Origin of the sequence: Bacillus cereus group sp. BfR-BA-01309, from assembly GCF_022664315.1 — a bacterium.
In the GTDB taxonomy this organism is placed as follows: Bacteria; Bacillota; Bacilli; order Bacillales; family Bacillaceae_G; genus Bacillus_A; species Bacillus_A mobilis.
The window spans coordinates 57,672-115,342 of the sequence record NZ_JAKUHE010000005.1 but is presented as its reverse complement, the minus strand read 5'-3'; the positions used below and the strand labels follow the sequence as shown (position 1 = coordinate 115,342).

The window sequence follows — 57,671 nt, the reverse complement described above, 5'->3', positions numbered from 1 at the left end:
CATATATTAGCGTTTGGTGCTCATGCCGATGATGTTGAAATCGGCATGGCTGGTACCATTGCTAAATATACGAAACAAGGGTATGAAGCAGGTATTTGTGATTTAACAGAAGCTGATCTTTCTTCTAATGGAACGATAGAGTTGAGAAAAGAAGAAGCAAAGGCGGCAGCTCGTATAATGGGAGTAAAAACGAGACTGAATTTAGCGATGCCAGACCGTGGTTTGTATATGAAAGAAGAGTATATACGTGAAATTGTAAAGGTGATTCGTACATATAAACCAAAACTAGTTTTTGCACCGTATTATGAAGATCGTCATCCAGATCATGCAAATTGTGCAAAACTTGTGGAAGAAGCTATTTTTTCAGCGGGAATTCGTAAATATATGCCAGAGGTTCCACCACATCGTGTAGAGTCTTTTTATCATTATATGATTAATGGTTTTCATAAACCGAATTTTTGTATAGATATAAGTGAGTACCTTTCTATAAAAGTGGAAGCATTAGAAGCATATGAAAGTCAGTTTTCAACAGGGAGCGATGGTGTGAAAACGCCGTTAACAGAAGGTTATGTTGAAACTGTGGTTGCTCGTGAGAAAATGTTTGGAAAAGAAGTTGGAGTTTTATATGCCGAGGGATTTATGAGTAAGAAACCGGTTTTATTACATGCTGATTTAATAGGGGGATGTAAATGAAATTAAAAATAGGTATTACATGTTATCCTTCTGTAGGTGGTTCTGGAGTTGTTGGAACAGAATTAGGAAAGCAATTAGCGGAACGCGGGCATGAAATTCATTTTATTACATCGGGTTTACCATTCCGGTTAAACAAAGTGTATCCAAACATTTATTTTCATGAAGTGACGGTAAATCAATACTCTGTATTTCAATATCCACCATACGATTTAGCATTAGCGAGTAAAATGGCAGAAGTTGCACAAAGAGAAAACTTAGACATTTTACATGTGCATTACGCAATACCACATGCAATTTGTGCTTATTTAGCAAAACAAATGATTGGAGAGCGTATTAAAATTGTTACAACCTTACATGGAACAGATATTACTGTGTTAGGTTCCGACCCTTCGCTAAATAATTTAATTCGTTTTGGTATTGAGCAATCTGATGTTGTGACGGCTGTCTCGCATTCATTAATTAACGAAACGCATGAGCTTGTAAAACCAAATAAAGACATTCAAACGGTGTATAACTTTATAGACGAACGTGTATATTTCAAGCGTGATATGTCTCAATTAAAGAAAGAATACGGTATAAGTGAGAGTGAAAAGATATTAATTCACATTTCAAATTTCCGTAAAGTGAAACGCGTGCAAGATGTTGTTCAGGCATTTGCTAAAATTGTTACAGAAGTAGATGCGAAGTTGCTTCTTGTTGGAGATGGACCAGAATTTTGCACGATTTTACAGTTAGTGAAAAATCTACATATTGAAGAGCGCGTCTTATTCTTAGGGAAGCAAGATAATGTTGCAGAGCTACTTGCGATGAGTGATTTAATGTTGCTTCTATCAGAGAAGGAAAGTTTTGGTCTTGTTTTATTAGAAGCGATGGCGTGTGGTGTACCTTGTATCGGAACAAGGGTTGGAGGTATTCCAGAAGTCATTCAACATGGTGAAACAGGATATTTATGTGAAGTTGGCAATCCAGCAGGAGTGGCAAATCAAGCCATTCAGCTATTAAAGGATGAAGAACTTCACCGTAATATGGGAGAGCGAGCAAGAGCAAGTGTTTACGAGCAGTTTCGCTCTGAAAAAATCGTCTCACAATATGAAACGATTTACTATGATGTGCTAAGGGATGACAAAAATGAAAAGATTTAAAAAAGCTAGTTCTATTATTGAGACCTTAAAGCAACAAGGACATGAGGCCTACTTTGTCGGTGGAAGCGTACGAGATCTTATTATCGATAGGCCGATTGGAGATATTGATATTGCGACATCTGCTTTACCAGAAGAAGTGATGGCTATATTTCCAAGACATGTTCCTGTTGGTCTTGAGCATGGAACTGTAATTGTGGTAGAAAATGGTGAACCTTATGAGGTAACCACTTTTCGAACAGAGAGCGAATATGAAGATTTTCGAAGACCTAGTAGTGTTCAATTTGTTCGTTCATTAGAAGAGGATTTAAAACGTCGTGATTTCACAATGAATGCAATTGCGATGACAGAAGAAGGCGAAATGGTTGATTTATTTGCTGGACAGGAAGCGATTCAAAAGAGAGAAATTGTGACAGTTGGCAATGCTGCGGATCGTTTTCAAGAAGACGCCCTGCGAATGATGCGTGGTATTCGTTTCGTAAGTACGTTAGGCTTTTCTTTAGAAATGAAAACGAAACAAGCAATTGAAACATATGGACATTTACTGGAACATATTGCAATTGAGCGAATTACAGTGGAATTTGAGAAACTGTTAACTGGTACATATTGCGTGAAGGGCTTGCAAGAATTAGTAGAAACGAAGCTATTTTCTCATCTGCCATATTTACAAATGTCAGATGAGAGATTATTAAAAGCTACGCAGTATAACTGGGATTCTTTTGAAACGGACATTGAGGCATGGGCATTCTTCTTATATTGTATCGGAGAAGAGCATCCATCTGTCTTTTTACGTCAATGGAAGTTTTCGAATAAAAAAATAAAAGATATCGTCGCAGTTTTATTAGCAATTCGTACGAGAAAGGAGAAGGATTGGGATACAGTCCTTCTTTATAAAACGGGACTTCATATCGCTGAAATGGCAGAAAGAGTATATGAAGCGATGATTGAAAGCTATGATCATACATCTGTTAAACGAGTAAAAATGTTGTTTGAAGCATTGCCAATCAAGAGTCGTCAAGAAATGAATGTGACTGGGAATGATTTATTAAACTGGGCAAATAAAAAGCCCGGTCCGTGGGTTGCTGAAATAATTCAAAAAATTGAGGAAGCAATCGTACAAGGAAACGTAGTTAATGAGAAAGAGTGTATAAGGGAGTGGCTGCAAGAATGCAATCTACTATAAGAAAGCAGTTATTGCAAGTTTTTTCGGAAGCGGATGGCGCGTTTGTATCTGGCCAAACGATTAGTGATAAACTTGGTTGTTCAAGAACCGCTGTGTGGAAACATATGGAGGACCTTCGGAATGAGGGATATGAACTTGAAGCTGTGCGTCGATTAGGTTATCGCATTGCGGGTAAGCCAGACAAAGTAACTGCTAATGAAATTCAGTTAGGGTTACAAACGAAACATATTGGTAGAACGGTATATTTTGAAGAATCTGTTGAATCTACGCAGCACATTGCAGCAAAACTTGCTTATGAAGGCGCAGAAGAAGGAACCATTGTTGTGGCAGAAGAACAAACGTCGGGCAGAGGTCGTTTAAGTAGGAAATGGTATTCACCAAAAGGAACAGGAATTTGGATGAGTATTATTTTACGTCCATCAATCCCGGTTCATCATGCACCACAACTTACTTTGTTAGCGGCTGTTAGCGTTGCACAAGCAATTGAAAAGTGCACGGGTGTAAACGTAGGAATAAAATGGCCAAATGATATTTTAATTCAAGGTAAAAAGGCTGTAGGTATATTAACAGAAATGCAGGCGGATCCTGATAAAATTAATGCTGTCATTATGGGTATTGGTATTAATGCGAATCAAAAGCAAGAACATTTTGATGAGGAAATTCAGCATATTGCTACTTCTTTAGCGATTGAGTCCGGTAAGCCAATTGTTCGTGCAGAGCTTATGCAACAAATCTTTTTACAACTAGAAAAATTATATGAAGAGTATTTACAAAATGGTTTCTCTGTTATTAAAATTCTTTGGGAAAGTTACGCTGTTAGCATCGGGAAAGAAATTACCGCTCGAACGATGAGAGAGACAATTATAGGGGTAGCAAAAGGAATTACAGAGGATGGTGTATTACTTCTGGAGGATCATGAAGGGAAAGTACATCACATTCATTCTGCGGATATCGAAATTAAGTAAAAGAAGTTCCTTTTTGGAACTTCTTTTTATCCCGCTTTAATGGGCAGTAAGACCCCCACCTCAAAATGCAGCGAAAGCAAAGAAGTTAGGTGGGGGATCAACTGCCCATAAAAGTCCGATTGGTTCAACTAATAATCAGTGGGGGATGAAGAAAACCCCCACTGATTAAAGTTTCACTTTATTTGACTATTACTTTGCCTTCCATTCCTTTAAGAAGATGGTACCGGCATATTAATTCATATGTACCAGTATTTTTAGGTTTCACGGTAATATTTTTTTCTTTTCCTGACTCGACTACGACGTCAATGCCAAGTTTTTTCACTGTAAAGGTGTGCTCATTTTTACCTTTGTTTTTTAATAACAATGTTGTTGACTCTTCAATTGGAATCGTGATGACGTTTGGCTGAAAGTAATCATCGTTTAATTCAACTTCAATTACTTTCGTTGAATCGATAGGTTGTGTTACGACGTTAACTGAGGCAAATGCATGGAAGGAGCTAAAAGTTATCATCCCTGCAATCATCACAGGCAGAACGGTGAATCGAAATAACCATTTGTTCATAGACATTCGCAATTCTCCTTTTGTTAAGTATGTTCTTCCATTAACCTGCATCATTAGTTTAAGAGTTATACGGGGCTTAAACAAAGGTTTACCTTTCTATGATTGAGTTATTTATAAAAATTTCACATACCGTAATGAGAATAAAAAATTATTTTTTCGAAAAAATGTAGTAATTCCTTTTTGGAGTTTGCTATAATTAGTTCGAATGTGGGCAGTATCAGAGCGAACTGCACCATGATTCGAAGCAATCCGAAAAAATAATAACTTGGATTCTGCCTTGATCCAATAATGGACTGGGACAGAGGGATGAATAATGCCGACTAACACACAACCCTTCTGCCCTTTTATGGCCAGAGGGGTTTTTTATATGATTTCGGCCATCTCCTCTCTCCTGCATAAAGGAGGAGTAGTTTTTGAAAACAAAAACAGATTTTTTGAAGATGAAAGAGCAAGGTGAGCCGATTACGATGCTAACGGCGTATGATTATCCATCTGCTAAATTAGCAGAAGAAGCTGAAGTTGATATGATTCTAGTTGGAGATTCCCTTGGGATGGTGGTGCTCGGATACGATTCAACAGTACCTGTAACAGTAGAGGATATGATTCATCATACGAAAGCTGTACGCCGAGGAGCGAAAGAGACGTTTATTGTAACTGATATGCCATTTATGTCGTATCATGTGTCGCCTCAAGATACGATGGTGAATGCACGCCGCATTGTTCAAGAGAGTGGTGCTCATGCACTGAAGGTAGAAGGTGCAGGGGAAGTAGTATCAACAATTCATTACTTGACGAACGCGGGAATTCCTGTCGTGGCGCACTTAGGCTTAACTCCTCAATCTGTAGGAGTACTAGGTGGGTATAAAGTACAAGGAAAAGATGCTGAAAGTGCAAAAAAATTAATAGAAGATGCGAAGAGATGTGAGGAAGCTGGTGCGATAGCGCTTGTGCTAGAATGTGTGCCAATGCAATTAGCAGAATTAATTTCGAAGCAACTAACAATTCCAACGATTGGAATTGGAGCAGGGAAAAAAGTAGATGGGCAAGTACTTGTTTATCATGATCTTATCTCATACGGTGTAAATCGTGTTCCGAAATTTGTGAAGCAATATACGTCTGTTCAAGAGGAGATTGTGCGGGGGATTTCACAATACGTTACGGAAGTAAAGACAGGGCAATTTCCAGAAGAAAAACATTCATTCACAATGAAAGAGGAAGAATGCTTAGCGTTATACGGAGGAAAACAATAATGAAAATTGTAACTACAGTGCAAGAGATGCAGCAAATTACAAACGAACTGCATGCAAGTGGAAAAAGTATTGGTTTTGTTCCAACGATGGGTTATTTACATGAAGGTCATGCGACTTTATTACGTAAGGCAAGAGCAGAAAATGAAATTGTAGTTTTAAGCGTGTTTGTCAATCCGCTACAGTTTGGCCCGAATGAAGATTTAGATCGATACCCTCGTGATATTGATAGAGATGAAAATGTAGCAAAAGAAAACGGTGTAGATTATTTATTTTATCCGAGTGTAGAAGAAATGTATCCAGCAGAGCAAACGACAACAGTAGCAGTTGTGAAGCGTACCGATGTATTATGTGGCAAACAAAGACCTGGTCATTTTGCTGGAGTTGCGACTGTGCTAATGAAACTATTTAATATTACATTGCCAACGCGTGCTTATTTCGGTATGAAAGATGCACAGCAAGTTGCTGTCATTGAAGGATTTGTCTCTGATTTTAATATTCCGGTTACGATCGTACCAGTGGATATTGTAAGGGAAGAAGATGGATTAGCGAAAAGTTCTCGTAACGTGTATTTATCACAAGAAGAGCGTGAAGAGGCTCCTCAATTATATCGCAGTCTATGTATAGCGAAAGAAAAAATTGAAGCAGGCGAACGGAATGCAGAAATCATTACAACTCTTGTGAAAGAGTATATTGAGACATATACGAAAGGCACTGTAGATTATGCTGATTTATATGCTTATCCTTCACTACAAGTAATAGATAAAATTGAAGGACGAATCATTTTAGCAATTGCAGTTAAATTTGAGAATGTACGATTAATTGACAATATAACAGTAACGGTTAAATAAGGGGGAGCATCTATGTTTCGCACAATGATGAGAGCGAAGTTACATCGCGCAACAGTAACAGAAGCAAATTTAAACTATGTAGGTAGTATTACAATTGATGAAGATTTAATGGATGCAGTAAATATTGTAGAAAATGAAAAAGTACAAATCGTAAATAACAATAATGGTGCGCGCTTAGAGACATATGTTATTAAGGGCGAACGTGGTAGCGGTGTTGTTTGTTTAAATGGTGCGGCTGCAAGGCTTGTACAGCCAGGGGATAAAGTTATTATCATTTGCTACGGTTTAGTGGCAGAAGGAAATATTCATAAACAAGCGCCGAAAATTGCAGTATTAGACGATGAGAATCAAATTATTGAAATGTTAGGTGCTGAAAAAGCGGGTACGATATTATAAGTAAGAAGGCTATCTCTATTACAGAGATAGCTTTTTTGTGCATCTTTTCATTAAGATGAGATAAAACGTGGTATAGTAACATTATATAATTTTGTGTTTGATAGGTAAGAAATTGAGGTGTTACATATATGAGTAAGCGTTATGTCGTTGTGGATTTAGAGACGACAGGGAACTCCTGGAAGGATGGGAAGGATAAAATTACCCAAATTGCAGCTGTTGTAGTGGAAGATGGAGAGATATTAGAGATTTTCTCATCTTTTATTAATCCGAAGAGAGAGATTCCGCCATTTATTACAGAACTAACAGGGATTGATGAGAGTATGGTTAAGCAAGCCCCGTTATTTCAAGATGTAGCCCCGATGGTTGTTGAGCTATTACAAGGTGCAGCTTTCGTTGCACATAACGTTCACTTTGATTGGAATTTTTTAACGGAAGAATTAAGGCAGGCTGGATATACAGAAGTACATTGTCCTAAAGTTGATACAGTTGAGTTGGCGCAAATTCTTTTGCCGACGGCTGATAGTTATAAATTACGTGATTTAGCTAAACAACATGAACTAGAGCACGATCAACCGCATCGTGCGGATAGTGATGCTCTTGCAACAGCGGAATTGTTTTTACAATTTTTAAATGAAATTGAAAAGTTACCACTTGTCACCTTGCAATCGCTCTACGAATTAAGTGATGTTTTTCAAAGTGATATAGCGGATGTACTTTCTGAAAATATTTTAAAGAAAATGATGCATGGTAAAAAAGCGGCAGAGGGGTATGAAGTGTATCGAAATATTGCGCTTCGAAAGCGTAATTATTCTTTAAATCTCAGTGAAACATGTTCATCTAAATTTGATGCTTTCTTGCATAAGACAATCGATAAACTTGAAGTGAATATGCCAAAGTTTGAAAAAAGAGAAAGCCAACAGATTATGATGAAGGAAATATATACAGCACTAAGAGATTCTAGATTTTCACTAATTGAGGCAGGAACAGGAACAGGTAAGACTCTTGCATATTTACTTCCAAGTATTTATTTTGCAACGAAAAAAGAAGAACCTGTCATCATTAGTACCCACACAGTACAATTGCAACAACAAATTTTAGAAAAAGAAATTCCATTATTACAGAAAATAATGCCATTTTCATTTGAAGTAGCTCTTTTGAAAGGAAGAAAGCATTATCTTTGTCTACATAAATTTGAATATGCTTTGCAAGAGGAAGAGAAAAATTATGATATGGCGCTCACAAAGGCAAAAATTTTGGTGTGGTTATTGCAAACAGAAACTGGCGATCGTGATGAGTTAAATATTCCTGAGGGCGGAAAGTTACTTTGGAACCGTATTTGTAGTGATGTACATAGTCCAGGCGGGATGCAAAGCAATTGGTATAGCCGTTGTTTTTATCAACGAGCAAAGAATAAAGCATTATTTGCAGATATCGTTATTACAAATCATGCGTTATTATTTCAAGATTTTTCAAGTGAAGAACCACTTTTTGCTTCATGTGAACATATTATCTTTGATGAAGCTCATCATATTGAGGAAGCGGCGAGTAGAACATTAGGTGAACAGTTCTCCTGTATGTATTTCCAGCTAGTTTTATCTCGACTTGGTACGCTAGAAACAGATGATGTACTTTCTAAAGTATATAAAATGATGAAAAAATCAGAGCAAGCCTCTCGTTCAACTTTCCGTATGGTGAGTCATAGTTTAAAGGAATTGAAATTTGATGCGGATGAGCTATTCCAAATGTTACGTGCTTTCATCTTTAAACAAACAAAGCAGGAACAAGGGATAAGCAATATGCCACTCATTTATCGATATAACACGGAAGTAGAGAAAGGTAAGTTATGGGATAGCATTACTGAGTTAACGAATCGTTTTGTATACGATGTAAGAAAATTGTTGACTACACTTGAGAAGCAAGTTGACATATTGCAAAGTAAATTAGAATGGGAGATGCATGTTGTTACAGGTGAATTTATGCATTTAATTGAGTTGTTGAGAAAGATGGAACAATCTTTACAATTACTCATTTTAGAAAAAAATTCATACGTGACATGGATGGAGACTGAAACGAAGGGAACAATTCATTCAACGGTTTTATATGCACAGCCTGTTCATATTGGTGAAAGATTTGCGGATGAATTTTTAACACAAAAAAAGAGTGTTATTTTTACATCAGCAACGTTAACAGTAAATGATTCATTTGACTATATAAAAGAGGAGCTAGGTTTACATGATTTTGCTCCAAATACATTACAGGTCCCGTCACCATTCCGTTTTGAAGAACAAATGAAATTAATGGTTTCAACAGATGTGCCGTTTATTAAGCAAGCAAGTAATGAAGAATATATTGAATCTGTGTCGGCACATATTGCAAAAATAGCGAAAGCTACAAAAGGTAGAATGCTCGTTTTATTCACTTCGTATGAAATGTTGAAAGAAGCGTATACGAATTTGAAAAATGATGAGGAATTAGAAGGTTATTTATTATTAACGCAAAGTGTGAATAATAAGAGCCGAAGTCGTCTCATTCGAAAATTTCAAGAGTTCGACAAATCGATTTTGTTAGGAACAAGTAGTTTTTGGGAAGGGATAGATATACCTGGAGATGCCCTTAGTTGTCTTGTTATTGTCCGGCTTCCCTTTACGCCTCCTCATCAACCGATGATGGAAGCAAAAGGAGAGTGGTTAAAAAATCAAGGAGAAGACGTATTTGCTAAGTTAGCACTCCCGCAAGCAATCTTGCGTTTCAAACAAGGATTTGGTCGTCTGATTAGAACAAGCACAGATACCGGAACGGTATTTGTATTAGATCGTCGTTTGACAAGCGCTTCTTATGGGAAACGTTTTTTACAATCAATCCCAACTGTCCCGCTTTATGAAGGCCCTTTAGAAGAATTGTTAGAACAATTAAACGAACGGCCAACTGAATAAAATTGGAAGAAAAATACGCCTGAAGTACATTTAAACTTCAGGCGTAAAAAATGTGGGTAGGAGGAATTTTATTTTTCTTACTTCTTGTATACAAAATGTATTGGTTTTCGACTTGAAACCTTTTTTTGCAGTACATGTCCTGCTATAATAGATGGGTGATGAAGCAGGGGTTGTAAAGAATGTACTCTTATTGTAACCGCATTGCGTTCTTCTATAATTAGAAATTTTTGTGTAACGGAGGAGTTTTTTCATGGATAAGAAAATCGAAGTCCTATCAACGACGCGTCTTAAATATACGTCTGACTTATATAAAGTCGTTGATAGTTTAAATCGTACGTTAAAAGAGCAGGACCTCATGTTCGGATTAGCATTAGACGAAAAAGACAAAGAAACAGCTGTATTTACGATTTACAGAACGTAGTGATACAATGAAAAAGTGGATCTTTGCAATCGTTATCGTAATCGTTGCTAGCGGAATATATGGGGCGTATGTTTATAATAAAGCAATGGAAAAGAAAATCCCTAAAGAGGAAAAATCTGTAGAAATTGCAAAAGAAAAGGCAAAGCTTACAAAAGTAAAATCTGTTGATTATTATAATGGAAATTCTTCATATACAGTCGTACAAGGTGTAGACGAAAAAGGAGAACAAATTATTGTTTGGGTGCCTAATAAAAAAGGGAATGTTCTTGTGAAGAAAAAGAGTGAAGGTATTCCTGAAAAAGAAGCTTTGCAAAAGTTGGCTGAACAAGCTACAGGAAAAGGCGATGAGCCGAAGCCAAAGCCAAAAGAAATTATAAAAGTAAAATTAGGTGCTCAAAACGATATTCCGTTGTGGGAAATTACATATATTGATCAGGAAGATCGTTATACGTATTATTATTTAGAGTTTCAAAATGGGGATTATGCTGGTCACTACAGCATTGAAAAATAGATGTAGGGGGAACTACAAATGAAATTAGCAAAGCGAGTAGCTGCTTTAACACCATCTGCAACTTTAGAAATTACAGCAAAGGCACAAGCATTAAAAGCAGAAGGTCATGATGTAATTGGATTAGGGGCAGGAGAACCTGACTTTAATACGCCAGAACATATTATGGATGCTGCACATAAAGCAATGTTAGAAGGACATACGAAGTATACACCGACAGGTGGATTACAAGCGTTAAAACAAGAAATTATGAAAAAGTTTACACGTGATCAAGGAATTGCGTATGATCCATCTGAAATTATTGTATGTAACGGTGCAAAGCATGCATTATACACATTATTCCAAGTATTACTTGATGAAGGAGATGAAGTTATCATCCCAACGCCTTACTGGGTAAGTTATCCTGAACAAGTAAAGCTTGCTGGTGGTAAACCAGTTTATGTAGAAGGTCAGGAAGACAATGAATACAAAATCACAGCGAAGCAGCTGCGTGAGGCAATTACAGAGAAAACGAAAGCAGTTATTATTAATTCACCGAGCAATCCGACAGGAATGATTTATAGCAAAGAGGAATTACAACAGCTTGGAGAAGTATGTTTAGAGCATGATATTTTAATCGTTTCAGATGAAATTTATGAAAAATTAATTTATGGTGGAGCAGAATATACTTCGATTGCCCAGCTTTCTAATGCATTAAAAGAACAAACACTTATTATTAATGGTGTATCTAAATCTCATTCTATGACAGGATGGCGTATTGGATATGCAGCAGGAAATAAGCAGCTTATTAAAGCGATGACGAACTTAGCGAGTCATAGTACGTCAAACCCTACTTCAATCGCTCAATACGGCGCAATCGCGGCATATGCAGGCTCACAACAACCTGTAGAAACAATGCGTCAAGCATTTGAAGAGAGATTAAACATTATTTATGATAAATTAATTCAAATCCCTGGCTTTACTTGCATTAAACCACAAGGTGCATTTTACTTATTCCCTAATGTAAAAGAAGCTGTAGCTTTATCAGGATATGAAAATGTTGATGATTGGGCAAAAGCTCTATTAGAAGAGGAAAAAGTGGCTCTTGTACCAGGTACAGGATTTGGTGCGCCAAATAACGTTCGTTTATCATATGCGACATCTCTTGAACAAGTAGAGAAAGCATTAGAACGCATTCATACGTTTATGAAAAGTAAAGTGCAAGCTTAATTGTATATTTTAGTAACGCAATACAAAAAACCTTCCTACATAATAGGGAGGTTTTTTTGACGAATTGTGGCAAAAAGAAATAGCGAAAGGTGTGTTATACTAGAGAGCGAGGTGTTTGGTGATGAAAAAGAAAATGATGTTACAGTGGTTTGAGCAGGGAAGCATTGCAATTCCAAAATTACTTATGATGCATTATAAAAAATTAGGGTTAAATGAAATGGAATTTATGGTTGTACTTCATGTACACACATTTTTAGAATCGGGCAATTCGTTTCCGACTCCGTCAGAGATTTCAGAACGGATGACGATTACAGAAATGAAATGTATGGAAGTCATTCAGGCATTGATTCAAAAAGGTTTTTTATCACTAGAAGGTGGACAAAAATCAGAAGCAATGATGTGTGAAAGTTATTCTTTACAACCGCTATGGGAGAAAATATTGCATTTCTTAATGAATGAATCAGTAGAGGAAGAACAAAAAGAAATAAAACAACTGCAAGTAAATTTATATACAGTATTTGAAAAAGAATTTGGAAGACCACTTTCTCCGTTTGAATGTGAAACGTTGGGTATGTGGGAAGATCAAGATCAACATCATCCGAATTTAATTCAAGCGGCCCTCAGGGAAGCTGTAATGAGTGGTAAGCTTAATTTCCGATATATTGATCGTATTTTATTTGAGTGGAAAAAGAATGGTATTAAAACAGTAGATCAAGCCCAAAACCAAGGACGCAAATTTAGATCAAATCAACAACGAACGCAGCAAACGACAAAACAAGAGACGAAATTTACTGGGAAAGTGCCTTTTTATAATTGGTTGGAGCAGTAATGTAGGAGGAAGTATATGTTAAATAAAACGCAAATTCGCTATTGTTTAGACACAATGGCGGATATGTATCCAGAAGCACATTGTGAATTAATTCATGATAATCCGTTTGAATTAGTAATTGCGGTGGCATTATCTGCACAATGTACAGATGCACTTGTAAATAAAGTGACGAAAAATTTATTTCAAAAATATAAAACACCAGAAGATTATTTAAGTGTTTCCCTAGAAGAGTTACAACAAGATATACGTTCTATTGGGTTGTATAGAAATAAAGCAAAAAACATCCAAAAATTGTGCCGAATGTTGCTGGATGATTATGATGGAAAAGTTCCAGAAGATCGTGACGAGCTGACGAAGTTACCAGGAGTAGGGAGAAAAACAGCAAATGTAGTTGTTTCGGTAGCGTATGGCATTCCGGCAATTGCTGTTGATACGCATGTAGAGAGAGTGAGTAAACGGTTAGCGATTTGTAGATGGAAAGATTCGGTGTTAGAAGTAGAAAAGACATTAATGAAGAAAATTCCGATGGATGAATGGAGCGTTACACATCACCGTATGATTTTCTTTGGACGTTATCACTGTAAAGCACAGCGACCACAATGTGAAGAGTGTCGCTTACTAGAAGTATGTCGTGAAGGAAAGAAGCGAATGAAGGGGAAATAAAGGATGGAGCGAGTGATAGAAATACCGAAAGAATTTCGGTGCTTACCATTTTTTAAAGAAAGTATGGATTCGATTACGTATCATACAGAACAATCTTTTGAAGAAATCATACAAAATACTTACTTTATATATGATATGGAAAGACAAGATGAGCCGTGGAATGAAATTGAAAATAGTGTTCCTGTACTGTTGAACGTATGGAAAAGTAAGCATGAAGACATCGCTACACTATTTCGAAACAGAAATAAGCAAGAAGCTGAAGGTCCAATGATTCTTTTTGCGGCACATTTGTTATCGATTGTATATTGGCTAAATGAGCAACCTGTTCATAGTTTGAATGAACTGGAAGCTTATACGAATAATTTAGAAGTACAACCAGTTAATTTTATGGAGCGATATTCGTTCATTATAAAGAAACCGAATAATTATCATTCCTATATTCAGTTAGCGCAGTTGTATATTGAAATAGAAAAGCTATATGTAAAGAAAATGATAACAAAAAAGAAGTCCTTTTCTCGTTAAGAGAAAGGACTTCTTTTTTGTGTTAAAACTCTGTTGTAACAACATTTCCGTCTGCGTGAGGTGTATCTCCTCCGGTATTTTGTTGTTGTTCTTGTTGCTTGTGTTGTTCTTCTTCAGCTTTTTTTCTAGCAGCCTCTTCTTCAGCTTTCTTTCTAGCAGCTTCTTCTTCGGCTTTCTTTCTAGCGGCTTCTTCTTCAGTAGCCTTTTTCTGAGCTTCTTCTTGTTGTTTACGTTGTTGTTCTTGTTGTTTACGCTGTTCTTCAGCAGTCTTTTTCTGAGCTTCTTCTTGTTTTAGTTTATCTTCATTAGCTTTTTTCTTAGCTTCCTCATCAGCTTTTTTCTTAGCTTCTTCGTCAGCCTTCTTCTTAGCCTCTTCTTCAGCTTTCTTCGGATCTGGAGTTCCGCCAGGTGCAGTGAAGGATGCACCAACTGCAGGGCTTGTTCCGTTATCTTTTTTCGCTACTACAGAGAAGCTGTAAGTAACGCCTGGTTTAATACCACCAAGAGTAGCTGTCGTACCACTTATTGATAGGCTACCACTTGAACCGTCAGTCGCTTTATAGCTTGCTGCATACGCATCAACTTCTGCTGGTCCAGACCAGTTTAGTGTAACTGTGCTAGCGCCATCGAAAGCGACATTAAGACCACTAGGTGCATCTACTTTAATTTGTTTAACCGCATCTTTCTTAGCACCTTTTACGTACAATTCACCATATAATTCTTGTACAGAAGAAGGGCGTTCGAAACGAGATTTATCTGTAGCGAATTTGCTCATCATTACTTGGAACATTTGTTGTGCAATTCTAGTATAACGATCACTAATGTAGTTTTCTGGGCCATTTTTTTCGTAACCAGTCCATACTGCCATTGTATATTGCGGTGTATATCCAGCGAACCAGCTATCTCTGTTTGCATCAGCTGGAATACCATATTCTTTTATAACGTCTGCATCAAAGTTTTGTGTTCCTGTTTTACCGGCAACATCAACACCTGAAACGTATGCTGTTGGACCAGTACCGCCAGAACCAGGTTTTACTACGTCACGAAGAACGTCAGTCACCATGTAAGCTGTATAGTCTTGCATCGCACGTTGTTCTTTCGGTTTAAAACTTTTCTTTTTCCCATCTGGGAAGATAACTTCTTTTACGAAGTGCGGTTTATTGTAGTTCCCATCGTTACCAAAGGCTGCATATGCCCCCGCTACTTGTAATGGTGAACTATCGTTACTACCAATTGCTGTTGATTCATACGTTTTGCCGTCTTTAAATGTCATACCCAAACCTTCAGCAAACGCTTGTGACTTAGGAAGGCCAACCGCTTGGGCTGTCTTTAAAGCCGGAATGTTTAATGATTTTTTCAAAGCTTCACGTAGTGAAACGTCACCTTTATAACTATTTGTTGCATTTCGTATTTTTTTACCATCGGAATACGTATACTCTGAGTCATTTAATTGATGGTATGTAGACCATTGTAAATTCTCAATTGCTGGACCGTAGTCGAAAATTGGTTTCATTGTTGAACCAACTTGGCGTTTTAAATCAGTGGCCATATTGTGACCTTTGAAAGTAGACTTACTTTCTTTACGCCCAGCTCCAATTGCGCGAACTTCTCCAGATTGTGTATCCATAAATACGAATGAACCTTGGAATTGATCGTTCGGATACTTAATAAGATTACCATCCATAATTTTATCAGCATAATCTTGAGCATCTTGATCAAGTGTTGTGTGGATCGTTAAACCATCTGAACCGATATTTACATCCGGATATTCTTTTTCAACTTCTTTTACAACAGCATCTAAAAATGCTTGATACTTCATCTCTGTTACTTCTGAAGATGGTTGAAGACCCTCAGTTACAGAGATTTTCATTGCGTTATTCATTTCATCTTTTGTTATATAACCATGTCGATTCATTAATGATAATACGACGTTACGACGTTGTGTAGCTCGTTCAACGTTATCTGGTTTTGTTGGATCATAAATATTAGGACCTTGGGGTAAACCAGCGAGCATTGCAGCTTCATGTAACTGTAAGTCTTTTAAATCTTTGTCATAATATTTTTTGGCTGCTGTTGCAATACCATACGAACGGTTACCTAAGTTAATCTTATTTAAGTACATTTCTAAAATCTCATGCTTAGAGTATTGTTGCTCTAATTTGTAAGATAGGTACCATTCTTGTACTTTTCTCTTTGCAGTTTTGTCCATCGTTAGAAAATAGTTTTTGACTACTTGTTGTGTAATCGTACTACCACCTTGAGATCCGAATCCTCCAGTGACATTTTCCATAACTGCTTTTGTAGTTCGTTTAAAATCAATTCCATTATGATCATAGAAACGTGAATCCTCAGTTGCAAGGAATGCACTTTCAACTACCTTTGGAATTTGATCATACGTAACGTGGGTTCGTTTTTCGGCACCATATTCATAGAAAAAATTCCCATTCTTATCAAGAAACTTTGTTGATAAAGGATTGACAAGTTTTGATTTGTCTAATTTTGGAGCGTCCTTCACCATAACAAAGAAAGCGGAAACGCTAGCTACAAGACCAACGATACCAAGAAGTAGACAACCTATAAGGAACTTTTTAAAAAAGGAGCCTTTTTTCTTTGGTTTTTTCTCTTTATTTGTTTCTTGCTTTTGATTTTTTACATGATTTCGTTCTGTACGAGAACGATAATTATCTGACATTATACTTTCTCCTACCTTTCATTCTCTCCCCCAAAAGTCGAAAAAAGAGCCTTAGTGATGACTCTATCACGAAAAATAAACCGTGTCTAGTACACGGATATAATCAATCCGAGGGTGATAACCGCATGATAATGAAGATCCATGCTCTTCTATTTCTTCTTTCGTAATCGATTTTCGTCCACCAGTATTTTGACGATTCCAAAATGCAATAATATGTTTTGCATCTAATAAATAAAGTTCATCAAAAAGTGTAAATTTAATAATAACAAATGCAATCCCATTATGAGCAATTACTTGCTTCATATGTTCAATTTGATGAAGGTGGAAGTTTTGAAGTGGAAAGCTGGTTTTATTTTTTGTTTCTTTCGCTTCAAAATCGATGTATTTCCCTTTATATACACCGTTGTAATCTGTTGTAGAAGGTTGTTTAAAATACGCTTCTTTTACCACTGCAGCACTTCGAGCGGGGTAATCTACTTTTACAATTTGAAGAGGTGTAGGTTTTTTATGTACGCATGCAATATTATGGGTTAAGTAATATTCATTTGTTTCATTCAATTCCTCTTCAAGGGACATACCTCTATTACTATAAGTATGTTTTTTAATTGGTGTTTTATGAGGTTGTGAAGCTTGATTGTACCGTTTTCCATTTGGGTAACGAATGGTCATAGTGTGTCCACTCCCAACTTGTTAAGAATTACTTACAAAGGTGATTATAACAAAAAATGAAAAAAGATGTGACCTTTTTGAAGAAAGGTATGATGACTAGTTCATGTTTACATGGAATGATTATGAAAAAATTGAACAATATCGTAAAAATATGGTTTGTACAGAAGAAGAGAAAGCAATTGTTTACAACATTAAGAGGGAAATAGAAATAGCTAATATGGACAACATTTCTCGAACACAGTCCTATCAAGAATATTATGTAAGAAATGATGAAATTAGGTGGGCTTTTTTAGCAAGTATGGTCTCAAGAAATGCTGGATGGAATATGACTGATTTAAAAGGGAGGTATTATGCTACTGTTTTACCTCAAACAGTAAAAAAACATTTGTTTCTGACTTATGAAGAAGCGAATTGGATTATTTTTTTAGATGCATTCCCTCAGCTATTGTTATACGAAGAAAGTAAGAGGAGACAAGTACCGCTATTCCACTTGTTACAATATTTCAACGTATCAATTTTTATGGAAAAAGAATGGATTTATTTTTGGGAGAAAAAAGATAGAAGTAGGCTCATGACAGCGCTTATTATAAATGAGCAAAATAAAATTCAAAAACCAGTTATTGAGAATACATATTTTAAAAAACATGTATTTCATACTGCATTTTTTAAATTGCAAGAAATGCTTCATATAAGTGCTGTTATTTTTCCAACCGTTGAAGGGGGGATGTATGGGTTTTCAGTGTATCAATTTGAAACGCTACAAAAGCGTATAGAACTAGGGAAGAAATTAGCGGATTTACTGTTTCATCCGAATTATAAAAGTTTATTCCATAGGTTTGCATTGCAAACTATACACACAGGATCAAGAGCAGACTATGAATGTTTTGTAAGAGAAATTAGAAAATCTTGTACGCCAGCCCTTAGAGAGGTTTATCCTGTCGTTGCACATAAGGAAATAAGCATGAGAGATTGGTTTTGTAGAGATACGGAAAGAAATGAGTTGTTTTTACTGGAAGGGTATAAGGGGGAAGTTGATATAACAGAATGGTATAAAAGAAAGAGGGAGCAAATCTATGTTGCTTCTATTGTAAATCGTTTTGTTAAAAGGATAGGTGAGTTCGTGATATAATAGAAAAGAAGTCCCGTCTTCATTTATGAAGACGGGACTTCTTAATGTGAAGTAATCCTGCCATGTGTGCGAAAAATTTAATCTCAAAACGTAATGAACATAAGAGATTAAGGATGTTTCAGAAATTAGCTTTTTGTAAAAGTGCTAAAGTTTCACTTTATGTAGCAGGGAAGTTTGGACCATCTAACTTTGGATTTCCAGTCTCGGGTTTATTTTGTTTGTTTTGTTTTTTCTTTTTTTCTTTTTTGTTCTTTGCCATTTTCATACACCTCCTTTTTGTATTGTTACCATTTCTATCAATGACATACAAAATGATTTCTTTGACGAATAACAACTAGTTTTGTCATGTGAGCAGGAGTGAGGAATCATTCGGCGAAATTACATGACAAAGGAAAAGCAAAGAAGGGGGCGTTTTGTATATGGCGATGGTTCAGAAGGAAGATGTAATGAAAACAATGGATCAAATGTTAAGTTCTCTCGATTTGCTGGAAATGAATATGGGGATTAGAATGAATCATGCATTGAAGGATAAGAGTGAAAAAATATGCAATAAGATAGAGATAACAGAAATGCATATTGAACATATGGAAAATAAATTAGTGCATCACGAAGAAAAAGGGAATTGGGTGAAGGCATTTCAAAACGTCGTAGTGAGTGCATAATAAGGTGGGAATAAAATGAAATATGAAGCATTAATACAATCTTCAGAAAAACTCATGGAGTATAATAATGAAGCGAATGTGAAAAAAAGAGAAATGATTGAGTACGATTTTTATAAGGATATGAAACCATTTGTAGATAGGGTAGATGAGGAATTAAAGGTGTGGAAAGAATTAGCTTATAAATGGATTAAGGAAGAAAAACCGAAGTATATACATGTACAGCAAATTGATCAAGTGTACGATAATTTACAGACAAATGTATTGCAATGTTTTGTAAATAAAGGTAAAGGTAAGCGATTCTTTGAAACACATCAAGCCATTTCGTATACTTTGCAAAATATAATTGAGCAATGTAAGTAACAAGAGGGGAAACCCTCTTGTTTTTTTTATGCTTCTGTCATAGTTGTAGGTTTTGTTGCACCGTTTATTTCTAATTCTTTTATTAATGTTCGGTAATCTGAAATGCATATTTTTCCTTCAAGATACCAATGTCTCGCAAAGTCTAATAATTCATTTACATTCTCTGTGTAATACCCCTTTTTTTGAGAAAACGCTTGTTTTAAATCCCCTAATACCATGTTGATTCCTCCCCCATGAGAATCTTCTTCTTCATTATCATAGCATGGAAGGGTTTTCTTTTTTAATTTTTTAAAAATTTAAACTTCCGACAAAAATAGACAGATACTCCGTCACACAAATTATTTTACAAGTACATATTATATATGTAGAAACTTATGTGAAGGAGGAGAGAATGCATGTTTCAACAATCTAACGTATATCAGCAATCTAATCCATATGCACAGCAAAATATGTACCAATATAATACGGATACATATTTACGGTATAATATGTATCCTTTCGAGCCTCATTATGGAAATCAAAATTATTACCAGCCATTTGAAGTGTCGTTTATGAATCAAACGCCGCAATCACAACAGCAGCCCTATGTGAATCAAGCTCAACAACCACAACAGCAGCCCTATGTGAATCAAACGCAACAACCACAACAGCAGTCTTATGTAAATCAGGCTCAACAACCTCAGCAACCATATATGAATCAACAGCAGCCTTATATGGATCCGCAATATTATATGCCGCCACCATCTCCCTATGCGAATCAGCAAGCGATGTTTTATCCACCAAAACAGCCGTACCCGACGCAGAATAAACAAAAACAACAACAGCAGCCGAGTCAATTTTCTAGTTTTGTTTCTCAATTTAAAACATCAGATGGTAACTATGATGTAAATAAAATGATGAATACAGCTGGACAAATGATGAATGCGATGAATCAAGTGACAGGTATTGTAAAGCAAGTTGGAGGTTTTTTTGGTAAGTAATTTTGAAGGATTGTCTATAAAAAACATTGTATAGGAAGTGGGGACTAGACAAATTTCCTTGTAATAAATGGGTATATATAACAAGCGGCTTAACCTCCTTTCTCATATTGTAAAGTGTAATCAGATTTTTTTTATGAGAGAGGAGAGAAAAAACTATGCATCATTGTCATCCTTGCTTTGGAGGGCATAAGCCTACAGGACCTATTTGTACAACTGCTCCTGTTATTCATCCGACGAAACAATGCGTAACACATTCTTTTTCAACAACGGTGGTGCCACACATTTTCCCGACGCATACAACACATGTACACCATCAACAAATTAAAAACCAAAACTTCTTCCCGCAAACAAACTCGAATGTAAATGTTGTAGACCCAATCGATCCAGGATTCGGCGGCGGATGTGGACCATGTGGTCATGGACATCATGGACATCACGTATCTCCATTTGGTCCAGGACCAAATGTATCTCCGTTTGGACCGAACGTATCACCATTCGGACCGAATATTGGACCAAACGTATCACCATTCGGTCCAAATATTGGACCAAACGTTGGTGGAATGTTTAAAAAGTAAATGATATGTTAGAACTAGCGAAAAGCTAGTTCTTTTTTTGTAATTGGAGTGTTGATATGAAAGTTATTGCTATAACGGGATATAAGCCATTTGAACTTGGTATATTTAAAAATGATCATCCAGGAGTGGAATGTATAAAAAAAGCATTGCACCGAAAATTAACTACTTTTGTAGAAGAAGGTTTGGAATGGGTGATAATAAGTGGGCAGTTAGGGGTTGAATTATGGGCTGCTGAAGTTGTTTTTGACATTCAAGTAGAATATCCAGATTTAAAATTAGCGGTATTTACTCCGTTTTTAGAACAGGAAGAAGGCTGGAAGGAAGATAACCGTGAATATTACGAATATATTCTCTCTCAAGCAGACCATATTGATAGTATTACGAAACGGAAGTACGAAAGCCCAGAGCAATTTAAATTAAAAAATCAGTTTTTTATTGAAAAAAGTGATGCACTTTTAGCTGTATATGATGAAGAAAAACCAGGGAGTCCTAAATATATTGTAGAGGCAGCAAAGAAAAAAGGAGAAATAGAAAATTATCACAGTTATTTTATTCTTTTTTCCGATTTACAAGATATAATAGAAGAGGAACAGTGGAATAATGCTGAGTAATATGTAATATAGTACTCGTATATATGATTGACAAAAGGCATTGTTTCTGAAAAAATTTAGGTAATGAAAGTTTTGGCAAAAATTTGAGGTGAAGAAAATGATTTCGGATAAAATTAAATTAACGGCGAAAGATATTTTAGAAAAAGAATTTAAAACAGGCATGAGAGGTTATCAACAAGAAGAAGTAGACAAGTTTCTTGATATGATCATTAAAGACTATGAAGCTTTCCACAAGGAGTTTGACCAATTAAAGCAACAAAATGCTCGTTTAAAGCGTGAATTAGAGGAACAAAAACTAGTAGCAACGCAAGTGCCACAACAACCAGTTGTACAAACACCAGTTGCACAACCGGTTTATAACAACACGAATACGGACATTTTAAAACGTCTATCTAATTTAGAAAAAGCTGTGTTTGGAAGTAAGTTATACGAATAATTTCTAGTGGTAAAAAGGTTAAAGCATTTTACATAGAAAAAAACATTGCAAAATCTTTTTGTTTCCACTATACTAATGGATGTCATAACGTTTGGGTAATCGCTGCAACGCCAACGTTGTAGAGGAAAGTCCATGCTCGCACGGCCTGAGATGGCTGTAGTGTTCGTGCCTAGCCAATTCATAAGCTAGGGTATTCTGGCTGTAAGGCTGGTTTAACGGCAGGGAAAAAACCTAAGTCCTTTCGGATATGGTTTGACTACCTTTAAAGTGCCACAGTGACGAAGTCCTTGAAGAAATGATAGGAGTGGAACGAGGTAAACCCCACGAGCGAGAAACCCAAATAATGGTAGGGGAATCTTTTCCAAGGAAATGAACGATGGGAAAGGACAGGTTGTATAACCTGTAGATAGATGATTGCCACCGGAGTACGAGGCGTGGGCCGTTTGCAGTACAAAGGAACAGAACATGGCTTACAGAACGTTATGAACCAACTATGAAATAACTCAGCTCTCCTTTGTTAGAGGAGGGCTTTTTATTTGTATGAAGTTATAAATTATGAGTTAAAATGGTTAATGAGAAAAATTTTCGTAAAATGTAATGATTAATAGGACAAATTGCTATTAATTATTGTTTGACTATACATAAGAGGTGAATGCAAATGGGAAAAGTTACTTTAATTGCAACAGCGGCAATGGGTATTGAAGCATTAGTTGCCCGAGAAGTTCGTGATCTTGGTTATGAATGCCAAGTGGAAAACAGCAAAGTAACATTTGAAGCAGATGAAAAGGCGATTTGTCGCACGAACTTATGGTTACGTACTGCGGACCGTGTGAAAATTAAAGTTGGCGAATTCAAAGCGACAACATTTGATGAGCTGTTTGAAAAAACGAAAGCATTAAACTGGGGAGATTATATTCCAGAGAACGGAGAGTTCCCAGTAATTGGTAAATCATTAAAATCTGAGTTGTTCAGTGTTTCGGATTGCCAACGTATCGTTAAAAAAGCTGTCGTTGAAAAATTAAAAACAACATATAAACGTACAACTTGGTTTGAAGAAGATGGTCCGTTATTCCGTATTGAAATCGCAATGCTCAAGGATATTGCAACATTAACAATTGATGCAAGTGGTGTTGGACTTCATAAACGTGGATACCGTATGGATCAAGGGGAAGCGCCATTAAAAGAAACATTGGCTGCGTCTTTAATTAAGTTAACAAATTGGAAGCCAGATCGTCCTTTCGTGGATCCTTTCTGTGGATCAGGTACAATTCCGATTGAAGCAGCATTAATTGGACAAAACATCGCACCAGGATTTAACCGTGGTTTCGCATCAGATGAGTGGGGCTGGGTTGGTAAACAAAACTGGCGTGAAGCTCGTCAAGAAGCTGAAGATTTAGCGAATTACAATCAACCACTTCAAATCATTGGATCAGATATCGATCATCGTATGATCCGAGTTGCTCAAGATAATGCTGAAGAAGTAGGTTTAGGTGATTTAATCACATTTAAACAAATGCAAGTAAAAGATTTCACGACAAAAGAGGATTATGGTTATGTTGTAACGAATCCTCCATACGGAGAACGTTTAAGTGAAAAAGCACTCGTTGAACAATTGTACAAAGAAATGGGACAAGTATTCCGCCCATTAGACACATGGTCAGCGTATGTGTTAACAAGTTACGAAGCGTTTGAAAAGTGTTACGGAAAAGATGCATCGAAGAAACGTAAACTGTTTAACGGATTTATCCGTACAGATTACTACCAATACTTCGGAAAACGTCCACCGCGTAATTCATAGTATAAAACTCCTCCAGCACGCATATACTGGCTATTATGTAGTGCGTAAAGGAGGAAGTGGTATGGATAGTTTCCAATTATCAATGATTCAAAAAGCTATTCACCGTACGTATGACGAGCTCGGAAAAGAAGTGGATAGTCAAGGTGTGATTGTAGATGAAATACAAAAAGCACAAGAAGAATATTTGTCAGCTCTTTCACATGAAACAGCGATTGATAAACGGTATTTAAAGTCATTAATATAGAAGAAAATTTTCCTTTTTCGAAAGGAAAATTTTTTTTCGTGTATTTCTATGTATGGCAACAGGGGAAAGTGGCTGCACACATATGAGTAGCAGTTGCTATATCTTTTTATAGAAAAACTTTTTGGTTGGAGGCTAAGGATGTTTACTGAGAAGAGATTACCATTTGAAGTAGGGAAACAAGATAATTTTTATGATAAGTTGAATGAGTGGATTGGAGATGTGTTTTACGACATCCTTCCGGAAAAAGGTTTTGAAGAGCGTGATGAACAAATTTTTATGGCGTTTCAATTAGAACGTGCTTTCCAAGAAAAGAAGGTAATGTTCGCAGAAGCGGGTGTAGGAACAGGGAAAACGATTGTATATCTTCTATATGCAATTTGCTATGCACGTTATACTGGAAAACCAGCTATTATCGCTTGTGCTGATGAAACTTTAATTGAGCAGCTTGTGAAAGAAGAAGGGGACATTGCTAAGTTATCTGAAGCATTAGGACTATCTGTTGATGTTAGACTTGCGAAATCAATGGATAATTATTTATGTTTACGTAAACTTGAAGATGTTATGAGTGGACGAGCTCCAGAAGTAATTGAAGATGTATACTACGAATTACCGCAGTTTGTATTCGACCATGGTACGATGCAAAACTTTACTCACTACGGTGACAGAAAAGAATTTCCGCTTTTAAATGATGAGGAATGGTCAAAAGTAAATTGGGATTACTTCCAAGATTGCTTCACTTGTGATTCTCGTCATCGTTGTGGTCAAACTCTTTCTCGTGAACATTATCGTAAAGCGGCAGATTTAATTATTTGTTCTCAAGATTTCTACATGGATCATATTTGGACGTACGATGCACGTAAACGTGAAGGGCAAATTCCGTTATTACCAGAAAGTAGCTGTGTTGTATTCGATGAAGGACATCTTGTAGAATATGCAGCTCAAAAAGCTTTAACGTATCGTTTAAAGCAAACGATGATGGAGCAACTTTTAACGAGATTGTTGCAAAACGATATTCGTGAAGAGTTTGCACATTTAGTAGAAGAAACAATTTGGCAAACAGAGCGATTCTTTGATGTGTTACAAGAAAATAAAAAAGAAATTGCCGGTTCTGAGCGTTTAGAAATTACTGTGACAGAAAAAGTAACTGCTGAAGCGAAGCGACTTTATGCGAAAATTGGTGAAGTCGGCGATGCATTAGTATTTGAAAGTGAAATGCATACAGTAAACACGTATGACCTAAATATCGTTGATGAACATTTAGATGTATTAGAACATTCACTTCGTCTGTTCATGCATGAGAAAAATGTAATTACATGGGGTGAAGAAGGTGATGGAGCCTTCACGTTAGTGATTATGCCACGTGCAGTTGAAGAAGTATTACAAGAGAAAGTATTCTCGAAGAAAATCCCGTATATTTTCTCTTCTGCTACATTATCTAATAACGATTCATTCGCATTTACAGCAAATAGCCTAGGGGTAAAAGATTACTTATCATTCTCAGTTGCTTCACCGTTTGATTATGAGGAGCAAATGGCAGTAAACTTACTATCGCATACGAAAGAAAATGAATGGGAAAGAAAGTGTCAATATACACTTGAAAATATACAGAAAACAAATGGACGTACACTTGTATTATTCCGTACAACACAAGAACTTGCAGCGTTTAAAGAATATGTAAGTAAAGAACAAATGTCCGTTCCGTTCTTATATGAAGGGGATCAAGAAATTAGTCAGCTCGTTTCTCGTTTCCAAAATGAAGAAGAGACTGTACTTTGCGCCGTTCATTTATGGGAAGGTTTAGATATTCCTGGTTCATCATTATCACATGTTATCATTTGGTCATTACCATTCCCTCCAAACGATCCTGTGTTTGAAGCGAAGCGTAAACATGTAAATGATCCATTCTGGGATGTAGATGTACCGTATATGATTTTACGTCTTCGTCAAGGGATTGGACGTTTAATTCGTACAAGCGACGATAAAGGTGCTATATCAATCTTCTTATCTGATACAGAAGATGAGAAAGTGATAGAAGCGGTGAAAAACGTACTACCAGTAGAAGGTAAAGAATTATAAGGAGAAAGCTTGGCGCTTGCCAAGCTTTTTTTCTATTATAAAAGGAATTTAGATTTCCATGTCGAATTAAGTTTGAGGTAGAAAAGGGAGGTTTTATACGATGACAGTAGCTACATATGAAGTAGAAAAACAATTTTTAACATATGTGAAGAAGATACAAAATTACGGAGAAGCATTAAGCTTAATGTTTTGGGACTTAAGAACAGGTGCGCCTAAAAAAGGTGTAGACCAGCGTTCAGAAGTAATTGGTATGCTTTCATCGGAAGTATTTGTAATGTCGACTTCAGATGAGATGGGGAACTATTTAACAGAACTTGAAGCTTTAATACGTGAAGATAAACTTTCTGAAACGACGAAGAAAATGGTTGAAGAATGTCGTAAAGAATATGATAGAAATAAAAAAATTCCACAAGCGGAATATGAAGCGTATGTGAAATTAGAAGCGAAAGCGGAAAGTGTGTGGGAAGAGGCTCGCGAAAAATCTGATTTCGAAATGTTCCGTCCGTATTTAGAACAAATAGTTGAATATAAAAAGAAATTCATTACATATTGGGGTTACGAAACATATAAATATAATACATTATTAGATATGTATGAGCCAGGTATTACAGTAGAAGTGTTAGATCATGTATTTGGTCAGCTTCGTGAGCGTATCGTTCCGCTCGTAAAAGAAATATCGGAGTCACAAAAGAGACTAAAGACAAGTGCTTTATCAGAACATTTTTCAAAAGAAAAACAAAAAAACTTTACATTAGAGCTATTAAAGCAATTGAATTATGACTTTGAAGCAGGTCGTCTTGATGAAACGGTACATCCATTCGAGATTACATTAAATAGAGGGGATGTTCGTATTACGACACGCTATGACGAAAAAGATTTCCGTATGGCTGTGTTTGGAACAATTCATGAATGTGGTCATGCTGTATATGAACAAAATATTTCAGAAAAATTTGAAGGTACACCGCTATGTAGTGGAACATCTATGGGTATTCATGAGTCACAATCATTATTCTTTGAGAACTTTATCGGTCGTAATAAATCATTCTGGAAGAAAAATTATGATTTATTAAAAGAGTATAGTGATGGCCAATTCAATGATATATCAGTAGACGAGTTTTATGATGCGATTAACGAATCGAAGCCATCATTCATTCGTATAGAAGCAGATGAGCTTACGTATCCGCTTCACGTTATGGTTCGTTATGAACTTGAGAAAGAATTATTTGATGGTACTTTACAAGTGAAGGATTTGCCAGCGGCTTGGAATGATAAGATGGAAGCATATTTAGGCATTCGTCCGGAAAACAATGCGCAAGGTGTATTGCAAGATGTTCACTGGGCTGGTGGTTCATTTGGATACTTCCCATCTTATGCGCTTGGTTATATGTATGCAGCACAGTTTAAGCAAAGAATGTTAAAAGACATTCCGAACTTTGATGCATTATTAGAAGAAGGAAACGTAACGCCAATTCGTGAATGGTTAACAGAAAATATTCACCAATACGGTAAAACGAAAAAGCCACTTGAAATTTTAAAAGATGTGACAGGTGAAGGGTTAAATGCAAACTACTTAGCGGATTATTTAGAAGCGAAGTATAAAGAAATTTATGAGTTATAAAAAAGAGCTGCTTAATTGCAGCTCTTTTTTTAAAGGGGGAGAAGAATGATGTATACATATACAGTAATGACGCAAGAAGAAGCAGAAGAAATTGCATATAACTGGCATTATGAAGGGAAATATTCTTTTTACAATATAGAGGCAGATGAAGAAGATTTAGCTGAGTTTTTACATGATGAGAGTAGAGGAGATCATACATTTTCTGTGAAGGAAAATGGCGCTTTAATTGGTTTTTTAACTGTTTGTAAAATAAATGATGGAGCGGTTGATATAGGTCTTGGAATGAAACCTGATATAACTGGAAATGGATTAGGATTACAGTTCATAAACGCTGGACTAGCTTTTAGTAAAGAAAAATACGGATGCAATTATATAACGTTATCAGTAGCGACATTTAATGAGAGAGCAATCAAAGTGTATAAAAGAGCAGGATTTGAAGCAGTTGGTACGTTTGTTCAGAAGACGAATGGCAGTTGTTTTGAGTTTTTGAGAATGAGTTATATATGTAAAAATAACTAAAAAACAGAGGGGATTTTCAGTTTTTTATTTTGCCTTAAAAATATATGATACATATTTTTGCACGTGTTGTAATTGGGAGTTTTGAAATTTTGACAGAGGATGTGTATGATTGAACTTTAGTAGCAAATAGTAGTTTAGCAAGGAGAGGTAGCGTGGTTACAATTAAAACGAAAAATGAAATAGATTTGATGCACGAATCTGGGAAATTACTTGCTTCATGTCATAGGGAAATTGCGAAAATGATGAAACCAGGTATTACGACCAAAGAAATTGATATGTTTGTTGAAACATATTTAGAAAAGCATGGTGCAATATCTCAGCAGAAAGGTTACAACGGGTATCCATATGCGATATGTGCATCTGTAAACGATGAAATGTGTCATGGGTTTCCGGCCGATATTCCTTTAACTGAGGGTGATGTTGTAACAATTGACATGGTAGTAAACTTAAATGGTGGTCTTTCAGATTCTGCTTGGACGTATAGAGTTGGAAAAGTTTCTGATGAAGCAGAAAGGTTATTAGTAGTAGCTGAGAATGCTTTGTATAAAGGGATTGACCAGGCAGTAATCGGTAATCATGTAGGGGACATTGGCTATGCAATTGAAAATTATGTAGCAAGTGAAGGCTTTTCTGTTGCCAGAGACTTTACAGGACATGGGATCGGTAAAGAGATTCATGAAGAACCAGCAATTTTTCATTTTGGTAAACAAGGACAAGGACCCGAGCTACAAGAAGGAATGGTAATTACAATTGAGCCCATTGTAAATGTAGGTATGCGCTATTCTAAAGTAGATTTAAATGGATGGACTGCAAGAACGATGGACAGTAAATTATCAGCTCAATATGAGCATACAATTGCGATTACGAAAGATGGTCCAATCATTTTAACGAAGCTTTAATAAGAAATGTAAGAGTTTGCAAAAATCGAACGAAAATATTGTTTTTATAAAATTTGTACGTGTTTTTTTTAATAAATGCTTTCCAAAATGTAAAAAGTGCGTTATAATCCTTCTATAAAATAAATAGTTAGCTACACTCATATAATCGCGGGGATATGGCCTGCAAGTTTCTACCGAAGTACCGTAAATACTTTGACTATGAGTGAGGACGAATATATTGCTTGTTTAGCATTCTTTTTTGCGAAACTCCAAAAGCGCGTCTCTCACTTGTAACGAGTGGTGGCGGCTTTTGGAGTTTTTTATTGCATAAGAGGGGGAACAAACATGAAAGTATTACAAGAAAAGATTTTGAACGAAGGAAAGGTTTTATCTGGTGACGTATTAAAGGTAGATGCATTTTTAAATCATCAAATTGACCCAGTACTTATGCAAGAGATCGGAAAAGAATTTGCTAAACGTTTTAAAGAAGAGAACATTACAAAAATCGTGACGATTGAATCTTCAGGCATTGCACCAGCAGTTATGGCTGCATTAGAGCTTGGTGTAAAAGTAATCTTTGCAAGAAAACGTAAATCGTTAACGTTACAAGATAATATGTACGTTGCAAACGTATACTCATTTACGAAGCAAGAAACGAATGAAATTTCATTATCTCGAAATCATATCGATGAAACTGATCGCGTTTTAATTATCGATGACTTTTTAGCAAACGGTCAGGCTGCTTTAGGTTTAATGAGTTTAGTAGAGCAAGCAGGAGCAAGTATTGCAGGTATTGGTATTGTTATTGAAAAAGCATTTCAAGATGGAGGAAAGAAGCTGCGTGAACAAGGAGTTCGTGTTGAGTCACTAGCAGAAATTGCATCACTTGATAACGGCACAGTTACATTTGTACAGCATGAAACTGCGGAGGTGAAATAAGCGATGAAGCAACATCCATTTAAAATCGCATCGCTTGGTATGCAGCATATGCTTGCTATGTATGCTGGTGCAATTATCGTTCCGCTTATTGTGGGCGGTGGACTTGGTTTAAATCAAAAAGAGTTAACATATTTAGTCTCAATTGATTTATTAATGTGCGGCGTTGCGACAATTTTACAAGCATTATCAAATCGCTTTTTCGGTATTGGACTTCCAGTTGTGCTTGGTTGTACATTTACAGCGGTTGGGCCGATGATTGCAATCGGAAAACAATACGGCGTGTCTTCTATTTATGGAGCAATTATTGCTGCCGGGTTATTCGTTGTTATTTTTGCGAAATTATTTGGAAAGCTTGTAAAACTGTTTCCACCAGTTGTAACAGGGTCTGTCGTTACCGTAATTGGAGTTACACTTGTTCCAGCGGCAATTAATGATATGGCTGGAGGAGTGGGAAGCAAGGATTTCGGTAGTCTTGAAAATTTAGCATTAGCATTTGGTGTGTTACTATTTATCATCATTATGTATCGTTTCTTTGACGGATTTATCCGTTCGATCTCTATTCTACTAGGTCTATTGTTCGGCACAATTGTTGCAGCATTTATGGGGAAAGTAAGCTTGCAAGCGGTTGGAGAGGCTGATTGGTTCCATGGTATTCAGCCATTTTACTTCGGTACACCAACATTTGAATTGACGCCAATTATTACGATGATCTTAGTTGCTTGCGTAGGGATTGTAGAAGCAACAGGTGTTTACTTTGCATTATCTGATATTTGCAATAAAAAGATCGGTGAAAAAGAATTAACAAAAGGCTATCGCGCAGAAGGATTAGCGATGGTATTAGGTGGTATTTTCAACGCGTTTCCATATACAACATACTCTCAAAACGTAGGACTTGTTCAATTAACTGGAGTAAGAAATCGCGTTATTATTTATACTTGTGGTGGTATGTTAATCGTTCTTGGTTTCATTCCAAAAATCGCAGCTATTACAACTATTATCCCGAAATCAGTACTTGGCGGTGCAATGTTAGCAATGTTTGGTATGGTAATGGCATATGGTATTAAAATGTTAAGTAGTGTTGATTTTGGAAGACAAGAAAATTTATTAATCGTTGCATGCTCTGTAGGAATTGGACTTGGAGTTACAGTTGTTCCTACATTATTCTCGCAACTTCCAGAAAGTATTCGTATTTTAACAGATAACGGAATTGTACTTGGAAGTGCGTCAGCAGTACTTTTAAATATCGTATTTAATATGGTGCCGCAGCGTAAAGTGAAAGTAAAAGAAGAGCCAGTGTCGATGCAAAGTGCAGTAAGAGAAGCGTAAAAAAGCAAGGTCTCGTTATGAGACCTTGCTTTTCTTTTTAAGTGGCATCATTTTCCCGTACGTACCAAGACGCCAAATGTACTCAAGTGGCCCGTATTGGTAGCGTGATAGCCACCAGCGGCTAATAAAGATTTGTAACGTGTAGAAACCGACGCAGAATAGTGGTCCTATCCATAATGGAGCAAGATAATCATTTTTGAACAATAGTCCGAATACAAGTAACGTGACGATTGTATGTGAAATGTAGTTTGTTAACGCCATTCGACCAACGTATTGGAACGGACGTAATAATGTTTGCCATTTTTCTTTTTGTAATAAACGCATAAGCGTGACAATGTAGAAGATGAATAATGTTTTTCCACTTATCATCGTAATACCCATAAGTGAAAATGGTGTGTATGGTTGATTGTTCATAAAGAAATAAATCATAATAAACCACATCGGTAATGTTAAAATGAACATAATGATTTGCCATTTTCTAAGCTTTGGATCTAATTCTTTAGCACGGCGGAAAATGTCTTTTTTACCAGCATATAATCCTAGTAAAAACAATCCTAGTGTTTCAGGGAGCATAATAAGGCTGTTACTTATTGCTTCAGAATAGAAAGAATGGAATCTGTCTGTAATTTGTAAGCTCCAATTTTCTAACGGCATAATTGCGGTGGAAAGACCTAGTTCATCTACCGGCACTAATAGCATGAGAAGAGAACCTAATAATGTGAACAATTGCATGAAACTTAATAGTACAATTGACCATATTAAAATAGTACGTGGGTTGCTCTTATAAAATAAAAATAAGAAAAATCCAGCGATTGCATAACTATGTAAAATGTCTCCGTCCCATAAAAGAACGTAATGTAAGAAACCGAATAATAATAAAATAAGTAAGCGACGAACAAATAAAGTTTTTGGTCGATCTGTTTTCGCTTCAGCGCGAGTCATAAAAATGTAAAAGCCTAGGCCGAATAAAAACGAAAAGATAGTATAAAACTTCGTTTGAATAAACATATCGTAAAATAGGCGAATGTAGCTGTCTATCCCTTCGTAAATCCCTGAAATATCACGTGAGTCAATCCCGGCGATAACAGGCCAGTTTACAAGAAAAATACCTAATACAGCTATTCCTCTAATAATATCGATGGAGTGTATCCTCTCGCCTTGTCCAATATTTTGTGTCATTATTTTCCTCCTTGTTAAGTAATTCCCTTTTATTATACAAAATGTAAGGTGGAGGGTATAGGGTAGATTTCCATTTTTTTTAACTATTAAGTTATGTAAGATGAGATATAATAAGAGTGCACAACAAGTTTTAACCTTCTTCAAAACAGGCAGTAAAGCTCCTTCTTATAAGGGGCTTTCTTTATGAAAAGTGTTGATAATGATTCTCTTTAATGATAAAATGTATTTAAAAGTGATAATCATTATCAAAAAAGGTTGGTGCATGAGTATGGTATATGCATTAGTAGCAGGTACAGTCGCTGTATATGCAGTTATTGCAAAGTATGTTTTAAATGGAGTAGGAACAGCAAAATGAGTGATATGACATAAAATCCCTTTCATTTCTAAAAAGAATGAAAGGGATTTTTTATTTTTAATGAGAATATGCTGAAAATTTAGTATGATAGTAAAGTGAAACGGTAATCAATGGGTAGGTGTAACTCTCACTGATTACGAGCTCGCAAATAGCGGGGAAAAGTATATACATCTTGGATAAAGGGGAACAAGGGGATGACAAACATAGTACAGACAAACGGTATGAAAAAACTTGTTTGTTTTTATGAAGAGTGGCAAAAACACGGCGATGCAGAGAATAGTTTAAAGTTGTTTGAGGTGATTCAAAAATATAAGCAAGAGCAGCTTATGATAGCGTTCTGCGGTCACTTCTCTGCAGGGAAATCAACGATGATGAATCATCTATATAAAGCGCAGTTGTTACCGACAAGTCCAATTCCGACAAGCGCTAACGTTGTCAAAATTGAAAAAGGGATGGATCGTGTTGTCGTAACGGTTAAATCTGGAGAACAGTACGAGTATGACGGTGCATATTCAGCTGAAGAATTAAAACAAATTTGTAAAGACGGTGATGAGGTAATTGGTGTTCACATTTATCGGAATGATGCGCCAATTCCTGAGGGTGTGATGTTAGTTGATACACCAGGGATTGATTCAACAGATGATGCCCACCAACTAGCGACAGAATCAACGCTGCATCTAGCAGACGTAATTTTTTATATGATGGATTATAATCACGTCCAATCAGAAGTGAATTTACAATTTGTTAAAGAATTGAAACAACGTAATAAAACGGTTTATCTCGTTGTAAATCAAATAGATAAACATAAAGAAAATGAATTATCATTTGAGGATTATAAAGATAGTGTAAAACAATCGTTCTCTAACTGGGATATTGAAGTAGATGGAGTGTATTATACTTCATTACGAATGATGAACCATACACATAATGAAATTGGAAGCTTAGAAACATTAATTACTTCTATTATGAAAGAAAAAGAGCAGTATGTAAGAGATGGAATGGAGCGAGAAACAGAATATTTAATGGGAGAACATTTCTCGTTTATTCTTTCTGAAAATGAAAAAGCTCTTTTGAAATATGAGGAAGAGTTAGCATCACCGCTTTCTATTTCAGAGATAGTGGAAAAGAAAGAAGAGCTAACGGAAACTAAACATCGCGAGGCTAGTAAAGAATCTCATGTGAGAAACGAATTTATAAAAGGCTTACAAGCTATATTAGATAACGCGTATTTAATGCCATTTGAAATGAGAGAATTGGCAAATACGTATTTAGAAACGAAGTTAACTAAGTTTAAGGTCGGTTTGCTATTTGCGAAAGGAAAGACGGAGCAAGAAAAACAGAGACGTTTAGATGCTTTTTATTCTGCCTTACAAAAGATTGTTGAAACGCAACTTGATTTCCATGTGAAAGAATTTATTGTTACCTTCTTAAAAGAAGAAGGATTGTTTACAGAGGAAATTGGGAAAGACATATATGCTTTAGAAATAGCTTTCGGACCAGAAATGTTAGCTGAAGTCATTAAACAAGGAGCAGGTTTCACAGGTGATTACTTACTTCTTTATACAGCGGATGTAGCGAATGAACTGAAGAAACGTTATTTTACAAAAGCACAGCAAATTTTTGATAAAAGTGCAGTTGTTTTAAAGCAAAAAGTGAAGGAAGAAGTTACTCGTATTGAAGAAGAGATAGAAAAATATACGATGTTGCAAACGGCAAAAGAAACGAAATTGCAATACAGTAACAATTTAGAGACATATGAAAGTTATTTACAAAATGTTTGGCACGAGCATGTTGCTACACCAGAAGGATTGCAAATAGAGGAGATATTGCAAAGCAAAACACAAATCGTTAGTGAGAAATTCACACTACAAGAACAGGAAAGTGTAAACAGTAACGTAATGGCCCGTGAGGAAGAGATAAAAGGAACGGCAGCTTTAAATATTCAGCGTATATTAGAGAAAGTGAAGAAAGCTGAAACGATATTAGAGCCATTGCCAGCGCTGAAACACGTACAACAAGAGGTAATAGAAAAAAGGCGTCGTGTGGAAACGAAACAATTTACAGTAGCGTTATTCGGAGCTTTTAGTGCTGGGAAATCATCATTTGCCAATGCATTGCTTGGTGAGAAGGTGCTTCCTGTGTCACCAAATCCGACGACGGCAACGATCAATCAAATTTTGCCAGTTACAGAGGAAAAACCACATGGAACAGTAATCGTTCAATTTAAATCAAAGCAAGCTCTATTAGAAGATATGAAAGCTGTTTATAAGCTTTTTCATTATGAGATTACTACGTTAGATGAAGCGTTAGCACAAATTGATAAAATTATGAAATACCCTTCACCAACTGGGAAGCAAAAAACAACATTTAGCTTTTTACGAGCGGTACAAAAAGGGTATGATACGGTTTCTGCTCATTTAGGAGAGCAAGTACAAGTTACATTAGAAGAGTTTTCTGATTATGTAGCGAATGAAGAAAAATCATGTTTTGTTGAGTACATGGAGCTGTATTATGATTGTGCTTTAACAAGGCAAGGAGTAGCGCTTGTAGACACACCGGGAGCGGATTCTATTAACGCCCGCCATACGGACGTTGCGTTCCAGTATATTAAAAACGCGGATGCTATTTTATTTGTAACGTATTATAATCATGTGTTCTCTCGTGCTGACCGTGAATTCTTAATCCAGCTTGGTCGTGTAAAGGATACGTTTGCTCTTGATAAAATGTTCTTCTTAATTAATGCGGCCGATTTAGCAGAGTCTGAAGAAGAACTTGAAATGGTAAAAGGGTATATCGCAGATCAGCTACTGCAATACGGTATTAGAAATCCACGTTTATTCGCAATTTCAAGTTTATGTGCGCTTGAAGAGAAACAAGGAAAGAATATTGAAAAAGAAAAGTACGGTATTTTACAAAACTCTGGGATTGCGAAGTTCGAGGAATCATTTACATCCTTTATGATGAGAGATTTAATGCTCGTATCTGTTCATGCTTTATATGGTGCATTGCAAGGAGCAGATCAGCTTTTAGTAAATATGATAAATGGTGCAAAGCAGGGGAATGAAGAGAAAGAGAAGCAAACGAAAAAATATGAAGCAGAGCGTGATCAACTACTTCATATTATTTCATCATATAGTGTGCTTGCTGAAGAGCAGGCGATGCAAAATGAAGTGAAAGAATTGCTGTATTACGTGCAACAGCGTCTATTCCTACGCTATAACGATGTGTTTACTGAATTTATTAATCCAGCATCTCTTCGAACGGATGGAAATGTGAAAGTACAGTTGCAACAGTGTGTTATGGAATTAGTAGCATTTATTCAGCATGATTTATTACAAGAAATGCGTGCGACATCATTACGTCTTGAAAAATGGATAGATGAAGCGATGAAACGTGCAAAGAACGAAATTGTGGTGAACTGTAAAGTAGAAAATGAATCAATTTCTATGAGTGGAACAGTGGATTATGAATATAAAGATATTACACATAAAGAACCGTTCCCATCAGTTGAAATAAAAGATTTCAAAAAAGCATTGGCACATTTTAAAAATGAAAAAAGCTTTTTTGAAAAAAATGATAAAGCTTTCATGCAAGAAGAGGCTAAAGTTGTATTAGAGCCTTTCGTATCAAACTATGTAGCTGATGAAAAAGATTTATTTGTTCATCATTATGAGCAAGAATGGGATATGAAATGGAACTTATTCCAAAAAGTGATGCAGCAAGATGTGATGAACTACTATGAAAGTATATTATTTGCATTGGCTGAAACGATTGATGTATCACTATATGAACAAAGTAAAGAACAATTGCAAAAGCAGTTAGTGGAGATTGAAAAAGAAATTTATGTGATCTAGTCGTTATGAGAAAAAGATGCGCTCAATTTTCTTTTGCAGTACTGTATCTAAAGATTTGACAAACCCAGCAAATTCATCGGTAGAAATCATATGAGTAAGAACGAGGCGTCTGCCGTCTGGTGTTTCACCGCATAAGACGAATGAAGAAAATTCATATGTTTTGTTTTCTACTACTAATTTTGGATAGGAATACGTGTCGCTTTTCTTCTTCTTTCCATCAATGGAGATGACGTTGCATTTTTTCTCATTGTTGTCCATGGTGAATCCCTCCTTTCTATTACTTATGGTAGACAAGGAGGGATTAGAACAATAGAGAAAGGGGAATTTTTTATGAGTGTAGTAATAGAGTATATTTCGAAAGAAGCTATACCGAAACCTTTATTATTGCTTGCTGATCCAAGTGAGCGGCAAATTGATGCATATGTACAAAGAGGCTTAACATATGTAGCTAAGCAAGAGGAGAGAGTTATCGGTGTATATGTTCTTTTGGAAACAAGGCCGAAGACAATGGAAATTATGAATATTGCGGTTGTAGAGCATTTGCAAGGAAAAGGGATTGGGAAGAAGCTAGTAAGTCATGCCATAGAAACTGCTAAAGGATATGGTATGTCAAAACTTGAAGTTGGTACAGGCAATTCTAGTGTTTCACAACTTGCTTTATATCAAAAATGTGGATTTCGTATTTTTTCTATTGATTTTGATTACTTTTCGAAGCATTATGAAGAAGAGATTATTGAAAATGGGATTGTATGCCGTGATATGATTCGGCTTGCAATGGAATTGAATCAGAACGTATAACTTATTTAGGGGGAAGAGAAGATGGAAGTACATAAAGCAATTACAGCACATTCTCGTAAACAAAATGAAAGTGTAAAAGCATGTTTACAATTAGATGCGCAGCGTGAAGCAGCGATTGAAGCAGCCGTATCTCTTGCGTCAAATGGGAAAGAGTTTTCGGTTGATGTCATTAATGTTGTAACAAAGCAAATTAATGCTCTTGCAAAAAATGGTGTTACCTTGCAGCGTAAATATGTTACAGAAGAAATGGTTATGGAGTATGTAAGTCGTTTGCAAGAGAAAGAAGGTCGTTAAAGATGATAGTTACAGTCGAATGGTTACGTGAGCATATAGAAGATGAGAATGTCCGTATAATCGATTGTCGTTTTGATTTAGCGAATCCTAATTGGGGTAGAGAAAAGTATGAGGAAGAACATATTCTCCATGCCTTATATTTTGATTTAAATTTAGATTTATCAAGTCCTGTAACAGAACATGGTGGTCGCCATCCATTGCCGAATATTGAGGAGTTTGCAGACAAGCTTTCGCAAGCTGGTATTGATGAACATACGACAGTAATTGCATATGACAGTCAAGCAGGTGCAAATGCTTCTCGTCTCTGGTGGTTATTAAACTATGTAGGACATGAGAAAGTATATATATTAGATGGCGGATTTCCAGCTTGGAAAGAGAATGGACTACCGGTAACAACGGAAATTCCTGTTGCTAAACGGAAAGCATTCAAAGCAAATGTACAAGATCATATGCTTGTAACGATGGAAACGGTGAGAGAGAATATTCATGCAGGTGCAAATGTTACGTTAATTGATTCTAGAGAGCCAAAACGGTATGCTGGTGTAGAGGAACTTGTGGATCCAAAAGCGGGACATATTCCAACAGCAGTAAACTATTTTTGGAAGGATGGAATTGTCCAATCAGGACAATTTAAGAATGAAGCTGAGCAACAAGAACGATTCCAAAATCTTTCGAAAGATAAGGAAACAATTGTATATTGTGGTTCTGGCGTTACAGCATGTCCAAATATTCTTGCATTGAAATTAGCTGGATTCCAAAATGTTAAATTGTATGCAGGTAGCTGGAGTGATTGGATTTCTTACCCAGAAAATCAAATTGCAAAAGAAGAAGATTAATCACTTGCATGCAAAAATAATTTGTATTAAAATAAGGTCACAAGCAAGAAATTGCTCGAAAAACTTTGTATTTTACACATTGGAAACAATGTGATAATATAACGACAAGTAAATAATACATCCTGCGGTGTACGTAACTTATTTATGTCTAAAACCGATGTTAGTTATACGGAAGCTCAATATTTAGCGACCATCATCAAGCCTTCCTAGTGGAGGAAGATGTACGGTAACTGTGAGGGCATCCACCTGCGAGTAGCGGGTTTTTGGACATTTACGAGGAGCGGCACGTGCGGGGGTCTTATTTCAACTAACATTATATAAAATTCCTACGGTGTACGTAGCTTATGTATGTCTTAAACCAATAAGTTTAATATGGAAGTTCAATATTTAAATGTAGCTAACATGCCATCTTTTTAAGAAGGAAGTTACAAACATTTGTGAGAGCATCCACCTGTGAGAGCAGGTTTATGGACATCTAGAGAGAACGGCATATGTGGGGCTAAATAAAAACCTTACGTTTTATACGTAAGGTTTTTTTGTTGCATACATATATTCATGTTATCCCGCTTTAATGGGCAGTAAGACCCCCACCTCAAAATACAGCGAAAGCAAAGAAGTTAGGTGGGGGTCGGGCTGCCCATTAAAGTCCGATTGGTGAGGGCTGATTAAAGTTTCACTTTATCTCGATTCACCTGTGAAATTTCCATAATAAATATAGCACTTTCTGTCTTCATCAATCTCTCTTGAATCTAAAGTGAACTCCATATGCGTGCAGTCACGCTTAATATATATAATATCTGAATGAAGAGATGGCAAAATTTCTTCATAGTTCCATACATCTTTACTTTCAATCAAGTTTGAATTCGTATCCTTTAGCTCTCTAATTTCAAAACCGATGTGGAAGTAAGTAGGATCTGAAGGATCGTTAGAAAAGGTTTCTTGCTGAATATATATAACTGCTGTTCCGTCTGGATCTACTGAAGTTGCAGTAACAACATATGTATTTTTATCTTTTATAAAATATTCACAAGTCATGCGTGCGATGATTTCAGAATTAGAAATATTTGCGTAGTTCCATAAAGCTGGATACCCTTTCGTTTCATCATTAAGTCGATATTCTAAGTGCATTTTATCCCTCTTCTTCCTTTTTCTTCTACTTTATCATGCCATCCTATATAATAGAAATAGAATTTAAAAAGGGGAGTGCGAAGGTGACAAAAACGAAATGGCTAGTAGGTGGTGTCGTAACGTCTTTAATGACTGGCACCTTATTTGGCTGCGCACAAGATCTTCCCTCAAAACCGAATGATACTAGTTGTTCAGATTGGGATTGGGATGATGAACTTGGGGTATGGCAGTGTGATGATAGTAGTTCAGGTTATCGTGGGCATTACTTCTATGGTGGAAGATACTATCAAAATAAATCCGCTTTTAAAAATTCATCGGCGTTTAAGTCGTATCAATCGTCTGCGGAATTTAAAGGTGGAATTGGAAGTGGTTCAAAGGGTGGATTTGGGGGCTAACATATGTCGCAATACATAAGAGAACGAAAAGAGTTTTATTCGAAATATCCGAATTTCTGGTCGGATTTATATGAATGTGAGTATAGTTTGTTTCATGTTTTCTCTATAACAAATGAGACTATGAAACAATTACAAGTAGCGACTGAACGAATGGGGAAAATATTTTTTAAGACTGCTAGACTTTTGCGTAATTTAAGTGACGAACAGCTTCTTGAACTTGGATTTCCTCCAGCGAGCTTATCCTTCATTAGAATGAAAGGATTATATCCTGAATCTGTTATTTCGCGTTTTGATTTCGTTTTATCAGGTGATAACCGAATTAAAATGCTTGAGTTTAATAGTGATACACCAACTTTTATTATGGAATGCTTTCAAATGAATGGAAAAGTTTGTGAAAAAATAGGCTATGATGATCCGAACATGGGGCAAGAACGGTTACTATCTTCTGGTGTTACAAAAGCTGTTATGGAAGCAATAAAGGGAATAGATAACCCAAATGTTGTTTTTACAGCACATCATGAACATATTGAGGATTGGAATACGATTATGTATTTGAGTCAGTTATGCCATGTTGAAAATAAAGTAGTGCCAATGTCAGAACTTAGAATTACAAAAGATGCTTTAGTGGATAGCGATGGAGTACAGATTGATGTTTTATATCGCCAAACATATCCGATAGAAGATTTAATTGAGGACCAAGATCCTGAAACAGGAGATTTGGTAGGTGTGGAACTGTTGCAACTTGTAAAAGAAGGGAAGCTTTTTATTGTTAATCCAATATCGGCATTTTTACTTCAGCCAAAATCAATTCAGTGTCTAATTTGGGGGCTAGCAGAAGAAGATGCTTTTTATACAAATGAGGAACAACAGTGGATTAAAGAATATATGTTACCTACATATTTAGAACCAGATTTATTTTTAGGAAAAAGTTCTTTTGTTCAAAAACCTTCATTTGGTAGAGAAGGGGACACAATTACCGTTCGCGATAAGGACGAAAATATTATGATGCAAAATGTACACCAAACGTATAAAGCGTCACTGCCAATATTTCAAAAGTATACAGAACTTCCAGTCGTATCCTTGGAAACAGAGAAAGGGATGGAGCAACTGTCGTATGTGTTTGGTTCGTTTTTAATTGCTGGAAAAGCGAGTAGTATCGGCATTCGTGCTGGGGAAAAAATTACGGGGAATGAATCGTACTATTTACCGGTAGGGATAAAAAGGAGGAAAGTATATGATTAATTTTTTATTATATTTAGCAGTAACACTTGGACTTTTATGTATTGGTCTTTTCCTTATGGAAGTGACAACGAAAGTAAAAGAATTTAAGTTAATGGCTCAAGGAAATAAGGCGGTAAGCTATGTACTTGGAGGGCGATTACTTGGGTTAGCTATTGTTTTATATTCGACAGCAGCTAATTCCATTTCACTTCTTGATATGGTTTCGTGGGGAGCAGTTGGTATTTTGGCTCAAATTATTGTTTATTATTTAGCTGAATGGCTTACACCAAGCTTTAATATAAACAAAAGTCTTGAAGAAGATAATCAAGCAGTCGGTCTGTTTCTTATGTTTTTATCGCTTTCCATTGGGATTGTAATTGCAGGTTGTATAACTTATTAAAAACTTTACGTTCAAACGTAAAGTTTTTAATTTTTATATATGTTAGTTTGCCATACCTTTTGAAAAAATTGTAGGCTACTGTTGACATCTATTTTAAATAAGAGTAACATTTTCTATGTAATAAAAAATAAGTCTCTGTTAGGTGAGGCTCCTGTATAGAGAAATGCTACTGCCCAAAAATGTCGAGAGACGCCAATGGGTCAACAGGAATGATCGAATTAAGGTTTTTCTTAACGTAGCTGGTAATGTACCTATGCTATACAGTGCTAAAACTCGGCGAGGGAGAGGTCCGTAGATTTCTAATTGTATTAGGAATCGTTTATTTGTGTATGTCATGACCTTTACTCTTTTCGGAGTAAGGGTCTTTTTGTTACAAAGCTATGAGTAATTTCATAGTATAAACTATAAAATTAAACGAGGAGGTGAGGAGCATGTCAAATTCTGACTCGGTTCCGTTACCCATATACTTCAAATCAAAAATATATGATGTAGGCAGGAAACGACTTGTTCCTCCCTCTATATTTATCATAATGTAGCGTTTATATGCATGTTTAAGCGCTAGACACTGTTACGGTAAAGTGGATAAATTGAGAAACAAAGCGTTTCTTCCTATGTTGTACAGGAGGAGACGATAATATGTTATATGCAAACAAAACTGTGGGTAACACGTCATATAAATTACGTAAAAAATCAATGAAAGAACAAACAATGCTTCAAAAAAATAAAGATTTATTAATTGAAATCGCAACGAGAGATGTAAAATCTGTATTTGCATATTTTAAAACAACAAGAGATGGATTATCTATGAAAGAGGCACAAAAACGTATTCAAGTATACGGCCGAAATGAATTAACTTCAAAAAGAGCGCGTATTGCGGAAGTAATGATGAAGCTAAGTGGAATGATTCCAGGTTTTTCAAAACAACATGTGCGTGATGGATCACAATGTGAGAAAATTACTGTGTCTCGAGTAGAATGTTCTAGTGTAACAGGGTTAAACGGTGAATTAAAAATGATGAATTTGCCAGTACAAGAGCTTGTTCCTGGTGATATGATTTTTCTTTCAGAAGGTGATATAGTACCAGCAGATGTACGTATCATTTACGCGAATGATTTATTAGTAAATGAATCTGTGCTAACAGGAAAAGATACAAATATTGAGAAATTTGAAAGCTGCTATCACCTTGAGCGCAAAAGATTTATTCCTTTAAAACGAATGAAAGACTATAATCCACTTGAACTTGAAAATGTATGTTTCAAAGGGACGTATATTGTTGGCGGAAATGCAAAGGCTGTAGTTGTTTCGACTGGGAAAAATACGTATTCAGGAATTCTTCATACTTGTTGTAGTAGAATGTCTTAATGTGTAAATGATGCTAAATATACAAAAACAATGTATAATAGACAAAGTTGAAAAAACGTAGAATGGTAATCTATTTATATAACCTTACGTGATGACGTGGGGTTATTATTTTTTGTAGTAGGAGAGGGATTATGAAAAAAGTATTATTAGTTGATGGTATGGCACTACTATTTCGTGCTTTTTACGCAACAAGTGTCTACGGACAATTTATGAAACGACAAGATGGTACCCCTACAAACGGGATTCATGGTTATATGAAACATTTATTAACAGCTATGCAAGCAATTGAACCGACACATATCGTAACATGCTGGGATATGGGTAGTACGACATTTAGAACAGAATCGTTCTCAAATTATAAAGCGAATCGTGCAGCGCCGCCTGAAGAATTAATTCCACAATTTGACTTAGTTCAAGAAATGACTGCGAAATTGTCTATTCCAGTTATCGGTATGAAAGGGTATGAAGCGGATGATTGTATCGGTACGCTTGCAAAACAATACTGTAATGAAGCGGAAGTTTATATATTAACAGGTGATACGGATTTACTTCAGCTTGTTGATCAGAACGTTACAGTTATGCTCTTACGAAAAGGAATTGGAAATTACGAATACTACACACCAGAGAAGATTATGGAAGAAAAAGGCGTAGAACCGTGGCAAATCGTGCATGCGAAAGCGTTCATGGGAGATACGAGTGATAATTACCCAGGTGTAAAAGGTATCGGCGAAAAGACAGCGTATAAACTGATTCAAGAGCACGGAACAGTAGCAACTGTACTAGAAAATGTAACAACATTAACAAAAGCGCAGCGTACAAAGATTGAAAGTGATTTAGAGAACTTAAATATTTCATTACAATTAGCGCAAATTCATTGTGAAGTTCCAATTTCATGTTCATTAGAAGAAGGATTACACACAATGGATGAAGAAAAACTTAGATTCGTTTGTGAAGAAATGAATTGGGGAAGACCTGAAATATTAATCAATATGCTATAAATACTAGAAAGACCGATTATAAGTAAAATGAATCGGTCTTTCTTTTTTTTGCGTGTTCACAAAGTTGTCAGAAAATAAACGGAATTTTCATATGAAGTTCAAATAGAATTCACAACAATCAATTATTATAAGGGCAACCAGATAATACTTTATCTTTTATCCCACTTTAATGGGCAGTAAGACCCCCACCTCAAAATTCAGCGACAGCAAAGAAGTTAGGTGGGGATCAACTGCCCATAAAAGTCCGATTGGTTCAACTAATAATCAGTGGGGGATGAAGAAAATCCCGACTGATTAAAGTTTCACTTTATATAAACCATCCCCCAAGGAGGAAAATGAAAATGAGAAAAAAAGTGAGAAAATCTTTTAAACAATTATTAATTGAAAATAAACAATCACTATTAAATAATAAAGAAAATATGAAAGAAATTGAAGAAAGAATTGAGAAACGACATGTGGCATACAGAGTTGCTAGTAATTGAGTATGATAATTTTGTATATGAAAAAAGCTTGTAGTTTGGATAGTATCTAAACTACAAGCTTTTTCTTGTTTATTACTTCCACCAAATCCAAGCCCAAAAGTAATTTCGTATATTTCGAGGAGTAATGCGTATAAAACGTTCCCCGTCAAAGAAGCAATTTAAATTTGGAAGTGTTTCATCTGGATTTTCTGAAATAAAGGTGACGATATTTTCATTGCTTGTAACGGTTACTGTAATTGGTGGGTCGGTAGGTGAAACTTGAAGTTGTAATGAAATATTCGCCGTGTTTTTAAATTCATTAGTAACAGGTGGGCTTTTCACTTGAACTGTGAATAATACGATAATTGTTTCGTCTGGTTCCAAATTAGCAGCGACTAGGAAACCGATATTTGGATTCGCTAGTGGAGAGCGTTCGCCGTTAATAAAGACAGTGCCGTTCATAAATTGTAAACCTGCTGGAATGGTATCTTGTAATGAAACATTTGAAAGTGAAATGTCAGAAGTATTCGTAATACGCACCGTATAATCAAAATATTGGTTTAAATAAGCGGAGCTGACGGAAGCATCTTTCACTACTGTTGCAGTTATAACTTGAACTGGTATACGAATGATATTTGAATTAACAATGAAAGTAATAATTGGAGCCTCTGGTGTCAATTGGAAGGCGGCTGTGACAGTAGCGGAATTGATAATTGTGCTGTTTGAAGGGATAGAAGAGACGAGAACGTTAAATGTTATCGTTGCTACTGAATCAGCTGGTAAAGCACCGATATTCATACCAGTGTCTGGACGGACATTTGGAACTGGAGTACCGTTAATTTTTACGCTGTTTTCTATAAATGTTGTACCAGCTGGAATAGTATCTAAAACGGAAGTACTGATTGTAGGAATTGGGGAACGATTAAATACTTCTAATGTGAATGTAATCATATCACCTATAACGGCAATAGATGTGTCAGTTGTTTTGTTAATACGAACCATAGGATCAACTACTGTTGTTGTAACGACATTGGTTTGCTTTGTAATTGTAATAGGTGGTTCATTCGGGTCAATGGTAACGGTATAGGAAACAGAAGCATCGTTATTAATTGCTGGTTGAAGAGTTGTAGGAGATATTGTTACTTGGAAAGTAATGATAGTAGATGCATTAGGAGCAAGGTTTCCTAATGTAATACCATTTTCAGGATTCGCATTAGGCTGATTGATTCCGTTAATCGTAACGCTGCCCGTAACGAAGGTAGTATCTACTGGTGCGGTGTCTATGGCAAGGATATCTTCAATAGTCACATTACCATTATTCGTAATTGTAATTGTATACGTTATAGTTTGACTAGGTAATGCATTCGTAGCATTAACAGACTTTATGGCAACGACATTATCATTTTGGACAGTTGTTGTGACGGTATTTGTTGTAGTTGTATTTGTGACAGGTACGTTATTAGGGTTGACTATATAGTTAAAGGTAGTAATGGCTTGGTTGGTCAGTTCATTTGGAGTTGGGATAGAAGTCACGGTTACTTGGAATGAAGCGATAGCATTTCCGCCAACAGTTATAGAACCAATTGGTATACCACTTACTGGATTAACTCCCGGAAGAGTTTCTCCGTTTACAACAACGCTATTCTCTACAAACGTAGTACCTTGAGGAATCATATCTTGAATGATTATATCATTTGCTGCAACATTACCAGTTTGATTGAGTGTAATCGTATACGTTAACGTGTCACCGACTGTTGCAAATGCAAGGTCAACAGCTTTATTACTATTTAAATTTGCATGATGAATTGCTGTTACGGCAGCTGATGAAAGAATAGTTTCGGTAATAGGCGGCTGGTTTGGTATCGTGTATTGGTATTCAATTGTACTCGTGTTAGAGATTGGATTTGTTTGCGGAATCGAAGTAACTCGTACTTGGAATAGAATAGTTGCTGTCGTATTAGGCGGAATGTTATCAATTTGTATCCCGTTAAGTGGATTGTCATTTGGGCGAGCAGTTCCATTTACAATAACACTATTCTCTATAAAGCTCGTATTTGATGGGATGATATCTGTAACAATAATGTTTTCTACTTGTATATTCCCATTGTTTGTGATGGAAATTGTGTAAGGGATAATCGTTTGTAGATCGGCATATTGGATAGGCGTTGTTTTTGTTGCAATTACATGAGCTGAAATAACTTCAGTGAAGGTAATATTACTAGTCGATATTTGTTCTTCGCCACTAATTGTATAACGAGAAGTTGATTGGTTTTGGATACGACTGCTAGCTGGAAGAGATACCACAGTAACAGAAAACGTGACTGGGATAGAAGCGTTAGGAGCAATCGTTCCTACAAGTATACCGGCACTTGGGTTCGCGTTAAGTTGAGGAATATTGTTTACTAAAACGCTACCGTCTATAAAGGTTGTTCCATCAGGTATATTGTCTGTAAATACAACAGCAATAGCATCTGTGTTTCCTATATTCGTTAAAGTTGTTGTATAAGTTAAAATGTCACCAATCGTTACAGAAGTTAAATCAACAGTTTTCAGTGAAACGATATCAGCGTCGTTAATTTGAACGAAAGTAGTATTGGAAGTAGTGGATTTTTGAATTGGTGCAAAGTCAGGATTGAAAATAAAGTCGTAGACGATGTTTGCAGTATTAGGCGTTGGATTTACAGCTGGTAAATTCGTAACGGAAACTTGAAACATTATTGTAGTCGCTTGACCTGACGCAATATTAGGAATGGAAAATCCGATATTTGGATCTGCTGCAGGAAGTACAGTATTGTTAACCGTGACACTTCCTGGAATAAATACTGTTCCATCTTCTATAGTATCTGTAAAAAAGATGGAGTTAGTTGCAGTGGATCCGTTATTTTGAATGAATACTGTATATTCAACGGTTTCATCAATATTTGCTAATACTTTATTAGCGGATTTTGTAGCGATAAGAATAACATCAATAAATTGTATATTTGTAGTATTGGAAGAGGTCGTTTCTGAAATTGGTGGTGCGCTTTGTTCCGGTTGATATTCATAGTGAATGACAGCGATATTATTAATATTATTTTGTGATGGTATAGAAGTTACATTTACTTGGAACGTAACAATAATCGTATTGTTTGGAAGAATGATATCAAGATTGATACCGGTACTTGGATTTTCATTAGGTCTTGGTATGCCATCTACAAGGATGCTATTTGGAACGAATGTGGTGCCAGCGGCAATTGCGTCAATTAGGAGAGTATTTGTAATAGGTACTGTACCAGCGTTTGTAACGGCGACTGTATACGTGATGATTTGACCGATGCGTGTAATGGATCTATTGGCGGATTTAATTGCACTAACATTTGCTGTCCGCACTTCAGTATTTACTGCATTTGATAACGATCTACGCTGAATAATAGGAGAACTAGGGTCAATTTGGTATTCATACGAAGTGTCTGAAATGTTAATGACTGTGTTGCCGGAAGGGATACTTGTAAGTTGTACTTGAAATGAAATAGTGACTGTTTCATCTGGTTGTATCGTGCCGAGAGTTACTCCGTTTTCAGGGTTCGCACCAGGCTGAATTACATTGTTTATTGATAAGCTATCTTCAATGAATATAGTACCCTCTGGAATATTGTCAATGAACACAGTATTGTTAGCTGGAATAGTTCCTATATTTTGTAGTGTATTTGTGTAAGTGATATTTTGCCCGATGGATACGAAAGTAACATTCGCCTGTTTAACAGAAATAATATTTGCATTTTGAAGTGATGTTGTAACGATATTAGAATTTGCAGAGCGATTCACTGGTGGAGCTGTAGGAATACTTACATATTGGTAATTTGCAGATGATTGATTTACAATTTCGGTTTCAGTTGGTGGATTATTTGTTTGTACTTGAAATAGTATTGTTTTGGAACTGTTTGGTGGAATCGTTCCAATTGATATTCCGTTTTCTGGATTTGTACCAGGCTGAAGTACACCGTTAATTGTGACACTGTCTGGAACGAATGTAGTCCCAGCTGGAATAGAATCTGTAAAAGTAATATTTATTGCGTCAACATTTCCGGTATTTTTCACTTCAGAAATATAAAGTATAGTTCCGCCAATATCTACAGTTATCGGATTAGATGTTTTTGTGATTGTCAATTGTGCTTGCACGAAATTTGTAATGACTATATTACTTGTAGAGGTTTCGGTAATTGGTGGTTGCCCAGGATTTGGTTGAATTGCATATGTCGTAGTAGACTGGTTTGTAATAGAATCTTGCGAGAATGAATTATTAATAAGAATTTGGAACGAAATAAGGTGAGTAGCGTTTGCTGCAAGATCAGGCAAAATAACACCTGCATTGGGATTTGCACCAAGTATCGTTGTTCCATTAAGTGTAAAACTATTTTCTACGAATGTAGTACCAGCTAAAGTGGAATCTAAAAATGAGAGGTTCGTGGTCGGGATATTTCCGCTATTTTCTAGTGTTATCGTGTAAGTCAAAATATCGCCAGTTGTTGCTTGCTGTGTGTTTACTGCTTTTAAAGAAATAATAGTTGCATCCGAAATTTGTGTGAAAGCTGGATTAGAAGTAATGGTTCGAGAGATGATAGGAGCAGTTGGATCGGCGATAAAAGTATAGTCAATACGGGCTATATTAGAAATTGGATTCACACTTGGAATGGATTGAACGATCACTTGGAATGTGGCAGTGACGATTTCTGAAGGTGCAATGGAATTTAATGAGATCCCTACGCTTGGATTGGCACCTGGAGCTGAAACGCCATTAATGGTTACACTATTCGGAATAAATGCAGTTCCTTCTGGGACTAAATCTGTTAAAGTAACTGTATTTGCAGTTGTATTCCCGTTATTTTGAACGACTACAGTGTAAGTGATAGTACCGTTAGTAGACTGTACGAGGGAATCTGTATTTTTAATTACAGATAGCGATGCATCAACGACAGTTGTACTAACAGTATTAGATGAAGAAGTTGCTGTAACTGGAGGTTGACTTGGGTCAACAATATACGTGTAACTTGTAAGTGCTTGATTTATAATCGCTCCTTGCGGCGGAATAGAACTTGCAAAGAATTGGAATGTAATCGTAGCAGAATCACCTGGTGCGATAATACCAACTGGAATACCGAGAGTTGGACTTGCAGTTGGAAGTGAAATCCCGTTAAGCGTAACACTATTTGGAACAAATAATGCCCCTTCAGGGACTCCATTAATGAGTAATACAGAATTAGCAGGGAAGTTTCCAGTATTCGTTAATGTTGCTGTATACGTAATGATATCTCCGATAGATACAATTGATCGATTTGCTTCTAAAACAGTTGTAACAGTCGCGTTATTAATTTGTGTGGAAGCACTATTAGAAGTTATTGTACCTGTAACAGGAGGAGAAGTCGGATCAACTATAAATTCGTATTGAATAGATGCAACGTTTGTAATTGGGTTCGAAGGTGGAGTAGATGTAACGATGACTTGGAACGTAACGGTTGAGGAACTACCAGTATTCACAGTTCCGATATTCACTCCGTTATTTGGATTGGCACCTGGGATGGTACTTCCATTTACAGTGAAACTATTTTCAACAAAAGTCGTTCCTACTGGAATCGAATCTGAGAAATTTACATTCGTAGCGTTTGTATTGCCGCTATTTTGAAGTAAAACTGTATAAGTGATCGTGTCTCCGATATTCGCAAAGGCTGTATTAGCAGTTTTTACAGCTGAAAGCGTTGCTGAATTAATAGAAGTAACGAAGACGTTCGTTTCCACATTGCCAGGCTGAGCTTGTAATGCATTTCCTACGTTATATTGGAAGTTTACAAATCCTAAGTTTTGGAGTTCTGTTGTGAATGTTGTTGGATTGCTTACGATTTGAACTTGGAATATGATTGTTACCATTTGATTTGGAGTGATTGTATTTATACCAACGCCATTAATAATAGAAGCGGAAGGTAATGGAGTACCATCAACAATAACTGATCCTGCAACAAATTGTGTCCATGTCGGTAAAGGGTCTGAGAAGATAACATTGTTAGCGGAAATATTTCCCGTATTTGTAATCGTAGTTGTATACGTAATCGTATCACCGATTGTTGCAAAAGCTTTATCACCTATTTTAATCGTGTTTAAAATTGCGCTTTCGATTTTTGTGGAAATGGTAGTAGAAGTAATGTTTTTTGAAATAGGAGGATTAGCTGGATTGACAATATGTTGGAAACTAACGCTAGCTTGATTGGTAATTGGATTTATAGGCGGAATTTCATCGGCATTAATATGAAATGCTACGATGACAGATTGGTTTGGCGCGATATCGCCAATTGGAACGCCTGTAATGATATTTGCATTTGGGATGCTAGTTCCGTTAATTGTAAAGCTATTCGGTTCAAAGGAAGTTCCATCTGGAATCAGGTCGGTAAAAATAACATTCGTCGCACTAACATTTCCGCTATTTGTTATTGTAACGGTGTAGACAATATCTTGCCCGATATCCACTGTTGCCACATTTGAATTTTTTTGTGCGGTAAGGATAGCGCTATTAATTTGTGTTGTCGTTGTATTAGATTGATTGGAGGTTGTAATAGGTGGCTGGCTAGGATCAACGCCATAATGATATGTGGTAGAAGCAGCGTTAGAAATGGGGTCAAGTGTTGGAAGTGTAGCAACTGTTGCTTGGAAAGTAACGATGGCCGTATTACCACCAGGAATGGAACCGATATTTACACCGGTAGATAAATCGGCATTTGGGATGGTTTGCCCATTAACTGTGAAACTATTCGGAACGAAAGTGAGATTGCTATTAAGAATATCAATAATGGTTACATCTGTAGCGGTCGTATTCCCGGTATTAGGAAGGTTAAGTGTAAATGTTATTGTATTACCAACATCAGCAAAAGTAAGATCTGCTGTTTTTGTACTAATAATATTTGCGTTGTTTATTTGAAGAAGTGTCGTGTTGGAAGTAGCTGCACTCGATACTGGCGGATTCCCTGGGTCCACAGTAAACGCATAAGTCGTGGATGCTATATTTGGTGCTGGATTACTAGGTGGGATGCTGTTCACTGTAACTTGAAAGACGATACTATATATTTCATTTGGTGGAAGTGCTGCAAGTAATACACCTGTATTTGGATCCGCATTAGGTTGTAAAATGCCATCGACAGTTAATGTGTTAGGAACAAATGTGAGTCCACTTGATAATACATCTGTGAATACAATATTAATTGCATCCGTATTTCCTATATTTGAAATAGAAGTAGTGTAAAAAACAGTTTGCCCGATATCTGCAAAGGATACATTTTCATTTTTCGTCATGGATAATATAGCTTCTTTCATTTGCGTTGAAACAGGATTACTAATTGAAGTTTCTGCATCAGGCGGCGAGACTAATTGATACGATGTTGATGAGAAATTTACAGCGGGGTTTTGTGTTGGTAAAGAGGTAACAGTTACTTGGAACGAAACATTTACTGTATTCCCAGCTGTTATAGGGCCGATATTTACACCGTTCGATGGGTCCGCACCGCTTTGAGGAATGCCATTAATAGAAAATGAGTTTGCAATAAATGTAGTTCCGCTCGGCGCAGTATCTGTGAATATAACATTTTGTGCGGATGAGTTTCCGTTGTTTGTTAAAGTAACAGTATAAGTGAGTATGTCTCCGATATGGCCAAATGGCTTATCAACTTGTTTTGATGAAAGAATGGTAGCGGTATTAATAGTAGTAAACACTGTATTTGAAGTAGCAGTTCTTGAAACAATTGGTGCATTTGGATCGGCGATAAATGTGTAAGAAGCAGTAGCGGAATTGGCAATAGGATTTTGGGCTGGTGTAGAAGTAGCGGTAACTTGAAATGCTATAGATATTGAGCTGTTAGGAGCAATTGATCCAATCGTTATACCTGTATTAGGAGTAAGGCCAAGTTGTGTGATGCCATTTATTGTGACACTATCGGAAACGAACGTTGTGCCGTCTGGAATAAGGTCAGTGAACGTAATATTCGTTGCATTTGTATTGCCGTTATTCGTTAAAATTGTTGTATAGGTAATGGTATCACCCAGTGTTACAAGTGTTTGATCGACCGATTTTATCATCGTTATCATAGCATCTAGTACAGGGTTTGTAACGATATTCGTTGAAGTAGAAGTAGTAGCAGGAGCTGAGCTTGGATCAACAGTATAAGAGTATAAAATCGTATCATTACCCATAATCGAACTTGAAGGTGGCACTGAAATAACATTTACTTGGAAAGTAACAGTTACTGTTTCACCAGGAGCGATATTTGGTATAGTTACTCCAAGTGCAGGCTGTGCACCAATTTGCTGAAGACCATTGATTGTGACCGAATTTGGTATAAATGTAGTGTTAGCTGGAATAGCACTTGTGAATGTTATATTCGTTGCTGGTGTATTACCGGTATTTGTAATCGTAGTTGTATACGTAATTGTATCTCCGACAGAAATAATGGATTTATCGGCACTTTTTGTAGTTGTTAATATAGCACTCTTAATTTTTGTTGAAACTGTATTAGATATATTCGTTTGTGATACAGCAGGTTGGCTAGGATCGACCACATGTGCAAACTGTACAGAACTAAAATTCGAAACTGGATTTATGCTTGGAATGTTTGTTACAAGTACATTTATCGTAATAGCAACCGTACTACCAGGGTTTATATTTCCAATCTGAATCCCGTTCCCGGGATTTCCAATTTGCTGCGCACCAGAATCATTTACAAGAGTACCAGATATAAATGTCGTTCCATCAGGCAAAATATCTGTGAAAATTATATTTTGTGAAGTGACATTTCCGGGGTTACTTAATGTAATCGTATAAGAAATGGTATCGCCAATCGTTGCAAAAGTTTTATCTACAGATTTAACGAGTGCAATTTCCCCAGCATTTATTTGTGTCGAAACAGAATTAGATGTCGTATTTCGTGAAACAAGTGGTAAATTAGGTCCTGTCATAAATTGATAATCAATGGAAGCACCGTTTACAACTGGTGAATTTGGTCCTCCAGGTCCGATTGTAAAAATAGGATTTGGGATACTAACTACTTGTACGCGGAAGGTAACGTTTATAAAATCTCCTGCAATAATATCCCCAATGGGTATCCCATTCGCTGGATTTACTCCAGGTAATAAAACCCCACCTACTCGAACGCTATCTGCTATAAATATTGTATTATTTGGAATTGAATCTGTAAAAATGATATTAGTAGCAGTTGAGTTTCCTATATTATCTAATAAAACTGTATACGTTAAAAATGAATTTCCAGGTGCTATATCAGAAAATAGACGATCCACGCTTTTTGTTGCTTGGATAATTGCTTCGTTAATTTGCACTAAAGTTGGATTACTTGTAGCTGTTTCTGTTACCGGCGGCTGGGTAGGATCCACGATGATAGAATATGTTGTGCTAGATTGATTTAAAGTTGGATTTGTAGCTGGTATTGAGCCGACGATCGCTTGAAAACTAATTGTTGTTGTTCCAGCAACTGGAATTGCGTCTAAAGAAATTCCGCTATCTGGTCTAAATCCAAGTTGTGGGATCGTATTAATTTGTACACTATCGGGCACGAATGAAAGTTCAGGTGGTAATATATCGATAAAAACAGGTGTGTTAGCGGTAGTATTTCCGTTATTAGTGAGCGTAGTTGTATACGTAATTGTATCTCCAACAGCGGCAAATGCACTGCTCGCAGTTTTTGTTGCGATAACGGAGGCAGTATTTACTTGTGTAAAAGTCTTATTGGATTTAACGGTGCGTGAAACAGGCGGTTCATTTATATCAACAATAAAGCTATATTGAAGAGATGATTTGTTAGGAATTGGATTAGGATTAGGAATTGTTGTAATGTTTACTTGAAAGCTGAGTATAACTGATGCATTTGAATTTATGTTACCGATATTGATACCGTTTTGTGGATTTGCATTAGGGATGGTTGTTCCATTTACTGTAAAACTATTTGGAATAAACGTCGTACCATTTGGAATTAAATCTGTAAAAATAACATTGTTTGCAGTAGTGTTACCGGAATTAATAATGGTAGAAGTGAAAGTAAGTGTATCTCCAATAGTAGCGAATGTAGAATTGACAGTTTTATTTATAGATAGAGTAGCATCAATAATTGGAGTAACCGTCGTATTTGTGATTGTATTACCAACAGCAGGCGATTGGTTTGGATTCACGGTATATTCATAATTTACAAGAGCATTATTTGTTAATGTGCCACTAGGTGGTATCGCTAAAATTTGTGCTTGAAAAGTAATGAATACAGTATCTCCGGGCGGAATATCTGCTAAGTGAATACCAAGTGATGGGTCTAATCCTGGCTGAGGAACATTATTGATAGTTACGGAATTTTGGACAAAGGATGCGCCTGCACCAAGTCCATCCGTTAAAACAGTTGCACTAGCAGGGATATTTCCTGTGTTCGTAACTGCAATCGTATAAGTAACGATATCTCCAATTGCAGCGTTCAGTGTGTTCACTGATTTCGTAGCGATAATCGTAGCGTTGTTAATTTGAGTTGTTATTACATTACTTAGCGCATTAGCGGATGCTGGAGGTAAGTTCGGGTTTACGACATATTGGTATGTTGTGTTACTTTGGTTCGGTATTGGATTTGTATTCGGGATGGAATTTACTTGCACTTGGAATGAGATGGTTGTATTTGCATTCGGGTTTATTGGATCGATTGCTATGCCACTTGCTGGATTTACATTAAGGAGTGTATTCCCATTTACTGTTACACTATTTGGAATAAAAGATGTCCCGCTTGGGATCGCATCGGTAAATACTATATTTGATGCAAGTGTGTTTCCGTTATTCGTTAAAGTAGTCGTATACGTAATAATATCATTTACGTTCGCAAACTGTTTATCAGCAGATTTTGTAGCGGTAATAGAGGCATTATTAATAGTTGTCTGTACAGTGTTAGATGCCACCATCTGCATGACAGTTGGTTTGGATGGGTCGTACGTGTATTGGAAAGTAGTGCCTGATTGATTTGTAATTGGATTTAAAGCAGGAATAGTTGGTACAAAAACTTGGAATACAACAGTACGTGATGAATTTGCTCCTATCGTACCAATAAGAATGCCGTTAGCAGGATTTGCATTTGCTATAGGGACACCGTTAATCGTTACAGTGTTAGGAAGGAAGATAGTACCAGCTGGAATGATATCTGTAAACGTTACACTAGAGGCGGGGATATTGCCATTATTACTTAAAACTGTTGCATAAGTTATGACATCGCCAACATCAGCGAAATTTGTGCTCGTTAGTTTCGTAGCAACAATATTAGCGTTATTAATTTGTGTAGCTACGATATTGCTAGTTGCATTTCTAACAACAGCAGGTAAATTTGGATCTGCGATAAAACTATATAGAAGTGCAGCACTGTTTTGAACTGGATTTGGTGAAGGTAAACTATTTGCACTAATTTGGAAAACAATTGTTGTAATGCCGCCTGCTGGAATCGTACCAATTTGAAGACCGACACTTGGATCCGCACCTAGCTGTAAAGCGCCGCCTATAAAAGTACTATTTGGTACGAGAGCTGTGCCAGGGGGGAGTATATCGGTAACGACTACATTATTTGCTGGAGTATTTCCAGGGTTAGCTAGGGCAATTGTGTATGTGATCGGTTGCCCAACATCTGCAATAGTTAAATCTACCTGTTTGACAATAACTACATTTGCTAAGTTGATTTGTGTACTTACAGTGTTACTTAAAGATGTTTCTATAGTTGGTGGGTCGCCTGGATTTAAAATAAAGCTATACTGTGTACTAGATGAATTTATTGTTGGGTTTTGTGTGGGTAAAGAGGTGACAGTTACTTGATAAGAGACGGTAAGTGAGCCGTTAGCAGGAATGGAAGGTAACGGAACACCGACATTTGGATCGGCGTTATTTTGGAGTACACCATTAATAAGGAAAGTGTTTGGGTTAAAGGTAGTACCGTCAGGATTCGTATCAACGAAAGTAGGACTATCAGCGGAAACACTTCCTGCATTCGTCAAAGTAACGGTATAAGTTAATATATCTCCTACGGTAGCAAACGCTCGATCCACTGCTTTGTCTGAAATGACATTTGCGTCATTCACTTGAGTAAATGTAGTGGTTGAAGTTGTGTTCTTACTTACAGGTGATGCATTTGGATCCACGATAAAGTTATAGGCAATAGAAGCGCTATTTGAAATAGGATTTGGATTTGGTATGCTAGTTATTAATACTTGGAATGAAGCTGTGATTGTAGTACCGCCATTAATACTACCAATAGTAATGCTAGTTGGTGTAATGCCTGGCTGAGTAATGCCATTAACTATGACACTGTTCGGTACAAAGGCAGTACCATTCGCAATTGAATCGGATAGTACTACATTGTTCGCCGTAACATTTCCATCGTTTGTAAGAGCAAAGGTATAAGTTAATACATCTCCAACTTCCGCAAATGTTTTATCTACAGACTTAGTAGCGTGAAGATTTGCTAGTCTAATTGTTGATGTAACAGAATTAGAATTTGCTGTTTTTGAAGTGGGTGGCAGACTTGGATTTACAGTATAAAGATAAGAGGCGAAAGCATTATTAATGATAGGGTTTTGTGCAGTAAGATTGATAACTGTTACTTGGAAAGAGAGGGTAAATGTAGCTCCGCCAGGAATTGTACCAATCGGTAAAGCGACGAGAGAATCTACATTTTGCAAAACTCCGTTTAGTGTTACAGTACTAGGAGTCAATATCGTTCCA

48 protein-coding genes, 3 other RNA genes and 2 riboswitches (2 of these 53 cut by a window edge) are annotated in these 57,671 nt (G+C 36.4%); of the genes, 42 read left to right on the top strand and 9 right to left on the bottom strand.

The window, feature by feature from the left end; all coding sequences use genetic code 11:
- The 4 genes in view from bshB1 to MR115_RS11535 are tightly spaced (each overlapping or abutting the next) and all read left to right on the top strand, a layout consistent with a single transcriptional unit that may run on beyond the window.
- Positions 1–693: the 3' portion of a bacillithiol biosynthesis deacetylase BshB1 gene (gene bshB1 / locus MR115_RS11550; protein WP_242241335.1), read on the top strand. Its footprint begins 12 nt before the window's first position; only the last 693 of its 705 coding nucleotides appear in the window; its start codon lies beyond the left edge, outside the window; it ends in the stop codon at positions 691–693.
- Positions 690–1,835, top strand: coding sequence for an N-acetyl-alpha-D-glucosaminyl L-malate synthase BshA (gene bshA / locus MR115_RS11545; protein ID WP_242241334.1), 1,146 nt, complete (start codon positions 690–692; stop codon positions 1,833–1,835). The genes bshB1 and bshA overlap by 4 nt, the downstream gene beginning before the upstream one ends.
- Complete coding sequence (locus MR115_RS11540; protein ID WP_242241332.1) at positions 1,822–3,015, top strand: CCA tRNA nucleotidyltransferase; 1,194 nt, start codon at positions 1,822–1,824, stop codon at positions 3,013–3,015. The genes bshA and MR115_RS11540 overlap by 14 nt, the downstream gene beginning before the upstream one ends.
- Positions 3,000–3,980: a biotin--[acetyl-CoA-carboxylase] ligase gene (locus MR115_RS11535; RefSeq protein WP_001192030.1), complete on the top strand. Its 981-nt coding sequence runs from the start codon at positions 3,000–3,002 to the stop codon at positions 3,978–3,980. Before MR115_RS11540 ends, MR115_RS11535 begins: the two co-directional genes overlap by 16 nt.
- 178 nt (positions 3,981–4,158) lie before the next feature.
- On the opposite strand, the gene MR115_RS11530 is transcribed toward MR115_RS11535, so the two are convergent.
- Entirely contained in the window at positions 4,159–4,548 is a 390-nt protein-coding gene (locus MR115_RS11530; protein ID WP_242241330.1) for a cupredoxin domain-containing protein, read from the bottom strand.
- 407 nt (positions 4,549–4,955) lie between these two features.
- On the opposite strand from MR115_RS11530, the gene panB reads away from it, so the two are divergent.
- The 10 genes from panB to MR115_RS11480 all read left to right on the top strand — a co-directional run bounded on the left by panB (position 4,956) and on the right by MR115_RS11480 (position 14,121).
- Entirely contained in the window at positions 4,956–5,792 is an 837-nt protein-coding gene (panB, locus tag MR115_RS11525) for a 3-methyl-2-oxobutanoate hydroxymethyltransferase (protein ID WP_000853116.1), read from the top strand.
- On the top strand, positions 5,792–6,640 hold the full coding sequence (gene panC, locus MR115_RS11520; protein ID WP_242241328.1) for a pantoate--beta-alanine ligase: 849 nt from the start codon (positions 5,792–5,794) through the stop codon (positions 6,638–6,640). Before panB ends, panC begins: the two co-directional genes overlap by 1 nt.
- Before the next feature lie 12 nt (positions 6,641–6,652).
- Entirely contained in the window at positions 6,653–7,036 is a 384-nt protein-coding gene (panD, locus tag MR115_RS11515; RefSeq protein WP_242241326.1) for an aspartate 1-decarboxylase, read from the top strand.
- A 128-nt stretch (positions 7,037–7,164) separates the two neighbouring features.
- A complete protein-coding gene (gene dinG / locus MR115_RS11510; protein WP_242241324.1) occupies positions 7,165–9,969 on the top strand; it encodes an ATP-dependent DNA helicase DinG in 2,805 nt (934 codons plus the stop codon).
- 250 nt (positions 9,970–10,219) lie between these two features.
- A complete protein-coding gene (locus MR115_RS11505) occupies positions 10,220–10,390 on the top strand; it encodes a YpmA family protein (protein WP_242241322.1) in 171 nt (56 codons plus the stop codon).
- 7 nt (positions 10,391–10,397) lie between these two features.
- Entirely contained in the window at positions 10,398–10,901 is a 504-nt protein-coding gene (locus tag MR115_RS11500; RefSeq protein ID WP_242241320.1) for a cell wall elongation regulator TseB-like domain-containing protein, read from the top strand.
- Positions 10,902–10,919: 18 nt separating this feature from the next.
- A complete protein-coding gene (gene aspB, locus MR115_RS11495) occupies positions 10,920–12,107 on the top strand; it encodes an aspartate transaminase AspB (RefSeq protein WP_242241317.1) in 1,188 nt (395 codons plus the stop codon).
- 121 nt (positions 12,108–12,228) lie between these two features.
- Entirely contained in the window at positions 12,229–12,936 is a 708-nt protein-coding gene (gene dnaD / locus MR115_RS11490) for a DNA replication protein DnaD (RefSeq protein ID WP_242241315.1), read from the top strand.
- A 15-nt stretch (positions 12,937–12,951) separates the two neighbouring features.
- Positions 12,952–13,599, top strand: coding sequence for an endonuclease III (gene nth / locus MR115_RS11485; protein WP_097817821.1), 648 nt, complete (start codon positions 12,952–12,954; stop codon positions 13,597–13,599).
- Positions 13,600–13,602: 3 nt separating this feature from the next.
- Entirely contained in the window at positions 13,603–14,121 is a 519-nt protein-coding gene (locus MR115_RS11480; RefSeq protein WP_242241313.1) for a YpoC family protein, read from the top strand.
- Positions 14,122–14,143: 22 nt separating this feature from the next.
- Here the strand turns inward: MR115_RS11480 and MR115_RS11475 are convergent, their stop codons facing one another.
- Complete coding sequence (locus tag MR115_RS11475) at positions 14,144–16,813, bottom strand: PBP1A family penicillin-binding protein (RefSeq protein ID WP_242241310.1); 2,670 nt, start codon at positions 16,811–16,813, stop codon at positions 14,144–14,146.
- A gap of 66 nt (positions 16,814–16,879) precedes the next feature.
- Positions 16,880–17,482: a Holliday junction resolvase RecU gene (recU, locus tag MR115_RS11470; RefSeq protein ID WP_242241308.1), complete on the bottom strand. Its 603-nt coding sequence runs from the start codon at positions 17,480–17,482 to the stop codon at positions 16,880–16,882.
- Positions 17,483–17,585: 103 nt separating this feature from the next.
- Here recU and MR115_RS11465 point away from each other — a divergent pair, with 103 nt between their 5' ends.
- The gene (locus tag MR115_RS11465) at positions 17,586–18,611 is read left to right on the top strand and encodes a DUF2515 domain-containing protein (protein WP_242241306.1); all 1,026 of its coding nucleotides are present in this window, start codon (positions 17,586–17,588) and stop codon (positions 18,609–18,611) included.
- Between the two features lie 157 nt (positions 18,612–18,768).
- Here MR115_RS11465 and MR115_RS11460 read toward each other — a convergent pair whose 3' ends face one another.
- Positions 18,769–18,945, bottom strand: a complete 177-nt coding sequence (locus tag MR115_RS11460) for a phage portal protein (protein ID WP_242241304.1) — start codon at positions 18,943–18,945, stop codon at positions 18,769–18,771.
- Positions 18,946–19,030: 85 nt separating this feature from the next.
- Between MR115_RS11460 and MR115_RS11455 the strand changes: the two genes are divergently transcribed.
- Both MR115_RS11455 and MR115_RS11450 read left to right on the top strand, forming a co-directional pair.
- Positions 19,031–19,273: a hypothetical protein gene (locus MR115_RS11455; protein ID WP_063263228.1), complete on the top strand. Its 243-nt coding sequence runs from the start codon at positions 19,031–19,033 to the stop codon at positions 19,271–19,273.
- Between the two features lie 15 nt (positions 19,274–19,288).
- A complete protein-coding gene (locus MR115_RS11450; protein WP_242241302.1) occupies positions 19,289–19,633 on the top strand; it encodes a YppE family protein in 345 nt (114 codons plus the stop codon).
- 26 nt (positions 19,634–19,659) lie between these two features.
- On the opposite strand, the gene MR115_RS11445 is transcribed toward MR115_RS11450, so the two are convergent.
- Positions 19,660–19,851: a YppF family protein gene (locus tag MR115_RS11445; protein ID WP_000242661.1), complete on the bottom strand. Its 192-nt coding sequence runs from the start codon at positions 19,849–19,851 to the stop codon at positions 19,660–19,662.
- Positions 19,852–20,028: 177 nt separating this feature from the next.
- Between MR115_RS11445 and MR115_RS11440 the strand changes: the two genes are divergently transcribed.
- From MR115_RS11440 to pbuX, 13 genes are all read left to right on the top strand, one after another.
- On the top strand, positions 20,029–20,613 hold the full coding sequence (locus MR115_RS11440) for a YppG family protein (RefSeq protein WP_242241300.1): 585 nt from the start codon (positions 20,029–20,031) through the stop codon (positions 20,611–20,613).
- Between the two features lie 155 nt (positions 20,614–20,768).
- A complete protein-coding gene (locus MR115_RS11435) occupies positions 20,769–21,188 on the top strand; it encodes a spore coat protein (RefSeq protein ID WP_016109667.1) in 420 nt (139 codons plus the stop codon).
- Between the two features lie 56 nt (positions 21,189–21,244).
- A complete protein-coding gene (locus MR115_RS11430; RefSeq protein ID WP_242241298.1) occupies positions 21,245–21,799 on the top strand; it encodes an SLOG family protein in 555 nt (184 codons plus the stop codon).
- A 97-nt stretch (positions 21,800–21,896) separates the two neighbouring features.
- Positions 21,897–22,235, top strand: a complete 339-nt coding sequence (gene gpsB / locus MR115_RS11425) for a cell division regulator GpsB (RefSeq protein WP_000622425.1) — start codon at positions 21,897–21,899, stop codon at positions 22,233–22,235.
- An 87-nt stretch (positions 22,236–22,322) separates the two neighbouring features.
- Positions 22,323–22,713: RNase P RNA component class B (gene rnpB / locus MR115_RS11420), an RNA gene on the top strand.
- A 180-nt stretch (positions 22,714–22,893) separates the two neighbouring features.
- Entirely contained in the window at positions 22,894–24,033 is a 1,140-nt protein-coding gene (locus MR115_RS11415) for a THUMP domain-containing class I SAM-dependent RNA methyltransferase (RefSeq protein WP_000521229.1), read from the top strand.
- A gap of 61 nt (positions 24,034–24,094) precedes the next feature.
- Complete coding sequence (locus tag MR115_RS11410; protein ID WP_000376898.1) at positions 24,095–24,277, top strand: DUF3921 domain-containing protein; 183 nt, start codon at positions 24,095–24,097, stop codon at positions 24,275–24,277.
- 138 nt (positions 24,278–24,415) lie between these two features.
- Complete coding sequence (locus MR115_RS11405; RefSeq protein WP_097817813.1) at positions 24,416–26,353, top strand: ATP-dependent DNA helicase; 1,938 nt, start codon at positions 24,416–24,418, stop codon at positions 26,351–26,353.
- A gap of 100 nt (positions 26,354–26,453) precedes the next feature.
- The gene (ypwA, locus tag MR115_RS11400) at positions 26,454–27,971 is read left to right on the top strand and encodes a carboxypeptidase (RefSeq protein ID WP_098597658.1); all 1,518 of its coding nucleotides are present in this window, start codon (positions 26,454–26,456) and stop codon (positions 27,969–27,971) included.
- Between the two features lie 45 nt (positions 27,972–28,016).
- Positions 28,017–28,490 carry a GNAT family N-acetyltransferase gene (locus MR115_RS11395; protein WP_242241296.1) on the top strand — a complete coding sequence of 158 codons (474 nt, stop codon included), beginning with the start codon at positions 28,017–28,019 and terminating at the stop codon, positions 28,488–28,490.
- Positions 28,491–28,642: 152 nt separating this feature from the next.
- Positions 28,643–29,389 carry a type I methionyl aminopeptidase gene (locus tag MR115_RS11390; RefSeq protein ID WP_242241294.1) on the top strand — a complete coding sequence of 249 codons (747 nt, stop codon included), beginning with the start codon at positions 28,643–28,645 and terminating at the stop codon, positions 29,387–29,389.
- Between the two features lie 117 nt (positions 29,390–29,506).
- Positions 29,507–29,608: riboswitch (purine riboswitch) on the top strand.
- 105 nt (positions 29,609–29,713) lie between these two features.
- Positions 29,714–30,307 (top strand): xanthine phosphoribosyltransferase, encoded by a 594-nt coding sequence (locus MR115_RS11385; protein WP_000866491.1) that lies wholly within the window; start codon positions 29,714–29,716, stop codon positions 30,305–30,307.
- A 3-nt stretch (positions 30,308–30,310) separates the two neighbouring features.
- Positions 30,311–31,633, top strand: a complete 1,323-nt coding sequence (pbuX, locus tag MR115_RS11380; protein ID WP_000809227.1) for a xanthine permease PbuX — start codon at positions 30,311–30,313, stop codon at positions 31,631–31,633.
- 15 nt (positions 31,634–31,648) lie between these two features.
- On the opposite strand, the gene MR115_RS11375 is transcribed toward pbuX, so the two are convergent.
- Positions 31,649–32,812: a DUF418 domain-containing protein gene (locus MR115_RS11375; RefSeq protein ID WP_242241292.1), complete on the bottom strand. Its 1,164-nt coding sequence runs from the start codon at positions 32,810–32,812 to the stop codon at positions 31,649–31,651.
- Positions 32,813–33,361: 549 nt separating this feature from the next.
- On the opposite strand from MR115_RS11375, the gene MR115_RS11370 reads away from it, so the two are divergent.
- The gene (locus tag MR115_RS11370; RefSeq protein ID WP_242241290.1) at positions 33,362–37,021 is read left to right on the top strand and encodes a dynamin family protein; all 3,660 of its coding nucleotides are present in this window, start codon (positions 33,362–33,364) and stop codon (positions 37,019–37,021) included.
- 3 nt (positions 37,022–37,024) lie between these two features.
- Here the strand turns inward: MR115_RS11370 and MR115_RS11365 are convergent, their stop codons facing one another.
- Positions 37,025–37,279 (bottom strand): DUF3931 domain-containing protein, encoded by a 255-nt coding sequence (locus MR115_RS11365; protein WP_000369740.1) that lies wholly within the window; start codon positions 37,277–37,279, stop codon positions 37,025–37,027.
- A 72-nt stretch (positions 37,280–37,351) separates the two neighbouring features.
- On the opposite strand from MR115_RS11365, the gene MR115_RS11360 reads away from it, so the two are divergent.
- The 5 genes from MR115_RS11360 to ssrS (MR115_RS11340) all read left to right on the top strand — a co-directional run bounded on the left by MR115_RS11360 (position 37,352) and on the right by ssrS (MR115_RS11340) (position 39,453).
- Positions 37,352–37,819, top strand: a complete 468-nt coding sequence (locus MR115_RS11360; RefSeq protein WP_097817807.1) for a GNAT family N-acetyltransferase — start codon at positions 37,352–37,354, stop codon at positions 37,817–37,819.
- 21 nt (positions 37,820–37,840) lie between these two features.
- On the top strand, positions 37,841–38,113 hold the full coding sequence (locus MR115_RS11355) for a YpbS family protein (protein ID WP_016088583.1): 273 nt from the start codon (positions 37,841–37,843) through the stop codon (positions 38,111–38,113).
- 2 nt (positions 38,114–38,115) lie between these two features.
- The gene (locus MR115_RS11350; RefSeq protein ID WP_097817806.1) at positions 38,116–38,949 is read left to right on the top strand and encodes a sulfurtransferase; all 834 of its coding nucleotides are present in this window, start codon (positions 38,116–38,118) and stop codon (positions 38,947–38,949) included.
- A gap of 116 nt (positions 38,950–39,065) precedes the next feature.
- A non-coding RNA gene (gene ssrS / locus MR115_RS11345) (6S RNA) lies at positions 39,066–39,248 on the top strand.
- A 21-nt stretch (positions 39,249–39,269) separates the two neighbouring features.
- A non-coding RNA gene (ssrS, locus tag MR115_RS11340) (6S RNA) lies at positions 39,270–39,453 on the top strand.
- A 174-nt stretch (positions 39,454–39,627) separates the two neighbouring features.
- Here ssrS (MR115_RS11340) and MR115_RS11335 read toward each other — a convergent pair.
- Complete coding sequence (locus tag MR115_RS11335) at positions 39,628–40,077, bottom strand: hypothetical protein (RefSeq protein WP_242241287.1); 450 nt, start codon at positions 40,075–40,077, stop codon at positions 39,628–39,630.
- An 83-nt stretch (positions 40,078–40,160) separates the two neighbouring features.
- On the opposite strand from MR115_RS11335, the gene MR115_RS11330 reads away from it, so the two are divergent.
- The 6 genes from MR115_RS11330 (at position 40,161) to MR115_RS11305 (ending at position 44,935) form a co-directional block, all read left to right on the top strand.
- On the top strand, positions 40,161–40,472 hold the full coding sequence (locus MR115_RS11330; protein WP_063263216.1) for a hypothetical protein: 312 nt from the start codon (positions 40,161–40,163) through the stop codon (positions 40,470–40,472).
- A 3-nt stretch (positions 40,473–40,475) separates the two neighbouring features.
- Positions 40,476–41,714: a glutathionylspermidine synthase family protein gene (locus tag MR115_RS11325; protein WP_098585652.1), complete on the top strand. Its 1,239-nt coding sequence runs from the start codon at positions 40,476–40,478 to the stop codon at positions 41,712–41,714.
- Entirely contained in the window at positions 41,707–42,093 is a 387-nt protein-coding gene (locus MR115_RS11320) for a DUF350 domain-containing protein (protein ID WP_242241285.1), read from the top strand. Before MR115_RS11325 ends, MR115_RS11320 begins: the two co-directional genes overlap by 8 nt.
- A 127-nt stretch (positions 42,094–42,220) precedes the next feature.
- Positions 42,221–42,386, top strand: a riboswitch (M-box (ykoK) riboswitch).
- A 343-nt stretch (positions 42,387–42,729) separates the two neighbouring features.
- Positions 42,730–43,455 (top strand): P-type ATPase actuator domain-containing protein, encoded by a 726-nt coding sequence (locus MR115_RS11315; protein WP_132131542.1) that lies wholly within the window; start codon positions 42,730–42,732, stop codon positions 43,453–43,455.
- Positions 43,456–43,586: 131 nt separating this feature from the next.
- The gene (locus MR115_RS11310; RefSeq protein ID WP_097817802.1) at positions 43,587–44,453 is read left to right on the top strand and encodes a 5'-3' exonuclease; all 867 of its coding nucleotides are present in this window, start codon (positions 43,587–43,589) and stop codon (positions 44,451–44,453) included.
- 341 nt (positions 44,454–44,794) lie between these two features.
- Positions 44,795–44,935: an FbpB family small basic protein gene (locus tag MR115_RS11305; RefSeq protein ID WP_001228045.1), complete on the top strand. Its 141-nt coding sequence runs from the start codon at positions 44,795–44,797 to the stop codon at positions 44,933–44,935.
- Positions 44,936–45,007: 72 nt separating this feature from the next.
- Here the strand turns inward: MR115_RS11305 and MR115_RS11300 are convergent, their stop codons facing one another.
- Positions 45,008–57,671: the 3' portion of a DUF11 domain-containing protein gene (locus tag MR115_RS11300; protein ID WP_242241283.1), read on the bottom strand. The gene runs 2,369 nt beyond the window's last position; 12,664 of the gene's 15,033 nt are visible here — the last part of the coding sequence; its start codon lies off the right edge, out of view — the gene reads right to left on this strand; the stop codon is at positions 45,008–45,010.

Excerpts from the sequence above, each read along its gene's own strand:
- gpsB (WP_000622425.1), top strand. The coding sequence starts at position 21,897 with ATGATTTCGGATAAAATTAAATTAACGGCGAAAGATATTTTAGAAAAA.
- MR115_RS11415 (WP_000521229.1), top strand. The coding sequence starts at position 22,894 with ATGGGAAAAGTTACTTTAATTGCAACAGCGGCAATGGGTATTGAAGCA.
- MR115_RS11315 (WP_132131542.1), top strand. The coding sequence starts at position 42,730 with ATGTTATATGCAAACAAAACTGTGGGTAACACGTCATATAAATTACGT.
- panC (WP_242241328.1), top strand. The coding sequence starts at position 5,792 with ATGAAAATTGTAACTACAGTGCAAGAGATGCAGCAAATTACAAACGAA.
- aspB (WP_242241317.1), top strand. The coding sequence starts at position 10,920 with ATGAAATTAGCAAAGCGAGTAGCTGCTTTAACACCATCTGCAACTTTA.
- ypwA (WP_098597658.1), top strand. The coding sequence starts at position 26,454 with ATGACAGTAGCTACATATGAAGTAGAAAAACAATTTTTAACATATGTG.
- MR115_RS11370 (WP_242241290.1), top strand. The coding sequence starts at position 33,362 with ATGACAAACATAGTACAGACAAACGGTATGAAAAAACTTGTTTGTTTT.
- MR115_RS11410 (WP_000376898.1), top strand. The coding sequence starts at position 24,095 with ATGGATAGTTTCCAATTATCAATGATTCAAAAAGCTATTCACCGTACG.
- MR115_RS11480 (WP_242241313.1), top strand. The coding sequence starts at position 13,603 with ATGGAGCGAGTGATAGAAATACCGAAAGAATTTCGGTGCTTACCATTT.
- bshA (WP_242241334.1), top strand. The coding sequence starts at position 690 with ATGAAATTAAAAATAGGTATTACATGTTATCCTTCTGTAGGTGGTTCT.
- MR115_RS11360 (WP_097817807.1), top strand. The coding sequence starts at position 37,352 with ATGAGTGTAGTAATAGAGTATATTTCGAAAGAAGCTATACCGAAACCT.
- pbuX (WP_000809227.1), top strand. The coding sequence starts at position 30,311 with ATGAAGCAACATCCATTTAAAATCGCATCGCTTGGTATGCAGCATATG.
- panD (WP_242241326.1), top strand. The coding sequence starts at position 6,653 with ATGTTTCGCACAATGATGAGAGCGAAGTTACATCGCGCAACAGTAACA.
- MR115_RS11505 (WP_242241322.1), top strand. The coding sequence starts at position 10,220 with ATGGATAAGAAAATCGAAGTCCTATCAACGACGCGTCTTAAATATACG.
- MR115_RS11350 (WP_097817806.1), top strand. The coding sequence starts at position 38,116 with ATGATAGTTACAGTCGAATGGTTACGTGAGCATATAGAAGATGAGAAT.
- MR115_RS11305 (WP_001228045.1), top strand. The coding sequence starts at position 44,795 with ATGAGAAAAAAAGTGAGAAAATCTTTTAAACAATTATTAATTGAAAAT.
- MR115_RS11375 (WP_242241292.1), bottom strand. The coding sequence starts at position 32,812 with ATGACACAAAATATTGGACAAGGCGAGAGGATACACTCCATCGATATT.
- nth (WP_097817821.1), top strand. The coding sequence starts at position 12,952 with ATGTTAAATAAAACGCAAATTCGCTATTGTTTAGACACAATGGCGGAT.
- MR115_RS11540 (WP_242241332.1), top strand. The coding sequence starts at position 1,822 with ATGAAAAGATTTAAAAAAGCTAGTTCTATTATTGAGACCTTAAAGCAA.
- MR115_RS11530 (WP_242241330.1), bottom strand. The coding sequence starts at position 4,548 with ATGTCTATGAACAAATGGTTATTTCGATTCACCGTTCTGCCTGTGATG.
- MR115_RS11365 (WP_000369740.1), bottom strand. The coding sequence starts at position 37,279 with ATGGACAACAATGAGAAAAAATGCAACGTCATCTCCATTGATGGAAAG.
- MR115_RS11385 (WP_000866491.1), top strand. The coding sequence starts at position 29,714 with ATGAAAGTATTACAAGAAAAGATTTTGAACGAAGGAAAGGTTTTATCT.
- MR115_RS11395 (WP_242241296.1), top strand. The coding sequence starts at position 28,017 with ATGATGTATACATATACAGTAATGACGCAAGAAGAAGCAGAAGAAATT.
- MR115_RS11465 (WP_242241306.1), top strand. The coding sequence starts at position 17,586 with ATGTTTACATGGAATGATTATGAAAAAATTGAACAATATCGTAAAAAT.
- MR115_RS11320 (WP_242241285.1), top strand. The coding sequence starts at position 41,707 with ATGATTAATTTTTTATTATATTTAGCAGTAACACTTGGACTTTTATGT.
- MR115_RS11430 (WP_242241298.1), top strand. The coding sequence starts at position 21,245 with ATGAAAGTTATTGCTATAACGGGATATAAGCCATTTGAACTTGGTATA.
- dnaD (WP_242241315.1), top strand. The coding sequence starts at position 12,229 with ATGAAAAAGAAAATGATGTTACAGTGGTTTGAGCAGGGAAGCATTGCA.
- MR115_RS11405 (WP_097817813.1), top strand. The coding sequence starts at position 24,416 with ATGTTTACTGAGAAGAGATTACCATTTGAAGTAGGGAAACAAGATAAT.
- MR115_RS11440 (WP_242241300.1), top strand. The coding sequence starts at position 20,029 with ATGTTTCAACAATCTAACGTATATCAGCAATCTAATCCATATGCACAG.
- MR115_RS11450 (WP_242241302.1), top strand. The coding sequence starts at position 19,289 with ATGAAATATGAAGCATTAATACAATCTTCAGAAAAACTCATGGAGTAT.
- MR115_RS11500 (WP_242241320.1), top strand. The coding sequence starts at position 10,398 with ATGAAAAAGTGGATCTTTGCAATCGTTATCGTAATCGTTGCTAGCGGA.
- dinG (WP_242241324.1), top strand. The coding sequence starts at position 7,165 with ATGAGTAAGCGTTATGTCGTTGTGGATTTAGAGACGACAGGGAACTCC.
- MR115_RS11310 (WP_097817802.1), top strand. The coding sequence starts at position 43,587 with ATGAAAAAAGTATTATTAGTTGATGGTATGGCACTACTATTTCGTGCT.
- MR115_RS11325 (WP_098585652.1), top strand. The coding sequence starts at position 40,476 with ATGTCGCAATACATAAGAGAACGAAAAGAGTTTTATTCGAAATATCCG.
- MR115_RS11355 (WP_016088583.1), top strand. The coding sequence starts at position 37,841 with ATGGAAGTACATAAAGCAATTACAGCACATTCTCGTAAACAAAATGAA.
- MR115_RS11475 (WP_242241310.1), bottom strand. The coding sequence starts at position 16,813 with ATGTCAGATAATTATCGTTCTCGTACAGAACGAAATCATGTAAAAAAT.
- MR115_RS11455 (WP_063263228.1), top strand. The coding sequence starts at position 19,031 with ATGGCGATGGTTCAGAAGGAAGATGTAATGAAAACAATGGATCAAATG.
- MR115_RS11435 (WP_016109667.1), top strand. The coding sequence starts at position 20,769 with ATGCATCATTGTCATCCTTGCTTTGGAGGGCATAAGCCTACAGGACCT.
- MR115_RS11535 (WP_001192030.1), top strand. The coding sequence starts at position 3,000 with ATGCAATCTACTATAAGAAAGCAGTTATTGCAAGTTTTTTCGGAAGCG.
- MR115_RS11445 (WP_000242661.1), bottom strand. The coding sequence starts at position 19,851 with ATGGTATTAGGGGATTTAAAACAAGCGTTTTCTCAAAAAAAGGGGTAT.
- recU (WP_242241308.1), bottom strand. The coding sequence starts at position 17,482 with ATGACCATTCGTTACCCAAATGGAAAACGGTACAATCAAGCTTCACAA.
- MR115_RS11335 (WP_242241287.1), bottom strand. The coding sequence starts at position 40,077 with ATGCACTTAGAATATCGACTTAATGATGAAACGAAAGGGTATCCAGCT.